The sequence below is a fragment of the Enterococcus silesiacus genome, from assembly GCF_001886225.1.
Lineage (GTDB): Bacteria > Bacillota > Bacilli > Lactobacillales > Enterococcaceae > Enterococcus_L > Enterococcus_L silesiacus.
The window spans coordinates 1-57671 of the sequence record NZ_JXLC01000022.1 but is presented as its reverse complement, the minus strand read 5'-3'; the positions used below and the strand labels follow the sequence as shown (position 1 = coordinate 57671).

Genomic DNA, 57671 nt, shown 5'->3' with positions numbered 1-57671 from the left:
ACCAGATAAAGTTGAATTGAAGCCTAAAGAAGAAAAAACATTAAACATCGAGCTAACGATGCCCAAAACATCGTATGATGGCATTATCGTGGGAGGGATTCAGTTAAAACAATTATCTGATGATCAGCCTCAAGAGAAGAAGTCCTCAGGCAATGGTGCAGCGGTTGTTAATAAGTATGCTTATCTGATAGGTATGGTGCTGCAAGAAACCGAAGTCGAAGTGAAACCTGAGTTGACTTTAAATAAAGTAGAAGCAAACCAATACAATTATCGCAACGCAATCTTTGCAAATGTTTCAAATACCAAAGCTAATTTCTTGAAAAAATTATCTATGGAAGTTCAAATCACAGAAAAAGGGAAAAAAGAAGTTCTTTATGAAACAAAAAAGACTGAAATGAATATGGCTCCGAATACGTTTCTAAACTTCCCTATAAGTATGAACGGTGAAAAGATGATCCCAGGCAAGTACGTAGCGAATATTTTGGCTGTCGCAGGTGACCAAAAGTGGTCTTGGGAGCAAGAATTTACGATTTCTGATGATCAAGCAGATAAATTTAATAATGACGATGTTGATTTAGTCAGAGAAAAAGGAATCAATTGGCCATTGATTATTGGGATAGCCGTCGGTATTTTTAGTGTGATCGTGGCGAGTATTGTACTGATTCGTGTGCTAAATGAGAAAAAAAACAAAAAGCAAAGCAAAAAAAGAAAGAAATCTCAAAATAGATAATTCAAGATAGGCGGATAAGATGACTATAATTGAAATAATCATAGTAGGCGCTCTTACGTTAACCGTACTCAGTTTTTTGTTATTTTTACTATCTATGTTTTTATTTATTCAAACAAGTAGAGAAATTAAAAAAATTGCAGGAAGACGTGCGAAAAATGCTAAGCATAAGCGGCAATTAGCTCGTAAACGAAAGCAGCTGAAGAGTGAAAAAAGAAACCAAAAACGTCTAGTTATTACGTTTTTAGCTACAGTATTTTTATTTGGCGCAGGTAGTATGCTAGGCTTGTATTATCAATCAATTGCATTAACCAAAGAAGATGAATCCTCTGTTGTCAAAGGTTATTTCTTATTGAATGATTTTGAGCAACAGTTAGAATCTGCCAAAACAGAAAGTGATAATAAAGAAAAAATTAATGGTAATATTCGTTACTTGGCAAGTGCCATCTCTAGTTATGGTGCCAAAAAGGCCAGCACCATTAATTCAGAAAAAGGTCAGCTGACCCTAAATCGTTATTATAAAGCGATGCAAGACATTGGAACAAATGCGATGCGGGTAACTGAGGAGTTATATGGTAATGAAGTCTTGGTAGAGGATTACCAAAAGGATATTCAACGTGTCCGCAACTATCAAAAACAGGTTTTTGAACTATATAAAGTCGACGAAGCTGAATTAAAGAATGCAAAAAGGTAACAGCTAAAGGACCGTGACATATGAGTAAAAATAAACAAACAAAAACGTCACTCAAAAAAGAACAGTCAAATGGTCGAGGCTCTAAACCAGTTTCTGTAAATAGAAAGAAAATGACGAGTTCTTCCAAAAAACAGAAACAGCAGAAAATCAGACATAAAAAGCTAATAAAGAAGCAAAAGCGTGTCCGTTTAGCGAAAGAGCTTATGTTAGCAGTAACATTATTGCTCGTATTACTTTATTTACAGTCGCTTTTCTTTTTTAGTTTTGCTAAAGTAAATAGTTATGCAATGAGTCCCACCTTGAAAATGGGCGAGTACGTGTTCATTGACAAAAATGCTCGCATTCAAAGGCAAGATATTCTTTTGATCAAGAGAGAAAATGCTCGAACGATTGAAATGAAGCGAGTGATTGGATTACCTAGTGAAAATGTCGAGTATAAAGAGGATCAGTTATATATTAATGGTGTAGAACGAAGTGAACCATATCTTGCTGCTGAAAAGACGTCTGCTGCTAATAGTGATTTTTTGTATACCAAAGACTTTACGCTGTTTGGATTGATGGGTACAACCGAATTGCCAGCAGACCGTTACTTTGTATTGGGTGATAATCGGTTATATTCTACAGATAGTCGCGATTATGGAACAATAAAAAAATCAGAGATAATCGGTATTGTGAGTTTTCAATTTTAATAGTAGAAGCAAAAAAGCAGAGCGAAAATCTTGAAAATGATTTTCGCTCTGCTTTCTTTTTTTTGAATGTAGGGGACAATTTGCTAACTTTAATCGCCGTTATAGTCAGCAAAACTGGGGCCACTACTACGGACTTTATTTTGTTCTGCTTCCTCTAATGCGGTAAATAAGGTACTGTCATTTAAAAAGGTATCCCAATCAGCAGACATCATGGCATTTAGTTCGTCGACAGAGCTGTGACCTAAAACGTCAGTATTTACGCCCTCATCGGTAACAAAATTTCCATGCTTATCATGTGTTGCTTTTTTTAGTGCGGCTAAATCATGTTTTTTACCAAATAATTTATCCCATTCTTCACGTAACGTATGAGCCATAGTAAGTCCCTCTTTCTAACGCTTTGTATGTCTCTATTTTATAATATTATTGAATTTATTGCTCAGATAAAGGTGTATCGTTAGAGCCAAAAAAACTAGGCTGTACTTTTCTCTTCTAACTGAAAAGTAAGCAACCTAGTTTTTTAATCACTGAATTTATGGATTTTGTGAGTTATTGGAGTTAGATGAGTTTTGTTTAAGTGCAGATTGATCGATGGTTAATTCTACATCCACACTTTGTTCTTTTCCATCACGGTAGAATGTCACTTTCATTTTATCGCCCACTTTTTTCTTGTAAAGAGCACTTTGTAAGTCAGTTACAGAGTCGATGTCTTTATCATCAATTTTAGTGATGACATCGTATCTTTCAAGGCCGGCTTTGTCAGCAGGTGTTGCTGTTTGAACAGAACGAACAAGGACGCCCATTTGTACAGTTTCAGGAAGTTTCAAGATTTCTTTTCTTTGTTGTGTGGAGACATTTGTTAATTCTTCCATTGTGATTCCCAAGGCTGGACGAGTTACTTTTCCTTCTTTTTCTAATTGGTTGATAATATTAACGACATCGTTACTTGGAATTGCAAAGCCCATTCCTTCAACACTGACTTGGCTTTCAGATTGAACGATTTTAACAGAGTTGATTCCGATTACTTGCCCTTCGATGTTGACTAAAGGACCTCCTGAGTTACCAGGGTTGATCGCTGCATCTGTTTGGATCGCATTGATATTGATTGCTTGACCGTTGTTTTCATTTTGGATATTTCTATTTAGTGAAGAAATGATCCCTTGAGTTACTGAGTTAGCATAAGCTGAACCTAATGGAGAACCGATCGCTAAAGCGGGTTCGCCGATTTTCAAGTTATCAGAATTACCAAATTCAGCAATTGAATCAACTTTGTCAGCAGAAATCTTGATTACAGCAAGGTCAGTATAAGAATCTGTTCCAACCAATTCACCTTCGACTTTAGTTCCATCATGCAAAACAACTTCTAAACCTTTCGCTTGGTCTACTACGTGATTATTTGTGACCACATAAGCTGTTTTACCATCTTTCTTGTAGATAACGCCACTACCTTCACTAGTAGCTTGTAAGTCACTACCATCAGACTCAGCGTTATTAGAGTCATTCCCTTCATTTCCACCAAAGATACTGCCAAAACCGCTAGCATCACTATTTTGACTTGGACTTTGCAAGTTGATCACTGAAACGACTGAATCTTTTACTTTATCAACTGCCTTTGTGACATCACTATTGACATCTAAACTAACATTAGTGACTTTTGTATCGCCCTTGTTATCTTTTACTGTACTAGTTGTTGTGGATGAATTAGATGAAGGAGCGTTTTGACCCATGATCGCATAAGCACCACCAAAAGCTAGCGCTCCTCCGAGTAACCCTCCAACTAAACCAATCCCCAATTTTTTGAATAAGCCATTTTGCTTTTTATCTGAATTAGGTGTAACATCTTTTTTTTGCATACAAGCAACCTCCTATTTAATTATCATTATTTGTTATATTTAGTATAGTCTTTCAAGACACCTTTAGTCTACCGAATAGCTTTGAATTTTTTATGAACAAGTTAGGGAGAAAAACAGATACAAATAATGAAAAAAGATTATTACTGGAATACTTATACACAATAAAGTGTGAAGAACTTTTGAAAAACAGAGGAAAACTCCTGTGAAAAAGTTATCCACAAAATGTGGATAATGTGGATAAATAAATGGGAATATGTGTTTGTATCTCAAAATACTATGAAATAAAGGATAATTCAGTGTAAAGTTGTGGATAAGTCTGTGCATATGTGTATAACTTTGTGGGAAAGTATGTGGAAGACTCAAAACATTCATGATAAAATTGTTAACAAGTGAAAGAATCAAACAGGAAGAGACGTGAAATCAATGAAAATAAAAATCATTACTGTGGGGAAGTTGAAAGAAAAATATTTAGTGCAAGGAATCAATGAATATTTAAAACGCCTGCAAAGTTATGCAAAAGTTGAGATTATTGAAGTAGCAGATGAAAAAGCACCAGAGAATTTAAGTGAAGCAGAGATGCTTCAGGTCAAAGGTAAAGAAGGCGAACGCATTTTAGCGAAAATTTCAGATCAGGATCATGTCTTTGTGCTGGCGATCAATGGGAAACAATTTAGTAGTGAGGAATTTTCTAAAGAAATCGAGCAATTAGGAATTAATGGTAAAAGTCAGTTGGCATTTGTGATCGGTGGTTCGCTTGGTTTAAGTGATGAGGTGTTGAAAAGAAGTCAGCAACAGATGTCATTTGGAAAGTTGACGTATCCACATCAGTTGATGCGGCTGGTTTTGGTGGAGCAGATCTATCGAGGATTTCGGATTATGCGGGGAGAACCGTATCATAAGTAGGGATATTTTTTGGAAAGGATGACTAATGGATAAACGGATATACAAGACGATGGAATATATTTCGTTTCACGATATGACTATCACAGATGCTTTATTTAAAAATCATGTACTCATAATTAAGCTTGATGGAGTATATTGCTTTTTAGAAAATAATAATGAGAAAGGTGTCTTTGTATCTAACGGTGAACAAAAATTAGTTATAACTGTTAGAAATATTTTGAATTGGCATGACTGGGAGAATGAACTTCAATGTACTGATGATTTCTCTGTTCTTAATGGTAAAACCTTTTTAGCTTTAGAAAGTAAGGAAGAAAAAAAGATCAAACTAATTTATAGTATAGGTGAAATTGAAATAGAGATCACAGAGATTTTTTCTGAAATACTACTTACGGATCTGTATTGGTATAGAGGATTGGATGATGAAGAGAGAAAATATATGAATCTGCCAATCTCCTCGTTACCGGTTTCATTTTTTTGAAGTTTGGTAAATATAGATGACTGTATTTTTTATTAAAGTTAAAAATAGAATTAGCTAATACATGTGTAAATAGGCTAGTTGGATCATAGGTTCAACTAGCCTATTTGATAGAGAGGAATACTTCTCTATTAAAAAATAAATTTATATTATAATTATAGATGTAAAGGAGTGTGGTATGGTTGAGTACAGATTATCCAGTAACAATAAAAGAGTTTTTTCAATGGTTAGATGATGGTGGGTTTAATCAGTTTGGAATTCACCTGAGTGAAAATACAAATCCAGAAGGATATGGAGTAAGAAGAGTTGGTTCACAACTTGAACTATTTTATTCTGAAAGAGGTCAGGTATATCCAGAAAAACAGTTTAATACTGAGAAAGAACTAGTTGGCTACTTAGCTGCAAAATTAGAGAAAAGTAATTGGGCTAGAACCCATTGTATTTCTGCTACAGAGAACAAGAATACCTCAGAAGTATTAGCTAAAGAACTGAATAAAATGAACATTAAGTTTGATCAGGAAGAGCTACCATATTCCGATGATGGAAGAATGTTTTACAGAACAATGGTGTACGGAACTGATATCAAGAAGGTAGAACATCTAAAACAGAAATACTATAATTAACATAATAAATATCGGAAATATTATCAAGAAGAAAATGTGAATTAGGCATAGGAGTAATGTAATGACAAAAACATTTGAAGATGAATTTATGGAATGGCAAGCAGATATGGTTGATATCGCTAAAGAATTTATTGAAGATCGAGCAGAAAAAATTTACTTATATGGTTCTATTGAAAATGGGGGGTATTCCTTTAATTTATTCTTTCAAATCCATGGTCAAATTGTAACCATGAATAAAGTCAATTCTGCAATAATTGAAGGGGAAAAAGAATATGATATATCTTCCGATAGAAAATGGGCTGTTCTGCGAATAGGGACTGAAGACTTACAAAAAATAGAAGAAGTTTGCAAGAAATATGAACAACCAGTATCGACACAATTCAAATTGTACTATGATGTGCATGAAAATAGTTTGAAAGCTAAATACAAGTATGATCCTATGTATTCTAATACTGATGACCTTCATAGTTCTGACATCTTTATGTCATGGTATGAAGAAGTAAAACAAGAAATAGAGGGAGAAAAGTAGAAGAGGAAGGAAATGATGAATAATAAACAAATGTTTTACGTGATATTATTAAACGTAATCACTTTTTTCTTACTCGTTTCATGTAAAAATTCTGAGAGTATTAAAGGAACTTGGCACGTACAAAATGACTCTGGTGAAATTTCAGAAATGACAATCACCGTAAATGATGTGAAGCTAGAAGTCAATTAAATCACTTCAGGTACGACTGAGGGCAAAAAATATTTTGAAATGGAAATAGGGAGAGTAGGGAGAGTGCATATTATTTTCCCAGAAAAAAAAGATGATACCATTGCTATTATGATTATTCCTAATACTAAAGAACCTTATTTACGCTATGCAATGAACAGAGAGAAACAACCTGATTATTCAAAATATGATGAAAAATATGTGAAGTAATATCTATTTGAATCATTAGATAAATTCTATAGAAGAGTTGTTTTTTTCAAGTGACCAAAATTCTGTCATACGGTATGGCATATGTGTTGAACCAAACATCATATATTATTGGGAGTATTCAAGAAAATTTTACCTAAGAAATTAATAATCATTTTGAAGAACGCAGGGGTCTACAAGATTTACTTAGCTGTTTTTCGATGATATTATGAGGAAGATTTTTACGTCAACATGTTTTCTTAACCCAAAATATTTAATCAAGTTACTAATAACTAATTGTATTTTATCAAAAAATAACTATATATTATATCTACGAAGATCAATCATCTTAAATGGTGGTTGGTCTATTTTTGTGTTTCAAGGAGGGAAATAAAATGTTTGATAACAAAGAAAATCGTTACATCACGAGAGGAGTGAATGAACAAGTACCAAAAGAAATCCAACTCTATTGCTGGCAATTAATCGACAAAAAAAGAAGCGAAGCAGAACCAGAATTAGACTACTAACAAATCTTTGAGTTCAATCCAGATAACCAACGCCAAGCAGTTGAAGTGATTCATCGACAATACTTCGATCATGAAGGATGGCATGATGACTCAACGTGGTTGATAAATAATATTTCGCTAACTATTAATTAATTAAAATGTTTTGACATTCATAAGGTTAGTCAAAGTTCAATGAAAATAGACTTAGAGGAAGTAGTCAAAACGATAATTTCATTTTTAGAAAATAATTGTTTAAGTAAAGTTTATATTGAATATGAGTAAACTTTAAAATAAAAAGGTACTAGACTTTCTGGTTAATAATGAATAATAAAGTTTTAACTAGGAAAGTTGTGAATCTCTAACGAAAGACTAACTATTGTGGAATCACATTTGGAAAAAGAAGAAATTAAAAAAACTATACAGGAGAATATTATTGAAATAAAAAAAGTTCATCTAAAAATATTTTGGAGCAATTAGAAACAGATTTTGCTGATAATAGTTCTTTTAAAGATGTAATTGTTAAACTATCGAAAACTTAATAAAAAAGTGTTTTATCGTAAGAGTGTTAATCAAGTGGCAAGCAGTAAGCTTGCTAATAGCTTAAATGTGTTGGCGTAAAAAAATCAAAAGAATACTTTAGTCTTAATAAATGCTTATCTGATGTGAAGTAAATTCGTTTAGAAATTTTAAATTATTGAAATAGAAATTAGGGTAATTGATTGTTTCTAATTACCCTAATTTTTTTATGAGTTGTTTCTAAAACCATAGAGAGTAAGGACTTTCTGCTTACGCGTAGAAGAAACATTTGTATAAATTTCAGTTGTAGAGATATTTGAATGTCCTAGAAGTTCTTGAATATCTCTTAAGTTTGCACCATTGTTTAATAATTGTGTTGCAAAACTATGACGTAAATAGTGAGGCGTAGACAAAGAATTAATTTGAGATAAATATCTATATTTTTTGTAGATATTTGAAATTCCAAAGATAGATAAGCGATTACCATATTTATTTAAGAAGAAAGAATCTTCATTGGGGGGAGGGGTATACTCTTTGCGACAAACTAAATAATCATTGATTATTTGTTTTGATATATCAGTGGTTAAAAAAAGTATTCTCTCTTTGTTATTTTTGCCATGAATAATTAAATCGCCATTATTATAGTCACTCAAATTGATATTACTGATTTCGCTAATTCGCAGACCTAAATTAATCATTATCTCGATGATTGCTTTATCTCTTAAGTGATCTCGTTTTTTTTTACTAGATGATGGCTGATAGTCATTAACGCTACTAGTTAATCGACGGAGTTCGAGCACACTTAGTGTTTTTGGCAATTTTTTTTCTTTACGTATAGCCATAGTAGGTAAAGCCGTGAGCTGTAAATTCTCTTTTTCAGTTAAAAAATTCCAAAACATTTTTATTGTAATCAATTTTCTTTTTTTAGTGTTGGACTTATAGTTGTTTGTTTGAATTAAAAAGTCAGTATAATTATCAAAACAATCATCAATAGTACCATTAGTTGGATCATAGTGATTCGTAAGTTGATTTAAATCAGTTGTATATGCGTGAATTGTTTTAGGCGAAAGGTTTTGCATTTTTTTATAAATAATAAATCTATTGATATAGTGTTTCATAGGTTCTCCTTATTAAAAAGTTGTTATTTTTTTACAACATATATGATATAATAAAACTACTAATAATACGCAATTATTTGGAGGTTTTAAAGTGGAAAACTTGAAAATTTTAGAACAGTTAAATAAAAACTATGCAACTTACGACAAAAACACCTTACCCTTGTGTGCAGCCGAAAATGTGATGTCTAATTTTTCAAAACTGCCATTATCATCTTCTATACAGGAACGATACATTATGGGGGGAACTCTAGATTTACAAATGGAACATAATTTTATGGAAAGTAGTTTATTATTTGATTACTATGAATTACTTTCAAAATTAGGTAAAGAATTATATGGCGCTGATTATACAGACGGACGAACATTAACAGGAATGAATGCCTTAACGACTGTATTGATGAGTGCTTTCAAAACAGGTGATAAAATATTAATAAGTGACGATGATGTTGGAGGTCATGGCTCAATTCCTTCTATTTGTAAACGATTAGGATTAGATGTAGATTTTCTTCCCTATGACTATGAATTATTTGATTTTGATTATTCTAAAATCAATCAAAAGATACAGAATGAACAAATTGCAGGTATCATTATTGGTCTTTCTGATGTACAATATCCACCAAAAATTGCACAACTTGAATTACAAGACACTATTTTAATTTATGACGCAACACAGACATTAGGGCTAATTGCTTATGATCCCCAACAAAATCCTTTACTGAGCATGCCAGAAGAAAATAAAATTATTTTATTAGGAGCAACCCATAAAACTATTCCTGGACCAAGTTGCGGTTTAGTAATGGCAAAAAATGTTTCTTTTGCTCAAAAAATTGATACTAAAATTAACCCAGTCTATATACGAAATGTTCAAATGCATCAAATATTAAGTTTAATTTATACATTGATTGAATTTCAAGTCCACGGTAAGGAATATATGACTCAAATGATCAAAAATACTCAATTATTAACGGATTTATTAGAACCTCATTTTGAACTACTAAAAAAAGGGAACTCTTACTCTAAAACACATCAGATTCATTTCTACGTTGATCCTGAATCTATTGATACTTTCTACAATAATGCTACTTTCCACTGTGTTACGCTAAATAAACGGATGAAAAAAATTTATCGTCATAGTGGTATTAGAATTGGTACACAAGAAATTACTCGTTATGGTTATGATGAAACAGATTTATCTAGAGTTGCTAACGTTTTAACTCTATTAAAAATAAAACAAAATTCAAAAACAGACAAAGAAATAGCTGCTCAGCTTCAATTATTAATTCAGAAAAAATCTATTCATTATTGCTTTTAAAATAATAAATGCTAAAATATATTTTTTCGTACAGATAAGCTCAAAATTTTAAAATCCCATGTAGCTGTTATAACTATGACTACTTCACGGGATTTTATTTATTCAAAACCATTACTTCATAGTTTCCTTCTTTACCTAACAATTAAATGTAAGCTATTCAAATTTTTGATAGACCATTCTTTTTCTATTAATTTTTTTTCAAAGTTTAGACCTCTAAAAGCTAGTTGTTCCAATACATTTAATTGAGCCTCCTGCTGATTTACCAGAGCATAAAGAACCAATTTGATATGAAGTTGATGAATATACATTTTAGTATCAACAGATTTTTTAAGAAGTTTTTTTAGTTCTTCAACATATTCTATTGTTTGATTTTTGTTTTCTTCATTTTGAGCGAGAGATAAAATTGTTCCCAATCTACAATAAATGTACAAGTTGATATCAGAAATATCTTCTGCATAGTTTTCTGCTCGAGCATAATAATCTATTGCGTCATCAAACTTCTCCTGTTCTCTAAACAAATCAGCTAATGAAAAATAAAAATCATAAATAATCCGATGACTGTGTTCTTTAAAATATTCAATAGACTCCTTTAAAACAGTCTCACTCTGAGGAAACTCTTTTTTCTGTCTCAAATACATTGAATAGTGACGATTTACACGATGATATAAATGTTCTAATTCGTTGGTATTTTGATTGAGTACACTATTAATCAAGTTAAAATACTTCGTATAAGAAAACTGCTTTGAATCAGAGTGCAACACCATATGTGAACAGATTAAGCCGTAAATTGATTTGACGTAAATCGTAGCAAATTGGAGAGGATTTTTAGCATAATTTTTTTCAACTGTATTCAGTAATTTAAAGTAATTTCTTGTTACAGCTTGGATATTTTCACCTTTATGACCTTCAATATGTGCTATTAATAACTTGTATTCTAAGTGGTATTCTTCTTTGATTTCTTCTGATAAAGTACTATTTTTAATGTTATTTACAAGTAGTTCAAGATCTTCAAGTGCGGTGTCGAATTGATTAACTAAATGAGAAAGATCCGCTCTCTTTAATAAAAAACGATAGTCCATATCAGTAATTGCCTGATTCACATGAAGTGTTCCGTAATCAACCGTCAATTCATTAAAGAAATCGTCAGCAGCTGAGTATTGGCCGATTCCCATTAAACTAAAAAGATTCCCATACGTAAAGTAAGTAGCTAATTGCTGATTAATAGCTGACTTATTAGACAGGCTATCAAAAAGCTGAAAATTATTTAATAATCTATCATATGAATCAAACTTCAAAAGACGTTCGTACGTATTTATGACAAATTCGCTTTCTTTATTTATTGTCTCAACATCTGAGCATAGTAAATGCGATAATGCGCGGTTACTATCCGTATTTTTATATTTTTCGAATTCTTTTTTATGTATTTTTCGATAAGTCTCTTTATCACGACAATCAAATACGTAATGAAATCCATGTTCGATTACTTTATGAATAGTTACTTTATTATTATTAAAACTATCATTGATAAGATGCTTTTCACGTAATCGGTTTAGATCTGATTTATTGAATGTAAGATCATGAATATCAGAGGAATAATTAAAAATACAACGAACAATTAATTCACGAAATAAATAATATTGTGATTCTTCTTCATATAATAATGATTCCAGAAGGCTAAATAAATAACAATTCTTGTCTGCTAAATCTCTTTCTGACTGAATATTTTGTATAACTAAATCAATAATTACGGGTAATCCTGAGCTAACATTCAGAATTGCATCTGCATCAATATCCGTTTCAGCACAAGATAATTTTTTCATTATTTCTTTGATTTCTATTGCTGTAAAATACCTGTCTCCTATAAAAAAATTGGTAGCAGTAACTTGTGTTGGATGCAAAGGCTCCTCTGAAATAATGACAAATCTCGTTTTATTCATTTCCAATTCTTTTAACAGCAGTTCAATTTTCCGTCTCTGTTCAGCATCGCTTCTAAGGCTATCAATAACAAAAATAATATTCTGCGTTCCAATTTTCATGAAGAGGCTTAAAACGTCGGAAACAGTGTGGATATCTTCTTTAGCGGATTTATTTACTTCTTCTATGACTAGTTCCTCTAAATCTCGTTCAAAACTTGCAGAAATATAAAATGCTAGAATATCGTTGTTTGGAGTTAAGTTTTTGTAGTTATCCTCTAATTTATCAGAGTTGTTAAGTATCGATACTAATTGCTTTGCTAGATAAGTTTTTCCAATACCACTTTGCCCATAAATATTGATATTTCTTTTCTCGTTTAACCAATTAATAATCCTTGTTAATTCATTTGTCCGATCAACAAATACAAGATTTATAGGAGATTTTGGGTTGATTTCGATATAGTTACGATTAATCAACAAAACGACTGCTTCGTAGCATCCTAATAAAGTTAAAATAGCAGTAATTATCATGGTATATAATGTTTTTGGTGTGTTAAGAATCCCTTTTATACCTGATTCTTTAAAAATATATATAAGATATATCAAAGTTACTACCAGTATAAGAAAAAGAAGGACTTTTACTGGTTTGGAAATTGAATGAAATATTGAGCTTACTTTTCTTTTCATTAAAAGGGAAAACCTCCAAATAATTGCGTATTATTTGGAGGTTTTAAATCAGTATAGATTTGAGGGGATATCCATTCACTTAGGACACTCAGAGAAGTATCACAAGTGATTTTCTCAAAAGAGAGGGTTTAAAGTTATATAAGCTAGCTTGTCGAAACCTCATATCGAGAGAAGATCAATGATTTTCATGTCATCATTGATGAGTTTATAATCAATTAAAATATTAGATATGATGATACTAGCCTATATTAGATTCGCAAAATTCTTCATTATGATAGACTTCTCCCAATATCATCCCCTTCCGATACGCAGAACCGTATCATAAGTAGGGATATTTTTTTAGTTGTTCTCTTTAATCTGTATGAAGATCAATTATTCTAAATAATAGTTGGTCTTTTTTTATATCTAAAAGTACCTAGTGTGATAAAAAATACCTTCAAAACTAAAGATGAAGTTTTGAAGGTATTTTAGCTATAGTTACTTTTTATACTTAGCAAGAAACTTAATTATTATTATCCTAGTTCTTGATTCTTTTGATAGCCAATCGTCCAAGTTAATCCAAAAGATACTCCAAATGCTACAAGATTAACTAAAATGTAAAGTGGTAATTGCTCATTAAGATACAACAATGTCCCTGGAATTCCTGTAAGAGCCATACCGCTAGCTCTCAATTTAAAAATAGAAGCTAGAAATCCACCAACGCCTCCACCGATCATCGACATGATAAATGGCTTAACTAAACGCAACGTAACGCCAAAAACTGCTGGTTCAGTAATTCCTAGAGTTGCTGATAGGGCGGATGGATAGGCAATTTGCTTCATCTTAGGCGAAGTAGATTTCATAGCAACTGCTAATACTGCCCCTGCTTGTGCGATGTTTCCACAGGTACCAATTGGATTTAAGTAATTCCAACCATCTTGTCCCAACATACTAATCTCTAAAAAGTTAAGAACATGATGAATACCAAAAATTCCCAACAATTGTCCAAAACTACCGTAGATTAAGCCGCCAATTCCAAGAGGAAGATTTAATAGAAACTCTACTCCGTGTAAAACACCTATTTCCACTTCATGAAAAATAGGTCCAATAATAAACAGTGCAAGCGTAAGGCCAGTTAATAGTGTTAAGAATGGTGTCAAAATTAAATCTAATGAATCAGGAATTCGTTTTCTCAAGAATAGTTCAATTTTAGAGCCTAAAATTCCAGTTACAAAGGCAGGTAATACCGAACCTTGATAACCAACAACTTTGATAAATCCCAAAAATACTAGTGGTTTGGCTGTTTGCTGTCCTACTTCATACGCATTTGGCAGTACTGAACTTACCAGCATTAATCCTAAAACAATCCCTAGAATGGGTGTTCCACCAAATATTCTAAAAGTAGACCAAGCTACTAAGGCAGGTAAAAAAGCAAACGCCGTATCCGTTAAAATCTGAGTGAACATCAGAAATTGTTGTGGGATGTCATCTGGCGTGAGTCCGATGACACCTAAAACTGCTTCTTGTGTGAACAATCCTCGCAGTCCCATAAATAAACCAGTAGCTACCAAAACTGGAATAATTGGAACAAAAACGTCCCCAAATATTCTGATTGCTCGCTGGAAAGTTATCTTTTGTTTCACTGTAGAATCCTCAGAAATGTTTCTCCTAGAACCGTCGATCAGCGGAATGAACTCGTCGTATACCTTGTTCACTAACCCTGTACCTAAAATGACTTGATATTGACCTGAATTGAAGAAACTACCCTTTACTTTATCAATATTTTCTACGCCCTTAATATCAATTTTATCTTTATCATTAACGATAATTCTAAGTCTCGTCGCACAGTGTGTCACCGATTGAACATTTTCATTTCCGCCAACTAGTTCTAAAATTTGTATTGCGATATCTTTGTTATTCATTCGTTATCCTCCTCAATAATTATAAAACATAACTGATCCGTTGTGACCTAAATTCTGATAATATGCATCTCTATTGAAATGATTGCTAAATGTTCTCATTGAAAAAACGTATTCTCCATCATTGATAAATATTTCCATCGTTGAATTATCATTAAAAATCTGAAGTTTAAAAAGTGAGCTTATCTCAAATTCCTTCGATTCGCATTCTCCTGAAACCCAATTAATTCGGCTAATTTCTAATCGTCCATTAGTATAGTTAATCGAATTCATATCTGAATTTAAGGTGATTGAAAAGTGATTGATCCATTCAGTAAAGTCAATCATTATCTCATATGTGTTGTTTTGATTTTTGATCAAATGACAACTGTTTTTATATTCTCTTTTTTCTTTTCGTAGTACTTGATACTCTTCTAAAGGTAATTGGTAAAGGCAATCGTTTTTCCACTTCAACTCTCTTGGCATTGTTAAGCAATGTATATACCCATCTGTAACAGTCGGACAACAAGCTTCTTCTTCCTCTTCCATTCGAGACATCCAAGCGGTTAGAATACGCCGTCCTTTGTCATCTTCAAACGTTTGTGCAGCGTAGAAATCAAACCCATAGTCTAATTTTTGAATCTCTTCTTTTGCGACAAATTTCTTTTTTTTGTAGTCCACTTTCCCAACTAAATATCCCGCATAACTAGACAGTGATAAGTCAGTATCTTCAATAGGGGTTCTTTTTTGAGGACATAAGGTTAATATATCCACATCATGACTTAAAGAAAATACATCCGGACACTCACACATCTGATCCAATGATTGATCTGAATAAAACTCACCTTGAAATTGCCAATTACTCAAATTACTCGATTCAAATAATGTGATAGCGCCTATATTTTCTTCCGACTGTGCTCCTACAATCATCCACCATTTACCGTTCTTTTCCCAAACCTTAGGATCACGATGATGCTCAGTAAAACCAACTGGGGTTTCGATAGCTTGTTCCTTCTTAATAAAGGTTTTTCCATCTTCAGAATAAGCAATTTTTTGATAGCTTCTTCTTTTCCCATACTTTTTACTATTTCCAGTGTAGAAAAGATACATTACTCCATCTTTTTCCACAGCACTTCCCGAATAGATGCCATCTTTATCACTCGCTAAATCCGGTAAAATAGCAGATCCTTGGTTTTCCCATGTTACTAAATCTTTTGAAATAAATAATCCCCACTCTTTATAAGAGTGATTAGTTTCAAATCGATTCCATTGATGAAAAAAATAATATTTCCCTTTAAACTGGATCAATCCATTAGGATCATTTAATAATCCTTTTGCCGGCTCTATATGGAAAGAATTCCTATATTTATTCTCCAAATTCTATAAACCCTCCTTAAAATAGTTTTCATTAATGCGTTTTCATAACCTTGGTTGATGAAATCTTAACATCCTTTATTACATTTCGAATATGGAAAAAGTTAATGGATATATGGGAATTTCTAAGATAGACATTGTTTGTTAAGCGTTCCCATGTATAATAAGTACATGAATAATAATTTGAGAGAATATACAGATAAATTTACTGACTTTTCGAAAAAGAGTATATCAGACTTCATTTTGTACAACAGCGGGATTGAATATTGTGAACCTAATTATAGTTATGGTCCCAAAAGAAGAGACTATCATTTTATTCACTTTGTAAAGGAGGGCAAGGGGCTGTTAGAAATAGAAAATCAGCAAATTGAAGTTCATGAGAATCAACTCTTCATCGTTCCTGCAAACGTCGTTTCAACTTACACAGCAAATAAACAAGACCCTTGGAAGTACTCATGGATTGGTTTTACCGGGATAGAATCAGTAAATTTTGTTCAAACGTTGATTAAATCGAGCACATCTGGTTTTGTCATGGATTGTTCAGATGCTTCTTTTTATGAAAAAAGAATTGAAGAAATTATTGAACTAAATCAAAATACACTTGCTTCATACTTTAGAATTAATGGTATTATGTATGACATTGTCGGTACCCTTTTAGGAGAATGCGGGATAGAAGCTGTGAATAATCATGAAACCTCACCTTCATTTCAAGCAATGAGATATATGGAGCTACATTATCATGATGATATTCAAATTTCTGATATAGCCTATTCCGTAGGTATCCATCCTAATTACTTATCCGCAATGTTTAAAGAAGAAATCGGCATTTCACCCAAGAAATATTTAACTAACTTAAAGATCAATAAGGCAAAAAAATTACTGACGGAAAGTGATGACCCAATTAACTTAATTGCAGGCTCTGTTGGCTTTACTGACGCACTTTCCTTCTCCAAATTTTTTAGAAAAGAACTGGGACTCTCTCCTACAAAATACAGAAAGGATCACAACTAATCATGCAGGAACTCATTCGCTTCAACTCAGAAAATAATATGTTTACTTTATCGAATAATCATATTACTTATATTATGGAAATTGTTGAACACTCATACTTAGTTCATCGTTATTGGGGTAAAAAATTAGCAGGCTATCATTTTAGCAATCGACCACTTTTGAATAAAAGAACCTTTGCAGCGACACCTAACAATGAGAAGCCTGAAATATCTCCGGAATTTCTACCATTCGAGCTACCTTTTTCTCACCAAGGAGATTACAGAAGTTCTGCTATACAGATACAGCAAGAAAATGCCGATGAGATTACTAGATTTTGCTACAAGAGCTATGAAATCCAAAATGGGGTAATTGAATTAACAGATTTACCTCATGCTAGAAACACTGACGAACAAGCTCAAACCCTGATTATTTATTTATATGATCAGATTGCTGAAATCGAGCTGGCTTTGTATTATACAATTTTTGAAGATTCACCTGTGATCGTCCGTTCATCCAGAGTAAAAAATGTTGGCACTCAGTCTCTAAAAGTAACTAAATTATTGAGTGCTTCAATTGATACTAGATATGATCAACAGCTTGCTACGACTTTCTACGGTACTCATCAGAAAGAATTTCAGTTGAATCGTAGCAAGATTCAACATGGCTTATTTAAAATTGGAAGTTCCAGAGGGGCGAGTGGCCCACAATATCCGCCGTTTATTGCTTTATCAAAAGATGCAAACGAATTTCAAGGGGAAGTCTATGCAATCACATTGATTTATAGTGGTAATCACGAGATTGCTTTAGAAAGAGACCAATACAATCATTTGCGAATACAAATTGGTTTAAATAGTGAGACTTTTTCATGGAGATTAGAGGCTGGAGAAACTTTCTATAGCCCTCAAGCACTTCTATCATACAGCGATCAAGGATTTAACGGCAGTTCTCAAAGTTTCCATCAATTCTTCACTAATCATTTAATTCATCCTGCTTGGAAAAGTAAAGATCGCCCTATTCTTATTAATAGTTGGGAAATGACTTATTATGATGTGAATGACAAATTGATAAGAAAATTGATTGATGCTGCTAGTGATTTAGGTTTTGAAACGGTAGTATTAGACGACGGTTGGTATGGACAGAGAAATAGCAGTAAAACATCTTTAGGTGATTGGAGTGTAGACACAGAAAAATTTCCCGAGGGGATCAAACCATTGGTTGATTACGCAAAACAAAAGAATGTTGGATTTGGTATTTGGTTTGAACCTGAAATGATTTCTCCAAATACGGAATTAATTCAAAAACATCCCGACTGGGTCATGAGAAGTAAAAACTACGAGCCGTTGCTTGGTAGAAGTCAGTATGTATTGGATCTTACAAACGTTGACGTCCAAGAATTTATTATCATAACATTATTAAAGGCAATCACTGAATGGGGTGTAAATTATATTAAATGGGATATGAATAGGCATATGACGGACCCTTTTTCGCAGAGCCAAACTTTTGAATCTTCCGAATATAGTCATCGTTACATGATAGGTTTTTACCGCATTGTCAACGAGCTAACGAATGCTTACCCTGAGGTTCTTTTTGAGAATTGTTCTAGTGGTGGAGGTAGGTTAGATCCAGGAATGCTCTTTTATTTTCCACAAACATGGATCAGTGATAATACCGACGGTTTAGATAGGCAGCAAATTCAATATGGTGCTAGTTACTTATTTCCGATTTCATCTATAACAGGTCATGTTTCTGATGTACCTAATCATCAAACAAATCGTGTCGTCTCCTTTAAAACCAGAGCAGCTCTGGCTTCCTCCACAAATATGGGCTATGAAATGGATATTATTCAGATGTCAAACGAGGAAAAAAAATCCATTCGTAAACATTTGAAAGACTACAAACAGGAAAGAGCACTTATTATGAAAGGAACTTTTTATAGGCTGCACTCTCCTTTTGAGAGCAATACTTGTGTTTGGATGTTCGCGAATAAAAAACAAGCCATTATTTATGTATTCCGCAATGTGTATCAAGTATATGATTTGAGCTTATTAATCAAAATCCCTGCTCTTGATAGTCAAAGTCTTTACCAAGAGCAAAGGACCAAGCAAGTGTACTCAGGTTCAGAGTTAGCAAACTGCGGTCTAGCTTTGGAAAATACCAAAGGTGATATTATTGTTCAGAAGATAAATTTGAAAAAATTAGAAGAGTAACGTTTTAGGATCTGGAATCAAAGTTAAGCTGATATATAAGATAAAAAAGTATTTTTATTTATGTTTTGAAATAAATACGTAATTGTAGCCACTAAAAAATACTATATAGTTTTGGTGGCTTTTTTACTTCTGCAAGTGAAGGTACTCAAAGATGTTCAAAGTATCTGTCTTATGTTATTAAAAATAACTATACATTATACCTGTGAAGACCAATCATCGCTACTCGGTGATTGATCTATTTTTGTGCATCAAGAGGGAATTAGAATAATTGATAATAGGGGAGGGCTCTGTATCACGAAGGAAGTGAATGAGTAAATTATAAGGAGAAGATGGTAGGTTATCAATGAAAAAGTAAGTTGGCAGAAATGAAACTGAGCTACTTACAAATCAATGGATTTAATCAAGGAAATCAATGCTAAACAATTATGTGTAGTCATCAATATGAAAAATCATTTTTATTATTGTGATTGTCCAATCTAAAAGAATAGACTTGGATCTCAAATTAAAATTTAATATTAGACGTTACTTAATTAAAACAACCCTTGCATCAAAAAAAGATACAAGAGTCTACTTATGAATTGGCTAAACAGCTATCTCAGATAATTGCGGTTTAATCAAATTAAACATTAACCCAAATAAAAACAGAAATAGCAACCGCAGTAGCAACTGTAATCATGGCAATACCTCCTTTCAATAATAGGATATTTCAAACATTTTATATGTAATAATGTGCTATGATTATACAAAAGGAAGTGAAACTAGAATGAATGTAGAAGAAGCACTTTATTTTTTTAGAAAAAATAGAAATTTAAAGCAAAAAGATATACTTACCTATACAGATACTTCCGTCTATTCCAAAATCGAGACAGGAAAAAAAGTATTAAGATTTTCTGAACTAAGAGATATTTTAGAACGCTTCTCTGTTCCACTAGAAGAATTTTCAGAATATTTAGAAGACAGTATGGAACAAAAAAAGTTTCGTAAATTATTTAGACAATGTGCGAATAGTCCAATAGATGAATCCAATAAAAAGAAGTTACTTAACTACTACAACCAATTAACATTTTCTAAAGAAATGCATCTTAGAGAAATGGCAAATTTTATCGGGATAAAAACATTGTTCTCCAATTTTTGGAAAGAAATTTCTCCTGTAAGCCAAGAAGAATTAAACCAAATCTATGAACTTCTCATGGAAAAAGAGTATTTTTTTCAGTATGATTACGCTGTATTATCCAATACAATTTTTCTATTTAACAATAAGCAAATCAAGCACCTAGCTAAAAAAGCGTTGCCTGTTAAAGATATTGAAGTCAGAAATGTGGAGACAACAGAATTTATAAAAAACATGATTAACAATTTAATCACAACGTTACTACGCAAAAAAGAATATGAGGCAAGTCGTTATTATTTAAGATTAGCCGCTACAAAAGAAGGCAATCTTACGTTTGATTACAAATTAGTTATTCAGTACTTGGATAATTTAACAAGCTATTTAATTACTGGTGACGATTGTTATAAAGAAAATATTTACGACTATATCCACTTATTAACGAAGCTTGGAGAACGGAATTTTGCGAAAAGTATTGAGCGAGAAGTTCACTCGATCCTTTCAGAAAGCAAAGATATTCCGATCTTTATTCAAGCTGATCTGTAACCTATATTCGGATAGAAAAACCATCAACCATTATTAGCATACCACATTATTTATAGTCTTTTCACTCAAATTGTAAATAATGTTAGTTTTATAGTCATACGCTGTTTTATTTCTCATGAGAAATTACTTTTTACCAAATGGTCTGTATTCTTACTCTTTATTTTGTTAAACTATACTTATTGGAAAATAATAAGAGAGTAAACTAAACGAAGGAGTTCTTCAGTATCAGAAACAAAAAAACAATTCACAACTTGTCAAGGAACTTTACTGAGTGTCTGACAGACGCTTTTCAGCTAAATTTATCAAGTAAAAGCTTGTATTTAATAGGGGCTACAGACGCTACTGTAGTTAATCAGGATTATGTCTACCTAGATGTTTTAATAACATTACTTTTAAATTTTAGATACAGTTATTACATGGTTTTATGAATTAAATGACTATGTTATAGTTAGCTTACTCTTACTTTAAGGAGAAAAAGATGAAAAGAAAAACTCTCATAGCGTTAGGTATAATCATTTTAGTAGTCATTGGAGGAGCATGGTATATGAAAAAAGAAAAAGATTTAGCAGAATTACATGATATTCAAACAGATTTAGCTAATTATTTGTATAATAATTATCAACTATATACAAGAGATAAAAAAAAAGTGGCTATAATTTATCAAGAGTTTGACAAAGGAAAAGGAACTATAACTGAGCAAGAATACTTTGATAAATTAGATAACATCAAAGAATACTCTGATATACAAAAGATAGAATTTACAGGGTTTTCTGTCGGACCAATGAAAGGATTGGATGTATCATATGTCATTAACGATGTATATGAAAACGAGACAACACTTGATACTAAACTATTTGAAACAGGTGAATGGATTTATCAGGTAGGAAGTCATTCCGGTGAGGGACCTTATTATTTAGAGAAGAAAAACAAGCCGTCAGACTTACCTCTACCTGAAACATTGATTATTTATTATCATGGAGGTATTAAGTAATGGATCAAAATAGAATTCTTTCTAAAAACGTTTATGGTGTTGAAAAAAATGAAATTCGAGAAAATACACGGATAAAGAACACTGATTACATTGTTTTGGATACCATTGATACAAACAAAGATAGTTTGAAGATAGACCAGGCACCTCGAAAGAATAGTATGCAGGCTATGGCTGTAGCTGAAATCAAAGACGAATATAAAAATAAAGAGAATCCCGATTTAAAAAATGTACCTGGTTATCCCGAGTCAGTCGTAAAAAAAGACGTCACAATTGTTTATGCAGGGACATCAAGTAAACGAGATTGGCAAACAAACGTTGGTGAAATTTTTCTAGGCGCAAAAGCTCCTGAAGGGGCTTTTGGTACCTCTGTAGAATATGCCAGAGAAATTGAACGGAAATATCCAAAAAAAGACGGCTTTACCATCGGTACGTCTGGACATTCATTAGGTGGGGCAGAAGCCATTTATGTTGCAGTGCTACTAGGATACAATGCGTTTACGTATGGTGCTGCTGGATCAGGTTTAACGGATGAACAGATTAAACAGTATAAAGGAACGATTGTGAATCTTTTCGATACAACGGATGCCGTGACAAGTGGTGTGTTGACAGACGGACGGAAAAAAATCCCTTTTTTGAGTATCGGTATCGATAACCCTTGGTGGAGAACAGCCGGACATTCATTAGATCAATTTCAAGTAGATAAAAAAGGGAATTATATTAACAAATACGGCGATATCGTGGTTTATTCAGATTTGAATGGCGGTATTTCGATTGAACAAACTCTTTTAGTGCAAAGCATCGTTGAAAATAAGATGCAAATGCGCAGATTAGAACATTATGGCGTAGACAAAATGGGTGGTAAAAAAGAGTATCAACGCTTAAAAAAAGAAAATGAGTGGCTTCAAACTCAAATCAATAGTTTTACCAAATTAAATGTCTTACGTAAAAAATTAACCGCTAGTGGTGGCGGTTTATCTGGAAATGAACAAATCTATTTAGACGATAGCCAAGCGCTAACTATTGTAAAGCTTGCATCTTCAAAATTCGACATGGCAATGGAGAACGTCGTAAAGCTCTATAAAGATGCCGTTAGGGAATTAGAAGAAATGTGGCAAGAAGGACGTTCAACGATTCAAAGTAATTGTCCTGACTTATCTTATGGTGAAGTTTTAGATGCTATGCAGGCAATGGGTTGTACGGAACAAACAATGGTGACGATCCCTTCACAAAAATTTCAAGAAAAACTAAGTTTAGCATATCAAATGAGTAGTAAATTTAGTACCCTAACCAAAGATATTACTGCAAAAATAGGTGAATTAGTTCAACGAGACCAAGAATTAGCGAAACAACTCGCCTAAAAAAGGGAGAGATACGAGTATGGATCAAGAAGAGCAAGCATTAGCGGATTATCAACAAACGAGACGACAACTTGAAGAAGAATCTGACGCATTGACAAGAATTAGGCGACAAGCGGAACAAGCAACGAATGATACCTATTCTGAAATGCAACGGCAAGTACAACGATTTGGTGAAACAAATGAGCCTATGGAATGGGCAAGGCGTGAACTATCACGTCTTGAAGAAGATTTTTTCTCAGAATTAGACAGAGAGAAACGGACCCTTTCGTTAAAAGAAGACGAAGCAGAACAAGCCTATCGAAAAAAACTTCAAGAACAAACTAAACCGTAAAAGGAGCATGATTACGTGTTAGAAGCAATCGAAAAACTATTAAAAGAATATAAAAAGAATTTACAAAAAATGAGCGCTCAAGCCACTGCAATGGCACTTGTTCAAAAAAAAGGTAGTCTTGTGAAAAAAACAAAAAAATCTGGTGAAACGGAATCAGAAAGTGCAAAAAATTCCATTACTTCTGCAACAAGTGGTCTAGGGGAGACAGTAAAAGGGCAGTTTGGAAAGAAAGTAACACAAGTTTTAGATGAACAAGGAAAAATGCTAGATAAATTTTAATTGAAATAGAAAAAGGTGTGTTTCTAGTGGATGATAAAGAATTAGAACTGCGCAAGGAAGAACAACGTCAAAAGATTCGTGAAATTGGACAGAATGCCCAACTCAAAAGTTTAGAAAGCCAGTTGAAAACAGAAAAAGAAGCCAATAAACACTTTGAAGAAATAGAGAGAACTTTAAAAGAAATGCAAAAAGTGATTGATTCCTGGGATAGGAAATACGAGAATACGCCCGAAAAAATAAGGCCGGAATTCCATGTCATTAAGGAAACCGATGTAAATCAGTTGTAAGGAATGTATCTAGCTTAAAAATAACTATATATTATATTCATGAAGATCAATCATCAATGGTGGTTGTTCTATTTTTTGTGTTTCAAGGAGGGAATAAAATGTTTGATACTAAAATTGATTGTATCTTATCGATCAAAAAAGAAACGCTGCAGGATTACTTACTACATTTAATGTCTAAATAAAGTATTATGCAATAAAATTATCTTTTAAGTTTCTTACTCTATTGCATATTCATTCATCTTAATCATCTAAACTCATCTTCAAAAGATCATTTCTATTTTTTGAAATATGTTTTCAACAGTATTTTTTATCTAAATATAAAAAAAGAATGCGTTTACATAATTAGAATAATATGTTAATCTTTACTTGTTCGAACAAGTTGTGTTGCTAGTATTTCTGAAGGAAGTGGTGATGCAAAAGGTTTAATATGAGACGGTGTGTGGACTTCATTAGACATAAAAGGAAGGAAAGTAAAATGAAAAATATATCAGCTGAAACAGAATTAATTAAACAATCTAAGTTAAAAAGCATCTATTTCAATCGCTTTCTGCTATTTCGCTACATTACTGCATTTTTTTTCTTTGTCAATTTATATTGGAGTATATTGTCTTTTTCAGCTTTAAGTATTTGGATTATTCTACCGTTGTTGTTAATTATAATTGATATCGCTATCATAATTGAACAGACCACCAAATATTGGCATCCGTCGAATCAGTTGTTCATTACCAAAACAGGATACGCTATACAAATTTTTAGTAATTTGTTAGGAATTATAACAATTCTTATAGGGCATCAACAGTTACTTTTTCCGTTTATCAATAGTGAAGGGCGTGGCTTGTTACTTGCATGTCTTGCTGTGGGAAGTCTTGTGGGTATAATTGTCGAATGGCGTGTCTGGCAGATTGAACATGATAGAGATGCTTATTTAAAACATATGGAAATTTTTGAAAAGAATGTAAAAAAAGAAAGGTGATAAACATGGATTCAGAAAACAAACTATTTAAATTTTTGAATAACTATTTAATGGGACCTATGGGGAAAATTTCCCAGTTTAGAATTGTCCGTGGCGTAATGGCTGCTGGGATGGCCTCAATTCCTTTTACAATTGTAGGATCAATGTTTCTGATTATTGCTGTTTTGCCTCAGAGTTTTCCTGTTTTGCAAGGAATATGGGAAATTTCGTTTGAACGAGTTGAGAGCTTGTATATGCTTGGTAATATGGCAACTATGGGGATTTTAGCCCTTTATTTTTGTATTGTTTTTGGTTATGAGTATACAAAAATTCAAGCGCAAGAAGAGAAAATCAATCTAAACCCTATGAATGGGGCATTATTATCTATGATGGCTTACTTTATGTGTCTACCGGAATTGATTTTTGATGGTGGTGTTGCTACTTTAGTAAATGTGGTGACAGATGATAAAAAAATTATTGATGGTTGGGAAATGTCAGGCGGTGTTACACGGCTAGGCACAACAGGTATTTTTACAGCAATCATTATGTCGATCATTGCTGTTAAAATTTATGCTTTATGTGTAAAACGTAAATGGGTGATCAAGATGCCTGAAACTGTGCCAACAGGTGTTTCAAATTCTTTTACAGCACTTATTCCAACTGTGTTGATTGCATTGACTGTTATTATTATTAATGGCATACTAGTTGCTCTTGGAACAGATATATTTAAAATGATCGCTATTCCATTTGGTTTTGTAACGAATTTGACTAATACCTGGATTGGATTATTGGTTATTTATTTCTTAATGCATGCACTTTGGATAGTCGGGATTCATGGTGCAACAATCGTTACTTCATTTTTAACACCGATTGTTTTATCAAATATGGTTCAAAATCAAAATGGAGCGAACCTTCCTTTTGCGGGTGAATTTAACAATAGTTTTGTAACGATTGGTGGTTCAGGGGCCACACTTGGGATGGTTATCTTCATTACATTTTTTGCAAAATCAGCCCAGTTAGGTGCTTTAGGTAAGGCGGCAGTTGTACCATCGTTGTTTAATATTAATGAGCCGATTTTATTTGGGATGCCTGTTGTATATAATCCGTATACAGCGATTCCGTTTTTCTTGGCGCCAATGAGCTCAATGTCGGTAGCTTATTTTGCAATTAAATTCGGTATGGTTAATCCACCGATAGCACAAGTTGCATGGCCAACCCCACTTGGATTATCAGGGTTTATTGGTTCAGGCGGTGATTGGAGAGCTTTTGTATTGGCAATCGTCTGCGCAGCTGTGGCATTTGTAATTTGGTTCCCATTTATTAAATTTTATGATAGGAAATTGTATCAAGATGAACAAGCGAAAGTTACTGTAACAAATGTGTAGTATCTGAGGGAACAAAGAAGTAGTTGAAAGCATAATAAAAGGAAGGTATTATTTTAATGAGCGGGTATAAGGTAGCGTGATCAGATAAGCTTCACTAGGCTTAATAAAAAGGAGTGTCTAAAGATGCAAAGCAAGAATCCACTTGATATTAAAACATTAGTCAAGGAGATGATTGAGGAAATACAGGATGGCAAATTGGCGGATGAAAATGGAAAGTTACCAAGTGAGCAAAAATTGAGGACCTACTATAATGTGTCACGTTATGCATTACGTCAAGCTTTGGCGCAACTAGGTGATATGGGGGTTATTTATCAAGCGCAAGGTGTTGGTTCTTTTATCCGTCCAGAACGCCATGAAAAAGTACTGAACTTACAAAATAACATTGGAATAACAGAAGAAATGGCACGGCCTGGCCGAACGATTAAAACTATAGAAGCTAGTCATCGGATTGTGAGCGTGGCAGAAGCTGATTTTTTACCTAAAAATAATGAATTGGCTCAAAGTGTTCAATTGATTGAGATTAATCGTTTGCGGACACTTGATGACGAACCATACTTATCCGAAAAGTCTTATTTTTTACAGTCAATTATTAAAGAAATTCCAGAAGAATCACTGTACGATTCTGTCTTTAACTATTTTGAACAGGACAAAAATATAAAAATAGGCTTTATTGATAAAGTCATTAGTAGTGAACCTCTTTATGAGCCTGGTGCAAGTTTTTTTAAATTGGCTGTAGGCGCTCCTACGTTGGTGGTGCGAGATGACACATTTTTAAGTTCAGGAAGGTTATTAGCATTTTCAAAAATTTGTTATGACTATCGTAAAGCCGAGTTATTTATGTTTAAAAAAACATACTGATAAAAAAGTTCAACTGAACTGGCTTGTCCTATGAGTGAATAGAGCTGATTTTGAGCAATTTAGGCTCAAAATCAGCTTGTTACCTTATAGTGAGATAGTAGAACTTTCTTTAAAGCTAGTAGTGGAAAGAAAGTAGTTTACACTAGATTCTTCCTTTTCGAAAATAGAATTGCAGAGGGTGCAGTCCTTTAAATTTTGATAGATAGGAATTAAAAAGTTTCTTCCCTCCATCATTTCGCCTATGATAGAATGAACTGATAGTTTTTGAAATGAAAGGAATGAGAAAATAAAATGGTCAATCATTTTTCAACAGTTGGTATACCTGTTTCATCTGAAGCCGATTTTATGAAATATGCAAATTTAGTATTTGAATCGGGGAAGAAAATCAAGGCATATGGAGGGACCTACCTTCTACTAAAAATGGGGAATGGAATCGAACTTTGGGGTCAGTTAAATACGCAAGGTGAGATGATTGGCTTAAACCCACATTATAAAGGAACGGCTGTTTCAACTGTCCGCTTAATTGAAAAAATTGAAGATCCTACAGATACGCTATTAGATGGAAGAGTCTACAGTGAGGCAGAGCCGAGCGAAGATGGGGCATTTGCGTATCCCTTTGTCTTTGATATGCCAGATATTGCAGCTCAGAAAATAAAATACCCTGTGATACAAGAAGTGCAATTGGCGGCTTTTGCGCATGAGCTGAGTGTTTATACTGATGAAGAAGAATATAATAAGGCGCAAGAAACAGAACCAAAATTTGCTAGTGAGTTTTTTATTCCGTCAGGTTTATTTGAGGGAGACGAAGAAGGAGGTAGACCGAGTTCTATGGGGCTGTTTGGTGGTCGGGTCTTGGCCGCTGAAAAGCTCAGAAACCCTTATTCAGATGAGTATTTCTATTATGCAAAAGTTAAAACGCTAGGTGGCGAATTTGATGTAGTCGCTGATCCGGAACTTGTTACTGAAGAGATTAGGGAAGGGAATATTATTTCTGGATCGTTTTGGCTAACAGGAAGATTAATCCAAAAGAAGTTTAAGCTTTTTGGATGATAAAATCGATTTTGAAGAAGTCCTGTGACCTGTTGAGACAGGATCGATTGAGACAGGTGAAAACATCACTACTTTCTCTGTAATAATCAGATTTAGTTCATTTTTGGAGTTTACCACAGTGTTCAATTTGCATAAGAACTTGAAGTTTTAGCAATCGACATTGTAAGTGAAATTTCTATCCTGTATAATTAAATCAATCATTAAAGCTACTTCTACTTTAAAGTGGAAGTGTTTTTTTTATCTCGAAATAAAAAGGAGGAAGAAGATGTTTTTAAATTTTATCGGGTTAACATTGTTTTTTGGTATAGGTATTTTAGTTGCAAATGGTGTAAGTCTCATTGCTAGAAAAGGTAGAAATAGCAAAGGGACAATTGTTCTAATGTTCGTTGAGTTATGCTTAATGGGTGGCTTCTTATTTGTGGCACTACCTAGTAAGACTCTTTCAACCATTTTATGGATTAATCTAATTGGAGCTGTTATTGCAAGTGGCTTGTTACTGCTCAGTTGCTCCATTAGTAAGGCTTCTGCGAAGGTATTGCATAATGGGCGCAAAAATGTTGTAGCAGAGACCGTGAATGATTGGTCTGGGCGTATTTTAGGAATCAGTATTGCTGCGATGGTTTTATTATTCATTGTAAGTTCTGTAACGAGGGTAACGGCAATTGATGATGTTTACCAAACTATTCCGTTGAAGACCGAAGAAAAGGCAGAGGTTTTAACATCTACCAAAGAAACACCTATTGCGATTGCGCCAAAAACGGCTAAGCGGAAGATGCTGCAAAAATTCTCTGTGATTCCAAACTCCAATATGTTTACCTTAGATGGTATTACGGCGCAAGTTGTCAATGGTGAATATGTATATGTTGCCACAGTAGAGTTTAATGGGTTTTTCAAATGGTCGAAATTAGGGGCAGTTCCAGGCTATTTTATTATCAGTGCAACAGATATTAATGCACAGCCTAAATTTGTCGAAAAACCAATTATCTATACGCCATCTGCTTACTTTAGTAAAGATGCTGCACGTAAAATTTATGCTGCCTATCCAGATTATGCGGCGACAGGAAAAATTAATTTAGAGATTGATGACAAAGGAAATCCTTTTTATATTCAAACTTTATACAAAGAATATGGTGTTTCTGGTCGGATGAACTACAATGAATTTAAAACAGCTGTTTTAAATGCGACAACGGGTGAAGTCAAAGTCTATGATAGCAAAGAGGCACCAAAATTTGTAGATGCTCCGATCACTAGTTCTGCGGCGAATAGTATCAATGAATACTTTGGTCGCTATAGCCAAGGCTGGTGGAATCAAACGATGTTTGGCGCGAAAAAAGATGTTAAAATCCCAACAGAAAATGGCATTTATGCATCTGGTCAAATCACACCTATGATGAATAAAGAAGGTAGTCAATTATTGTATTTTACAGATTTTACAAGTGGGGATGAGGAGCAAGATTCCGCTTTAGGTTATTCCTTGATCAATGCAAGGACAGGTCAGGTAACGTATTATCGTGATACAAAAGTAGGAATCATGGATAGTGACGGCGCCATCTCGATTGCAGCGAAGATTTATCCAGAGAAAAAATGGAAAGCAAGTATGCCAGTGCTTTATAATATCGATGGCGTGCCAACCTGGATTGTTTCTTTAATGGACAGTAAGGGGATCTTCAAAAAATATGTGTATGTCAATGCTGTAGACAATGATATTGTGGTAGATGCAGATGCGGCACAAAATGCACTAGATGCATATCGAATTGAATTAGCAACAAAAGGAAGTAACAATACAAGTACTGATGCTGCCGATTTAGAGAAGATCAAAGGAACTGTTTCCCGCATCACGATTGTCGCTAGTGAAGCACAAACGGTTGTTTCCTTCCTATTAGAAAATGAGAAAACAATCTACAGTGTAACAACGAATAACAGCCCAATGGCTCTTTTCCTAAAAGAAGGAGACAAGGTTGAGTTTCAAGCGGTAGTTGCAGCCGATGCGAAAGCTGCTAGTATTGAAAATCTTGTGATTGAAGGCTTAGAATAGTCATATCTGGTTACTCGAAATCCACCTTATTAAATTAAACTATTTTGCTCTATTGTAAAATAGTAGCTATCAACCTAGAGGTAGAAAGGTCCTCTAGGTTGTTTTTGTCATTTATAAAAAAAGCTCTGAACGATAGAAAAATGCTCAACTAGCTTTGGAAAGGAAAAAAATCCTCAATAAGATATGATACAATACTGTTCAAATGAAGGCGTTATCTTTAACCTTTCAAATAAACAGTGAAGGAAGTTACGTTTATGTACGTAGGATTTGATATAGGGGGAACGACGGTTAAATATGGTGTTTTGGATGAAGGCGGCAATATTTTAGTAAAAGGAAGCATTGAGACAGAATACGAGCCTGAGATATTCTACGCCAATCTTTTAAAAATCATTGACGATGCCAGAGCCGACTACCAAATAAAAGGAATTGGCATAAGTGCGCCAGGGATTGTCCAAAAAGATGGCTTTATGTTAACGGCTGGTGCGATCAGACCTTTATATGGCGAAAATTTTAAACAAAAGCTAGAGAAGTTAACGGGTCTACCTGTCACTGTAGAAAATGATGCAAATGCTGTTGCCATAGCAGAAAAATGGATCGGAAATGCAATCGATATGGAAAATTATTTATGCCTAGTCTTAGGTACGGGCGTTGGTGGCGGGATCGTCATTAATGGGAAGGTTCATCGTGGTTCTCATGGTATGGCTGGCGAATTTGGTTGGATGATGATCGATAAATTACCAGAAACGGGCAATCTTGAGTCGGTATCGATTAATAGGCGGGCATCTGTCGTTGATGGTCTGATTCGTCTATACAATGAAGCGCAACAAAAAAATGAAGAAACAGTTATTCCTATTAGTGATGCAAGAGAGATCTTTGACTTAGCTGAAAGCGGCGATGACCTTGCAGTAGCCATTACGAAACAATTTTATGTAGATCTTTCAGTCGCTCTGGTCAATTTGATTAGCTGCTTTGATCCAGAAGCTATTTTAATTGGTGGCGGAGTGAGTGCAAACGAGCAGTTTCACAGAGAACTTCAGAAAACATTGGAGGAAGTGGAAAAAAATCATGGGGCTATCAACTATTTAAGAGGCAAGACGATTGCACCTGTGATGCCAACGAAATTAAAAAATGACGCAGGTCTGATCGGGGCTGTCTATCAAGTTCATCAAGTTGTCAGTAAATAAATTTTTTATGGTATAATTTTCTTAACGAACTAAAGGAGATTAACATAAATGGCGATATTCGATTATCTGAAATTAAATGACCTGTCCTCTGTAGAACAAGAAATTTATCGATTTGTTGTGAATAATCTAGATAAAATCCCCTATATGCGTGTTCGGGATATTGCTGATGGTGCACATGTATCCTCAACCTCTGTCTTTCGTTTTGTTCAGAAAATCGGGTTTCATTCTTTTCCAGAGTTTCGGTTTTATATTAAGTCCCATTTAGATAATGTTCGTCAAGAAGAAAATAAAACACACATTGGCATTGAAGAGCGGGTGAATTCCCTTAATATGGGGATTTTTCATCCAGATGTAGAATATCAAATCAAAAAGATGGCACAAGATTTACGTGATAGTGATTTTATATTGTTTATGGGTATGGGTGCCTCGGGTGCAATTGCACAGTATATAGCTAGAAAATTAGCGAATTTGGGGTATGTGTCGATTAGTTTAGATGATCTGACGTATCCTATTCGTAGTTTTTTACGCAAGAATCAAAAAAATGCCATCGTATTTTTAAGTGTATCTGGTGAAACGAAAGAATTGATAGAAGTTATCGCGGGCTTAGAAGATAAAAATAGTGTCAAAAAGTACTGTATTACGCTAAACAAGAAAAGCACGCTTGCTCAACTTTGTGACTACTCCATTGAGTACGAAATCAAAGAAGAACGCAAAGATATTTTTCTAGATCTTACTAGTCAGCTACCTTCAATAGCCATTTTAGAAACTTTGATTAGCTACCTTAAAGATTTTCGCAATGAGTAAATAGAATATGCTCCAACAAATTAACTAGAGTGAAATCCTACTTTAGTTAATTTTTTTGTTTAAAATCAGGAACAGGTCGTTCCGTATAAGGAATTTATTCTATTTTCTAAGAATTTATTTTTAAAAAGGAGGCGCTTACTTTTTAGTGAGATAATTTATGTATAATACGTTTATAAATGAAAGGAGTTTTATCTATGCAAAAATTTAATGATATTATTGATCGTTCATTAGTTCCGATTGCAACAAAGCTGAATAATCAACGCCACATCGCAGCTGTTCGGGATGCTTTTATGTTGATTTTTCCATTAACGATTTCTGCATCACTTGTTATTTTAGTTAACAATATTTTATTTTCAAATGACAGTTTTGTCGTGCAATTATTACGATTATCCAGTGTTTTTCCAAATTTAGAAAGCGCGCAGCAAGTGTTGTCTTCCGTGGCAAATGGAACCATCAATATCATGAGTATCTTTATCACGTATCTTGTGGCTCAAATATTAGCGAAACATTTTAACGCAGATTCTACGTTAGTCGGGTTGACAAGTATCGCTAGCTTTATGATTTTGTATCCTAAACCATTTAATGCAGATGACTTGAATGTCATCAGTACACAGTATCTAGGGGCACAAGGCTTGTTTGTTGCTATGATCGTAGGTTGCTTAGTGGGCGAATTTTTACCAAAGCTTTTTAAAGTAAAGCGTCTGCAAATTAACATGCCGGAAATGGTTCCACCAGCTGTATCTCGTTCTTTTTCAAGTATGATACCAATTGTGATCGTAGTGGGAATCTCAGCAATTGTTAACTTTTTAGTGTTAATGATCGCACCAGAAGGCGTGAACGAACTGATCTACAAAGGAATTCAAAGTCCATTACGTGATCTTGGAGGAAATGTTGTCGGAGTCATGCTATTAGCCTTTATTCAAACCTTGCTATTTTCTATCGGTATTCATGGTCCAAATACGTTAAATGCCGTTCGTTCTGCTATTTTTACGGAACAAGATTTAGCCAATCTAGATTTTATCAATAAAGGTGGTTCACTTTGGGATGTTCCTTACAAAGAAACGTGGGGCATTTTAAATGATATGTTTGCAAATATGGGGGGGACAGGGATGACAATGGGCTTGATCATTGCGATCTTTATTGCCTCTAGACGCCCAGAACAACGTGAAATTGCCAAGATGTCATTAGTTCCAGGTATTTTTCAAATTAATGAACCCATCATTTTTGGGTTACCGATCGTGTTAAATCCGTTATTGATCGTTCCTTTTATATTGGTGCCAATGGTCAATATTATGATCGGTTACTTCGTGACGGTCGTTTGGCCGATTATGCCATCACCGGCAATTGGTGTCCCGTGGACTACACCTGGGATCATTAATCTATTCTTAGGGACAGGTGGAAATATAGTTGCTGCATTGGTTGGGGTTGTCTGTTTAGCGGTTTCTGTAGGGATCTATTTACCATTTGTTATCGCATCAAATCGTGCACAAAAAATTGATTTATAAGTGAATTATTTTTATTAAAGGAGCCGTATTATGACGAATAAAATAGGAGATAATTTTTTATGGGGCGGCGCAATTGCCGCTCATCAAGCAGAAGGAGCTTGGGATGTAGACGGAAGAGGACCTAGTATTGCCGATGTAATGACTGCAGGAGGTAACGGAATTCCTCGGAAAATAACGAAGGGTGTTCTCGATGGAGAATATTACCCAAACCATGAAGCGATTGATTTTTATCATCACTATAAAGAGGATATCAAGCTTTTTAAAGAGCTAGGTTTAAAATGTTTGCGAACGTCTATATCATGGAGTCGTATTTTTCCGAAAGGAATTGAAGAAGAACCAAATGAAGCAGGATTATTATATTATGATCGCCTCTTTGATGAATTAATAGAAAATGAAATCGAACCCGTTATTACGCTGTCCCATTTTGAAATGCCTTATTACATCTATGAGAAGTTCGGTGGTTTTGCCAATAAGGAAGTGATTCCATTATTTGTAAAATTCGCTAAATGTGTGTTTGAACGCTATAAAGACAAAGTCACATACTGGATGACCTTCAACGAAATCAACAACCAAGCAGATGGGCAAGAACCGTTACACGTTTGGACCAATTCAGCGATGATCATTGAAGACGAAGACAAGAAAGAAGAACTTGTTTTCCAAGCAGGAATCAATGAACTAATTGCTAGTGCAGCGGCTGTGATTGAAGGGAAGAAAATAAATCCTAAATTCCAAATTGGCTGTATGATGGCCTATGTTCCTGTTTATCCGTATTCCTGTAATCCAGAAGATATGATGGCATCGGTAAAGGCCAATGAGCGAAGATTTTTCTATAATGATATTCATGCTCGTGGGAAAATTCCCACTTATGCGACAAAATATTGGGAACGTAAGAACTACCAAATTGATATCAGCGAGCAGGAATTAGCTATTTTGAAAGAAGGAACAGTCGATTATATCGGTTTTAGTTATTATATGTCTGGTACAATCTCAACGCTTAAAGACATTGAAGGTTGGGCAACAGAAGATATTCCCAATGCAAAAATAGTGAAAAACCCATATATAAGTGCATCTGATTGGGGATGGCCAATCGATGAAGTCGGACTACGTTATGTCTTAAATACTGTTTATCAACGTTACGATCTACCGTTATTTATTGTCGAAAATGGTTTTGGTGCATATGATAAACTAACAGAGGAAAATACTGTTCATGACGACTATCGGATTGAGTATTTGAGTAAACACATTGAGCAAATGAAAAAAGCTATCGTAGAAGATGGTGTTCCAGTTATTGGTTATACACCTTGGGGAATCATTGATATTGTAAGCTTTGGCAGTGGCGAAATGGAAAAAAGATACGGTATGATTTATGTGGATAAGGATAACGAAGGTAAGGGGACACTTAAACGTTTAAAAAAAGATTCGTTTGATTGGTATCAGAAGGTTATTGAAACAAATGGTGAAGAGATTTAGAGAACTGGATAGACGTTAAGATAATAAATAAGCAGATAGATCAGCCTTTTAGTCAAAAAATGAATGGACTAAAAGGCTTTTTATCAAGTTGAACGTTCTAAACAATAGTCAAGAAAGTTTGATGTTAGATAATCACTGTAGTAGAGTGGTAGTAGATGCCTAAGTTGACGGAAACAGAATTATAGAAGGAGGACTAAGATGAATATCACACAACTAACTATTGATACGTTAAAGAGAGCGCAAGAACGTTTTGAAGAAACTCTTGATCAAATGAGCGTAGCAGAAGCCAACACGATGCCGAAACCCTTGATCAAATCAGTTACATGGTTGATTTGGCATACTGCAAAAGAACTTGATTATCAAATTTCAGAGCTTAATAATACGCAACCATTGTGGCTAGAGTCAGGTTGGAGTGAAAAGTTTGCTTTGGATTTACCAGATGATACACAAGATTGGCGCCATACGCCTGAACAAGCCGCTAAAGTTGTCGTAACAGATAAAAAATTACTTTTAGATTATCTTACTGCAAGTGTTGATTTTACGAACACTTATTTAGAAAATGTGGATGAAAGAAGTCTGACTGATGTTGTAGATACGAACTGGATGCCAGTTGTGACACGTCAGGCTCGAATTGTTTCGGCTATTGATGATGCGGTGATGCATTCAGGTCAAGCTGTTTATACTAGAAGGTTGGTTATTGGTAAGTAGTAATTAGTTGCAAATGAATAAAAAAAGAGAAATTCTACCTAAGATTTTTACTGGGCAGAGCTTCTCTTTGTTTATTTAGGATTGCCTACTAGACTCTCTTAAAACCAACGAAACGGGCACGACGATCTGCCTGCCTAATTCTCCTTTGTGGTTGATCAATTCTAGTAGTGTTTCCACTGCATGGGACGCGATTAAAGTCGTATTTTGTTTGACCGATGAAAGAGTTGGTGTTGTGTATTTTCCAGAAGCCGTATCATCGAAACCAATTAATTTTATTTTTTGCGGTACAGCGATATGATTTTTCTTCAAACTCAGCATTAATTCTAATGCAATGAGATCATTTATAGAAAAAATCCCGTCTATACTTGGATTTTTCTGTAGAAAAGCAAGGAAATCTTGTTCAAAATCTACACTTTCAATATCAATAGAAAGCAAATGTTGTTTGATATTGAAAGAAATGCTATTTTTCTTCAATGCATCCTTAAATCCTTTCAACCGCTCTTTAGCACTGGTTGATTTTTGATTATGCATCGCAATAACAGGATGCTGGCAGCCTTCATGGATCAGTTCTTCTGTACTCTCAAAAGCACCTTGATAGTGATTAGATGAAATAAAAATAGTATCTTCTTTCTTTTTTGGTTCCCGATCGATACAAATATAAGGGATTTTCTTTTCAGCCCCAGAGGAATCAAATTCAAATGCCTCGGCTCCAGAAATAACGATCAAGCCATCCACGCCTTTCCCTTCTAAAATACGTAGATATGCCAGCTCTTTCTCGGAACTTCGGGATGTATTGCAAATAATAGTGGAATAGCCCTTAGCAAATAAAATTTCTTCTAATTGCTGAACAACATCAGAAAAGAAATAGTTACTGATGTCCGGTACTAAAATGCCGATCGTGAATGATTTGTTCATGCGTAAGTTTTTAGCACTGTAATTCATTTTGTAGCCAGTTTCTTCAATGACTTTTAAGACTTTTTTTCGAGTTTCTTCAGAAAAACGTCCATTATCATTAATAACTCTCGAAACAGTTGCGACAGAAACGCCTGCGATTTCAGCGATGTCTTTAATAGAATAGTTTTTCATAGATCGTGTCCTCTTGAGTAATCGTTCTCATTTTTCTTTGATATTTACTCATATTTTCTCATAAAAAAGGATTGAATACAAATTTTCACGATAAATTTTAGTTGACAGGTCAAAATTTTGGTGATATATTATCCACAAGAAAAGGTAAACGATTACCCGTTATTTTTTTAGGTTTTGGGTAATCGTTATCTCAAAAGAGGAGGAAGACTATTGGCAAGATTATTATGTCCATCATTGATGTGTGCTGATTTTTCTAATCTGGAAAAAGAAACACAAGAACTGGATCAAGCTGGGATCGATATTTTTCATATGGACTTTATGGATGGCAGTTTTGTACCAAACTTTGGAATGGGGCTGCAAGATTTTGAATTAGTCCGTTCTGTTACAGAGAAGCCAGTAGATGTTCATTTAATGATTCAAGAACCAAGTAAGTATGTTGAAAAATTTGCGGATCTTGGGGCAGATATTATTTATATCCATCCAGAAGCAGATAGACAAGCGGCCCGAACGTTGGATATCATTCAGCAAAAAGGAAAGAAGGCAGGCATCGCACTTAATCCAGGAACATCGGTTGAAATGATTCAAGAATTGCTGCCATTAGTAGACTATGTGATGGTGATGACCGTCAACCCAGGATTTGCAGGTCAAAAGTATTTATCATATACGAATTCTAAAATAGAAAAGTTAGTGGCTTTATCAAAAGAATATGATTTTGACGTGATGGTAGATGGTGCGATTTCGCCAGAAAAAATTGAAAAACTAAGCAAAATAGGTGTGACTGGTTTTGTGTTAGGTACATCAGCTTTATTTGGAAAAACTGGAACCTATCAAGAAACTCTTGAGAAATTAAGAGCGCTCTAGTAAGTCCATTTTCTAGAATTAACATATACAGGAGGAATCATTTAATGAAATTAGCAATTGGCAGCGATCATGTTGGGTTTGAGTTGAAACCTATTATTATTGAGTACGTAAAAGAATTAGGTCATGAGATCGAAGACTTTGGAACGAATTCATCAGAACGAACAGATTATCCTCAATATGGTAAGAAAGTAGCGGAAGAAGTTGCTTCAGGAAATTTTGATGGTGGGATTTTGATTTGTGGCACTGGGGTAGGAATCTCAATTTCGGCCAACAAAGTCAAAGGCATCCGCGCAGTTGTGTGTAGTGAACCTTATTCGGCTAAGCTTTCTAAGGAGCATAATAACACGAATATTTTAGCATTCGGCTCTCGGGTAGTGGGCAGTGAGTTAGCAAAGATGATTGTAAAAGAATGGCTAGACGCTAATTTTGAAGGCGGCAGACATGCTAAACGAGTCGAGATGATTAGGCAAATAGAGCGTTAAAAAGAGGCTAATTCTTTTTTAATCTGATTTTTAGTGGTAAAAAATGAAATAAAATGAAAATAAATGGTTGTTTTTGGAAATTATAGATGCTATTATGGGGGTGTAGAAGAAGACAGGAGGAATAAAAAAATGAAGTTAGCGACAAGAATCAATTCATTTTTACCAAAATTCAATCATGATGTGGAAGAAGTCTTACAAGAATTTAATCGTCTAGGGTTAACTCATGTTGATTTTAATTATCCAGAACATGTGGCAGATATTTCAGCTGAAAAAATGAAAAAAATGTTACAGGAAAATAAATTAAAAGCAAATGGTGTGGCACTAAGGTTTAGAAGTGAGTTTATCAATGGCGAGTTAGGAAATGCGGATCAGAGTATTTCTAGCAATGCAGTCAAACTGTGCAAAGAAGCCTGTGATTATTGTCGTGAAGTAGGTGGAGAAGTCGTGACGATCTGGTTAGGTTTTGATGGGTTTGATTATTCATTCCAGATCGACTATGAAAAAGTTTGGAACCAAATCAAAGCCTGTATGATCGAAATTACAGACTATGCGCCTGATCTTAAAATCAGCATTGAGTACAAACCGTTTCAACCAAGAGCGTATGCATTCTTAGATAGTTTCGGGGTCGCTTTATCAATGGTTCATGAGGTTGGTCGTGAGAATTTAGGGATCACCTTAGATTATTGTCACATGCTAATGAAACATGAAAATCCAGCTTATGGTGCAAGTATTTTAGGCAGTCGTCAAAAACTATTTGGGGTTCATTTAAATGATGGTTATGGTCTAAACGATGATGGATTGATGATCGGTACAAGTAGTTTGATCAAGACAATTGAATTTATCTACTATACAAAATTACACAATTATGATCACGCTTTCTATTTCGATACATTTCCAATTATTGAAGATCCTGTAGCAGAGTGTGAAAGAAACATCAACATGATCAAAAAAATCGATGCGATTATTGAGCGATTAGGAATGGACTACATCGCTAACGTGATCAAACAAAACAGCGCAGTGAAAGTAAGTGATTTAGTATTAGAAATCTTAGCTTAAGATTTCTAATACATTATTCCAATACTAAAAAGAACTAGGGGAGTGAATAAGGATGGATTTCAAATTAGCAGCAAAAGAAATTTTAGAAAATGTTGGCGGTCCAGAGAATTTAGCGAATATGACCCATTGTGCTACACGATTGAGATTAACACTGAAAGATCCTTCTAAGGCAAATGATGACGCAGTCAAAGAAATCGATGGTGTTGTCAATGTTGTCAATAAAGCAGGACAATATCAAATTTTGATTGGCACAGAAGTTCCTAAATTATATGATGAATTTGAAGCGTTGGTTACAGGGGAAGATGGAAATGTTCAAGTAAATAATAGTGGAGAGCATTCTGGTAATATTATCAGTAATATCTTTTCAGCGATTTCAGCAATTTTTGCGCCATTATTACCTGCATTAGCTGGATCAGGGATTTTACGAGGACTATTGATTTTAGCTGTCCAAACAGGAGTTTTATCTGAAAATAGCGGGACTTATAGTATATTAAATGTTGCTTCAATGAGTGTCTTTTATTTTTTACCAGTATTGTTAGCGTTTACTTCGGCGAGAAGATTTGGGGCTAGTCCTTATTTATCTGCATTGATCGGTGCGGCTTTATTGAATCCAGAGTTTATTGCATTGATGGGAGATACTGGAAACGGTGCAACAACAAGCTTCTTGAAAATTCCTGTGGTTTTGATGAATTACAATTCTACAGTTGTTCCGATTATCCTTTCGATTTGGGCGTTTTCTTATCTGTATAAGTTTTTAGATGAAAAAGTTCCTGAGACGCTAAAATTGGTTGTTGTTCCTTTGATTTCTTTAGCTGTGATGATTCCTTTAACGATTATCGTAATTGGTCCAATTGGGGTTTATAGCGGTGAAGCAGTGGCTCAAGTGGTGAATTGGTTGATTGAGCGTAGTAGTATTTTGACAGGTATAGTGATTGGCGGTGGTTGGAGTGTTCTTGTAAGCTTAGGGATTCACTGGGCGGTTAATCCGATCATGATCAATAATGTTTCAACATATGGTTTTGACTATATAGTACCGTTTACCTTTGCCTGTAATTTTGCTGTTATCGGTACGACGATCGGTGTCTATTTTAAAGCAAGAAACAACAAACTACGTAGTTTTGCGTTAACAGGTCTAGTAACGGTCGCACTTTCAGCCATTATCGAACCTACATTATTTGGCTTATTAGTAAAAAATAAAAAATTATTTTTAGCACAAATCATTGGCGGTGCTGTTGGTGGTGCGTATTTAGGCCTGACGAAAGTTGTAACGAATGCTTTTGTCTTTGGTAGTGTGACAACGTTTCCAGCTTTTGTAACAGATAATACTTCAAACTTTATTCAAGCAATGATTGGATTAGCTATTGCACTAGTCACTTCAGCTATTTTAGGTTATATGTTTACCGAAAGAGAAGAAATGTTATCTTAAAATCTAAAATAACTTCTTTCAAATTTGTCTATTTCGTTACTATTTATCGCTATTTATGGTATTTTAAGAATGGGTATTCTTCTTGAAAGTAATTAGTAATGAAAAAATGAAAGGAGTTTCTTATGATTCCATATGTTCGCCAAGAAAAGATCATCGAAATTCTAGAAAGTAGAGAATTAATCAAGATTGAGGATTTACAAAAATTAATACCAGAAGTCTCGATTTCTACTCTTAGACGTGATTTGAAAGAACTTGAAGGAGTAAATAAAGTGCAGACCTTATCAGGAGGTGCCGTCAAGCTTTCTTCAAGTGTGTCAGAGCTACCTATCTCAACGAAGGCAAGTTTACAAACCAAAGAAAAGCTCTATATAGCTGAATTGGCTACTCGTGAAGTGGTCGCTGGAGAGACGATTTATTTAGATTCAGGTTCTACGTGTACAGTATTGTTAAGAGAGCTGCTTAAAAAGAAGATTCGAATCATCACTACAAATACGGATGTACTTAGATTGACTGGAGATTTTGAGGCAGAAGTCACGATTTTAGGTGGCACTTATGATCCCAAAATTTCATCATTAAGTGGTCCACTAGCTGAAGCAAACATAAAAAAATATGTCTTTGATAAAGCGTTCCTAGGTGCAAATGGTATTGATTTGAAATTTGGGGTAACAACGCCTAATTTAGTGGAAGCAATCAAAAAGAAAACCGTGATCGATCATGCCAAAAAATCATTTTTATTATGTGATAGTTCTAAGTTTCATAAGACGTCTGCAGTGAAATCCTTTGATTTAAATGAAGTTATTTTGATTACCGATACATTCGATTCAGATTTGAGCAAAGAAATGGCAATCATTTCTAAATAAAGTAGTATAAGAAAAGCACGTCTATATTTTTTTATAGACGTGCTTCATTATATTCCAATATTATTCAAAATTACTCATATAAACGATAATTAACTTCTCAATCCACGACCTCTATCAATCAAATACCAACAAACGGCATAAAGTACTGAGATAAAAAGAATCAAAATGATCATAGAAAAAATGATCGGTACATCGATCGTGCCAAGAAAACCATATCTAAATCCTGAAATCATATACACGATCGGGTTAATTTTGGAAACAGCTTGCCAGATCGGTGGCAACATTGAGATTGCATAAAATACTCCGCCAAGATACGTTAACGGCTGTAAAACGAAAGTTGGCACAATCGATACATCATCAAAAGATTGGGCAAAGATCCCATTTAGCAAACCTGCTAATGAAAATAAAATAGCGGTCATCAGAAGGGTAATAATCACAATAGACCAAGAATAAACGTGAAGTGGTACAAAGAATAAAGAAATTATTGTGACAAGTGTGCCGACTAGAACACTTCTGCCCAGTCCACCGAAAACAAATCCCCAAATAATAATGTGTGTTGGTACTGGTGCAACTAATAACTCTTCAATATTTTTCTGAAACTTTTGTGAGAAAAATGAGGACGAGACATTCGCATAAGAGCTCGTGATGACAGACATCATGATCAGGCCAGGCACGATAAATTCCATATAGGAGAAACCTTCCATCTGTCCGATTCGTCCACCGATCAGATTTCCGAAAATAACAAAATAAAGTGATGTGGTGATCACTGGTGGGACCAAAGTTTGTACCCAAATGCGTAGATAACGATTAGTTTCTTTTACTGCAAGGCTTCTTAAAGCCGTGAAATATAACTTAAACATTTTTATTCTCCTTATTCGTATCAAAGTATTGATTTTCCAAAAGAAAAATCAATCTGAGGCTCATGCCGCATACCATTCCACTAGTTTAATGCTTGGGAAGCGGAACTGGCATCCACTGGATGTTTTTCTTCTGTGATTTTTAAAAATAGTTCTTCTAATCGGTTGGATTTATTACGCATAGAAAGAACCTGAATCCCTTGGCTTGTAAGCTGTTCAAACAATCCGTTCAATCCTTGATTCCGTTCGATTTCCACCGCAAGGGTTTGCTCATCTTCAAAAATACTTTTATACCCTACAATTTCGGGTTCCTTATCAAAAGGAGCTAAATCAAAGATAAAGGTTTCAAACTGTAATTTGGATAGTAGAGTTTTCATGCTAGTATTTTCAATCAATTGACCAGACTGAATGATACCGATATTGCGGCAAAGCATTTCGGCTTCTTCAAGGTAGTGGGTTGTTAGAATGATTGTTGTGCCATGTGCATTCAACTCTCTCAGAAAATCCCACATTTCCCGTCTTAGCTCAATATCGACTCCAGCTGTAGGTTCATCTAAAATAAGTAAACGAGGCTCATGCATCAACGCACGCGCGATCATCAATCTACGTTTCATCCCGCCTGAAAGCATCCGAGCGCGTACATTTCGTTTTTCCCATAAATCGGATTGCTTCAGATACTTCTCGCTCCGTTTGAGTGCTTCTTTTTTTGAAACACCATAGTAACCAGCTTGGTTAATAACGATTTGCTCGACCGTTTCAAAAGGATTAAAATTAAACTCTTGTGGAACGAGCCCGATCTGTTGTTTGGCAAGAACTAAATCATTATCTAAGTCATAACCGAAAACCTTTACCTTTCCAGAGGTTTTGTTGACAAGCGACGTAATGATGCCGATTGTTGTAGATTTACCAGCGCCATTAGGGCCTAAAAGTGCATAAAAATCGCCTTCTTCTACAGCTAAATCGATGCCTTTAAGAGCTTCGACTCCACTTCCATAGACTTTCTTTAAATCGTTTATTTCGAGTGCATACGTCATTTAATTACTATCTCCTTTTGTCTCTTTAGTGTATTGGCAAAGACAATCTTCTTCGCTATCAGAAAGTAAATGCATCATAGAGCTCATAAATTTTTTTACAAACTCTTCTCTTAATGTATAGTGATGCCACTGGCTTTGTTTGCTGACAGAAACAATACCGGCACTTTCTAAAACCTTCATATGATGAGAAAGTGTAGGCTGTGTAAAATCAAAATGTTTCAATACATCACAGGCGCACATACTACTATACGAAAGCAAATCGATTATTTTCATTCGTTTGGGATCAGCCATTGCTTTAAGTACTAAAGAAAGTTTTTCGTAATCCATGTTCATTCCTCCTGAATATAGATAACTGTCTATGTTTAATATAGATGAACATGAATGTAATGTCAAGTAGCATTATTACTGAAAAATAGCATAAAAAAATGGAACAAAATCTAAGCTACTGCTGAAATAAAGTGATGATAACGGACAGTTAAATAGACCACACTTCATCACGTGAAGCATTACTGTTATAATAGAAGCGAATAGCTAGTATGATTAACGAAAAAAATTGGGCTTTAAGAGGAGTAAACTAAAAAATGAGAAACATTAAATTAACGATCGAGTATGATGGGACAAGGTATCTTGGCTGGCAAAGGCTTGGTGATTCGGATAAAACGATTCAAGGAAAAATTGAAAATATACTGACACAAATGACACGTTCAAAAGTTGAAATTGTTGGTTCTGGTCGAACGGACGCTGGAACCCATGCTAAGGGACAAATTGCGAATTTCAAAACAGATAGTAAAATGGCATTATCAGAGATGATTGAATTTTTAAATCGTTATCTTCCACAAGATATCGTTGTAAAAAAACTAGAAGAAGTACCTGAAAGATTTCATGCTCGTTATAATGCAAAAGGGAAGAAATATAGCTATTATATCTGGAACAATATGATTCCGTCTGCTTTTGAGCGTAATTATAGTTTCCACTATGCTGAAGAACTTGATTTGGAGTTAATGAATGAAGCCTGTAGTAAATTGACTGGAACCCATGATTTTATTGGTTTTTCTTCTCTTAAAAAGACGAAAAAATCAACAACTCGGACAATCAATGAATTATCGATTCAAAAAGACGGAAACCTCATTCACTTTACCTTTGTCGGTGATGGCTTCTTGCATAAAATGGTCAGAATCCTGATGGGTACACTCTTAGAGATCGGCGCAGGGACACTGCAATTAGCAGCTATCGATGAAGTATTTGAAAGTAAAATCAGGAGTGAGGCAGGAATCACCGTACCAGCACAGGGGCTGTTTCTAGATGAAGTTTATTATTGAGTCATATTTGGTTGACATTGTCATAAAGCGATGCTAAATGCTAAATAGAAACACTTAAATAAGATCTCAGCTCTTTTTGCTGTGCAGAATGTAGTTTTTTTTAACAAAATATAATAAGCAGTAGTAAAAGGCCAATCATTGTAGTAGTTGATTGGTCTTTTTGCGTTGCCTATTTACTGTTCATTTTTTGTTCCAGCACAAAAGAGTAGTTCAAGGTAGATAGGAGTATTGACCATAGAAAACAGGTTAATCGTTGATCGTTAAAAATATCTATCATTTATTTTTTTATATGTAACGTAAAAAAAACTTATTTTTATCTGTTTTATTCCAAATTATTCTTTTTTTAATTATTTATCGAGGTACTTTATTAAGGCCAAAGTGCTTTATTTACGTAGGTTTTAGGGGGGGATTCTATTTTTTTGTCCTAAAAAAGGGCTTATTTCAATAAATAATATAAAAAAAATATATTATGATGAGAATTGTCGTTTCATCTATCGTGGAAATAAATGAAATAACAAAAATGGATAAAACACCATCATAATAAAAACATAAAAAGAGAGCGTGGGTGAATAATGTATCTGTTTAGAGACAATAAAAAGTACTTGATGTCCACCTTCTTCCGGTGAGCATAAAGTACTATGTTAGAGCTAGTTTTGAAAAAAGATAGTGAAGTTTGAGGAATATGGACCTTAGTATGGAACGTTGTATCTAACTAATTTTAGTTAAAGCTATTAGCCAAGTTTGCTTGAATCAAAATAGGTTGAAAAATAGTATGTGAATCATTGGGCAAGGTGTTTTCTGACGTTTGGATTGTGAAGAAATGAACTATTTTTTAGAAGTGTGAGGAATAAAAAAATTACCTGTTTCAGCTAAGAACAGGTAGGATACATTGGATTTATTAAACTTAAATAACTTTATGTAATTATGATAACTGTTGTTTATCAAGATGTCAACACGTTTTTTTGTGCTTTTTAACCAGTTTTTACTTAATAGATAACTTATTTCTATTATTATATTTAAAATAAAAAAATGGCTAAAACTGAAAGAAAAACTGGTTTTTAGAAGAATAGATAGTGATAAAAGAGGACAATTCTATTCGCCGTCAAATTCGCCGTCAATTGAAAGTAGGGAAAATGAATGTCACGAAGAGGAGAAAATATCTATAAACGCAAAGATGGCCGTTGGGAAGGTCGCTACATTAAAGGGAGAAAATTAAATGGGTCCATTCATTATGGATATGTTTATGGTAAAAGGTATTATGATGTCAAACAAAAATTGACGCTGATCAAATCTCAGCTTCCCTATTATCAAGAACAGACGATCTATTCTTATAGTGGAACTGTTCAAGAGTGGGTCGTTTATTGGTTGGAAAATTTTGTACTACCAACAGTTAAACTAAGCACGTATGTAAGTTACAAAAGTAAATTATCCGTTCATGTATTACCTATACTTGGTGAAATAAAACTAACGGAGCTAAAAAAAGAAGAGGTTCAATCTTTATGCGATCAATTAGAAGAAAAACTTTCTGATTCGTCTGTTCACGCCGTGTTTCGTGTCTTTCATACTTGTTTATGTGTGGCACAAGAAAAAGAGTTGATTGCTAAAAATCCAGCTGATACTCTTCGCTTACCTAAAATGGGAAAGCGTTCTTCAAAAGCTTTGTCTACTGGCGAACAAAAACGTCTAAAACAAGTAGCAAATGGAACTGCTAACGGGCTGGCTGTATTAATCGCGTTAGAAACAGGAATGAGAATAGGCGAAATTAGCGGGCTCAAATGGTCTGATATTGATTGGGAAAGACGAGAAGTCCATGTACAGCGGACTTTACAGCGGCTAACAGATAATAATGGAAAAAGCCAAATAGTAGAAGGCTTACCTAAAACCGTATCTTCTACCCGAGTGATCCCCTTATCTAAACGGTTGTATCATCTGCTTTGGCAACAAAAAAACGCTTCAGAAGATGCCTATATTTTAAGTAACACAGAAAAAAGTGTTGAGCCCAGAGTAGTCCGTTACCAATTTAAACAAATGAGTAAAGCAGCAGGATTGTCAGATGTCACTTTTCACACGTTACGCCATACATTCGCGACGCGTTGTTTAGAAGCTGGGGTGAACATTGCTACAATCAGTGCTTTATTAGGACACCGTTCTATAAAAATGACGTTAGACGTTTATACACATTCGCTCCTGTCACAAGAAAGAGAAGCAATTGATCAAGTCTCAGCTTTTTAAGCGAGAGATTTAAATTTGAAATCGTTCATTTTGATAGAAACCCCGAGTTTAGTTTTACTCTGGGTTTTATAGTGTGAATTGAATATAACTAAAGTTATTTAATCTGCTAGTTTTCACTTTTTATTTTCAAAAGGAAGCTGAAAGCGGCTTTTTTTTTTGCCTTTGTTGTATTCACCGTCAGCATAGCCGTCGTTTGCCGTGAGAATAGTACTCTGCCAAGAAAAAGTCGTTTCTTACCTGTTCTTAGCTGAAACAGGTAAGGCTGATTCGTAAAGATTATTTTTTATTGTAATAGAAAAATAAAATTTTTACAAAAGAAACGATAATAACAGCTGTTTCAAGACATAAAATAAATCGAATGAAAGAATGAGGAGGAATCTGGCATGTTTCGCATAGGTATATTGGCATCTACGATGACGCCTAAACCTGACGTGTATAAAGCATTTGAAAAAATGAATTGTCAACTTGATCACCTCAAAAAAGTGCCAAATTTGGAAGAACTTCATACATATGACGGGCTATTGATCGAGGAAGTACACGAAGGAGAAATCAGCAGTGTTTGCTCCACTATTTTACAAATCAAACAACAAACGAATGCGTACATATGGATTTTGTCAGGAAAATCTACATTGATCAATCGTCAAGTTTATCTACAACTAGGGGTTGATGGGAACTTTGATCAAGAAAGCTTTCCAGAAGAGCTACTGTTGTATTTAAAGAATTTTTTAGCGCGTCAAGATGAAAAGAAGAGAATGCAACGAAATGTGATCGGAGGAAAAAGGTTCTCCAATCAGAGCGATACAGTGGGGGAGAAATTTGAGATGAATCCTACAAATCACAGTTTGAGCGTGTTTATAGGAGAAAAAGAAGTAGAAGTAGAATTGACTAGGCTCGAGTATCGCTTGCTTGAATTATTGTACAGTCACCCAGGAAAAGCATTTAATTATCAAGAAATACATGAAAAACTATGGGATCTTCCATATCAAGAAGAAAACTATCGCGTAGCCAACATCATTTTTCACATACGTAAAAAACTAGAACGTCATGGTGTAGGGGCAGACGTCATAAAAACAGTGCGTTCAAAAGGATATATGATCAAAGTAGAAAATATAAAAGAAGTCACCTAAAGAATCATAAAATTTAGATGATCTTTCTTTAAAAGGGATAAAAAAGTAAAGGGGTTGGAGTCAATAATGGACAAAATAGCCAATAAAAAAGCAAAGCTAGGCTATGTCTATCTTATAGAAGGAATTATTGTTGGAGTGTGGATGATCTATTTATTCAAATTCTACTCTTTTTATCAGGAAGCCTATTTTTATATAGACAAACGATTATCACTATTTATTCAGATGTTATCTTTTTTAAATAATAATTGGGAGGAAACATTTATATATTTTATTTTGGCGTTTCTTCTAATGACAGTTACTCTATTTTTGAGTTGTTTTCTATACTTAACAAAAAAAAGAGCGTTAACACAGAATAAGTCTATTTTTTTGATTTTTTGTTTTAACTTATTGTGCTGCTTAGCATTATTAGTCAATGTTTGTTTCTTCATTTTTCTTGTTTTATTAATCTTAGCTGGCAGTTTAATATATATCATCTTTACTCTCGTAAATTTAAGCGTTGATAAAGAGCAGTTTGATTATGTAGAAGGAGAAATTATTGATGTAAAAGGACCTTTTACATCTGAAAAAGAAGCCCAAACAGCAGTAAAAGCCTTTCTTGGTAAATGGCAAGAAGAGAAAATTATTCTAGGTGAAGAAGTTTATTTAGATAAAGATAATAAATACTATGTGGATTTTTATATCGAAGCAATAAACAAATAGCATTTTAAACTTTTAGAGTAAGGAGTAATCAAAATTTAGATGAAAACAAATAAATTTATATATTTAGCTTTGTTTATGAGTTTGTTCTTATTCCTATTTCCAATTCATTCAATGGCGGATGAAGAAAATTTAGGGTATAGCGTCTCAGCAATTCTGAATGGTAAACAAATTGATCCAGAAAAAAGTTATTTCTATATTCAAACAACCCCAGGAGAAGAACAAGAATTAGCTGTTACGGTAAAAAGCACAATGGAGGAACCAGTTAAAATTAAGGTTTATGTTGAAGATGCTTTTACTGGTAACAAAGGAACAGTTGAATATACGACAGACAAAAAATTATTGGATTCAACGTTAAAAGATCCGATGAGCAGTATTGTTACAGTAGAAACCCCCTCAGTCACTGTTGAAAATTTTGGGGCAACAGAAGCGAAATTTAAATTAACGCCACCAAGTGAAAATTATGCTGGCGTAAAAATGGGAACATTGGTTTTTGAATTGGATAACGGAGAAGAAGAGGGAGGAGTTGGAACTAAATTTGCTTATAGGATTGGTATTGTGACTTCTGAAACGGGAGAGGACTATGATACTTCTCAAACGTTGAATTTACTTGATGCGAAGTCCACACTTTTGCGTGGGAAGAAGATGATTTTAGCAACACTACAAAATCCAGAACCAAAAGTTCTTTCTAAGCTAGCCATCACTGCGGAATTGAAAAATAAGGAAAATGAAACAGTAATGAAGAAAGAACAAGTAGAAAATTATGCATTAGCACCAAATAGTAGCTTCGATTTTGAAATGGACTGGGGAACAGCTGATATTAGAGCTGGAACCTATGTATTAACGTTAGCTGCTAAGAATTCTTATAATGATTGGAAATTCGAAAAAGAATTCATCATTACAGGTGAGCAAGCCAAAAGCATGAATGAGCAGAGTGGTTTTAAAATAATAACGCCAACATGGATTAAAGTTGTTACCATTGGATGCTTGATATTTATGTTAGGTATCACGGGATTACTTCTAATAAGAAGAAAAAAAATGGCGTTAGAGTGGGAGCGAAGACGAAAAAGAAAGAAAAGGAAAAAGAAGAAAGAAGGGAAATAAAATGAAAAAATGTGTCATAGTACTATTTTTTCTAATTATGATAAATGGGTTGCTTGCTGGTAAAGTTGTTGAGGCAACGGTCAAATCCGACACAACAGAGGTAGGAATTGTATTTAAAGAAGGAACACCAAGCCTACCTAAGCCGCCAATTGATTCAAAATTGCCGGACACAAATATGCCTTACATACCGAAACCTAGTTCAGGTACTAATGGAAAACTGCCTTCGATGGGGGATTTGATTACTTCTCTTATTTGGACATTGCTTGGTTGTTCAATTTTAATTGTGTTTGTTGGGGTCTTAAGCTTGAAAAATATTATGTTAAAAACCGTTTAGAAAGGAATGACGCACATGATCGATTATTTATGGATATTCATTTTAGGAGGCGTTGCTATTCTATCTTTGCTTGTCTTTTTGCTCACTTTATCAAGAGATGCGTTCTTAATTAAAAAATTAAGGAAAAAGAAGTCACTATTCGTATTGAATTTTGGGTTACTTTTTACGACATTAACCTGCTTAGGCTTGATCGTATATCTATTTACATTATTGAAAGAGCAAATAGAAATTTTGCAATAAAAACAATGAACAACTTATAACAATAACTGTCACCAATCTATATCTATGCTCTCTAAGGATGGTATAAAAATGAAAAAAGCAATTATGGTCACACTACTTTCATCAGCAGCATTAATGTTATTTGCAGCTCCAGCTGATGCAGCAGAGAAAAAAACAACAACAACTGATGTGGGGGTTAGTTTTAAGAACGATGCTCCAACAATTCCAGCAGAGGATATGAAACCTTATAAAAATAACTTAGCTGTCGTTTGGAAACCAGGTAGTTTCCAATTTGGCGAACAAACTGCTGTTGCAGGTACAGCGATTTTCAATAACATCAAAGGTGACAATGGCGGAACTGCAGCTAACAATAACACAGAACTAAGCCAATATTTAGTTGTCAATGATGATAGAGAATTAAAAACTGAAGGCAAAAACTCTGCATGGGCATTAAGAGCGGATATGTCTGCACTTAAAACAGTTGATGGTGCTGCGGAATTACAAGCTGCAAAATTAACTATGGATTTAAATGCTCCAAAAATGTATGACATTGGAACAGCAATCGATCCTAAAGACAATGATTTTGTCGCAAATGAGCCTTGGGCTGCTGGTGTCTTAACAGATTTTGATAGCAAATCAGGTATTGAATTAGCTCCTACTGCAACTTTAGAAGCAGCTGGTACTTCAAAAGTAGATATCTTTACAAAGAAAACAGCTAACGATTTTAGAAGTGGTGTTGCTACTACAATTCAAAATGTAAAATTACATGTAACTGATGCAAAACAAGGTGGTAAAGCATTTACCGGTACAATTACTTGGACTTTAGATGACGCACCAACATTTTAATTTAAAATAAAAAAAACACAAATATAAAAAAATAAGTATAGATATAGATTGCGTAGAGAGTTATTGTTATAAGTTGTTCATTAAATTTTTAAATGTAGAAAGTAATCAGCAAAGATAAAGTTAATAGTTATTTAAGTTAATTCAATTGAAATTCCATGAAAGTAATCAAAAGGGTTCGTTTTTTTCGATAAAATAAATGAATTAAGAGGTACTGTTTGTATGATGAAAAAGAGGATATATGTATTATTTATTCTTTTATTTATTCTATTATTTCATCCAGTCAAAACTTTTTCTGAGGAAAAGTTTACTAGCTCAATAAAAGATTTTTCCTATGAAATTCTATATCCTGAAAATCAAAGCGATAAAAATTTGGGGTATTATGACTTACTAATGAAGCCAGGGGAAGAACAAAAGATTCAGTTACAGTTAAATAATACATCAGATCAACCAATGTTGGTAACGATTAATCTAAATAGCGCTAAAACAAATGGAAATGGCGTGATAGAGTATGGACCAAGTACGTTAGCAAAAGATGACTCATTAAAAATTGATTTGTCAGAAATAATGAAAGGTCCAAAGGAAGTTACTATTCCAGCAAAAAGTAGTGAGACTGTTACGTTTACCGTCTCACTACCATTAATTCGGTTTGATGGATACCTGGCTGGTGGAATTCAGTTGAAACCTGTGATGAAGGAAACAAAACCTCAAAATGATAAAAATATGATCCAAAATAAATTTGCTTTTTTAATTGGTGTATTAATCAGTGAGCAGGAAGTTAAAGAAATAAAACCAGAGTTAAAATTAAATACTGTTTCTCTCAAGTTAAAAGACGGTGGTTATAGTGTCTTCGTTAATATTTCAAATCTCAAAGGCGTTTTTGTAGAAAATATGACTGCTAACGTTCAAATAACAGAAAAAGGAAAAAATATAACGTTATTTGAGCTAAAAAGAGAACACATGAGAATGGCACCAAACACGATGATCGACTTACCTATCTCTTTAGATAATCATAGAGTGAAGTCCAATGACTATACTGCCAATATCCAAATCAAGACAGAAAACGGTGGGAACTGGACGTGGATAAAGAATTTCAATTTATCTAAAATAGAAGCCAAACAGATTAATAGTCAAGTAGCAGATAGTGAAAATCATACATTCCCATTTTGGTGGCTTATTATTATATTTTTACCTTTGTTGGTAGGAGGATATATCATTTTAAGGAAAAAAATTAGTAGTAAACGGAGCTAATGTTAGCATGAAGTGGTTATAAAATGAAGAAAACTTCTATTTGTTTTTGTTAATATTTCAAATCTTACAGGAGTATTTGTAGAAAGTATGATTGTTAAAGTTCAAATAAATAATTGTTTTCTCCTTTCAATTACTTTTCTTTAAAAAGTAATTGAAAGTTGAAATATAAAAATAAAGAAAGGAGGAGAAAAAATGAAAAAATTATTATGGAGTGGTTTAGCAAGTTCCCTTCTATTGATAAGCTGGGGAGTTTTTTCAAACAATAATAGTATTAAGGCGAAGGAAGAACCAGTGAAAGAAACGTCTGTAGTAAAAGATGAGTCTGAGAAGAAAATAGAAAAAGAATCTCCTCTAAAACCAGAGTCGAGGTTTGCTTGGGGGGCAAAACCAAGTTCACCACTCGCTACTTTTGGACCAACACGACCAGATTTGTATAAATCTCTGGATCCTGGTGTAGCAACAAGTTTGCCTAATAAGTACTCGTTTCAGCCGAAAATCACTACTTTAACAGAATTATATAGAAAAAAACCTGGAAGAGCCAAAGAACTTATAAAGCCTGGATCTTGGCCACCATATGATTCTCTTAAGCAAACAGAGGTTGGTTACTATTTACTTGGTACCCATATGGGAATCAAAAATGGTCGTTGGATTGATCTTAAATTAGAATATGTGGATATAGGTCCTGTGAAATCTACAACTGAAACAATTTCTGTAGGAACACAAAGGACTCTAGCACCAGGTTTGGGGACAGTCCATCTAGCATTTGCTGTAGCAAGTTCAAAGACTACTGAGCCTATTTTTAGGTTGAGTTTTATTGATCACGAGTCTGGAGAGCCAGTTAAAATGGATTCCGGACATGTGACCTTTAATGACATTGATTATACCGAATGGATGAAAGTGAAACCTACTGGTAGTGGACAGTTTGACTATATTTCAGCAAGAAGTGATAATGGAATTTTAACAGACACAGCCAATTTCACTTCTGAACAGGTAACGATGATTTCACCAGAAAATTCAAATGTGTTTGACGATGATTTCACACGTTATTTCACCATAGGATATAGCAATGTTGATTCTCTTGATATCCAATATTATACGGGTGGTACAGGGATTAATATATCGCAAGTAGAAGTGCCGGAAGCAATGTTTGAGTTAGAAACACCCAGTCTTGTTTCAGATGTGGATGGAAACTTAGAAGATGAAATAATTACAACATCACTGATTCAACCAATACCGTATCGGTCATCACTAGGAAACTTATTAGCTCTTACATTTGAAGGGACCATTGATGATAGTCTGACCTTTAGCAATTCAGATATTCAGATTTATAATCGAGATGATCAGAATATTTCTACAAATTTTATCATAGTAAAAGATTCTAAGAATCCACAAAGATTTACAGTCGTAGCTAAGCCAGAGTATACAGATACATTAGTTGATAAAACGGAACAATTACGGGTGGATGTTAAAACGACACTTAATAAAACGAGTAATGCATACAAGAAATATCAGAACAACGCAACCGGACAATTAACGATTCCTTTCCAGATGAAACTAAAATATAGCAATGCTGGCGGAGTTGATTCCGGTGTAATGAAAGAAGTACCATCAAATATTGCTTTTGGGCATATAAATTTGAAAAAAGCCACTATACACTACAAAAATGAAGCTGGAAAAAGCTTGCAAGCTTCGCAAACTAAATTAGGATTTTTGGGAGAGAAAATCAACTTTAGTGCGGCAATTATCGAAGGATATAATTTAAAAATGCCTCAATTAGTTGATCGGGAAGTAACTTTTTCAAATACAGAACAGAATGTAGAGTATGTATATGAGAAAATAGCGCCTGAGGTAACACTGGAACAATCAGTAGACAAAGCCAAAGCTCAACCTGGTGAAACGTTACATTATAAAATTAATGTTGGATCTGCTCAAGAAGCCGCTAAAGATTTGGGATCAAGTATAATATCCATTGAATATTATAACGATCAGGGTCAAAAAATCAGTACAGATAGTATCCACGAATGGAAAAAAGGAACAAGTTATGATTTCAGCGAGATACCAGCTATTGAAGGTTTTGATAATTCTGGTGTAACCGTCTCTTCGAATGCTACAGGAACAGTTACTGGTGAAGATATTGTGATTAAATTAAATGAGTTTAAAGCGACGACGGACAGTCTGGTTCAAAAGAAAGTTCGCTATGTTGATGAGAATGATCAATCGATCTCAGTTGATGAAATCTATTTGGGTAGAGATAAGTATCTTCCAAATTACTCAGTGAAAGCGAAAGTAATACCTGGCTATGCGCTAAGTGATGGAATAGAAAGCTATCCGGTGATATTCAATGAAACCTCACCAGCTGAGTACGTATTTAGGTATCATTCAACTAGAAACTATCGTTCACTAAATATTACGGAGTTACTAGATATGAATCTAGAAAATCCGACAAACTTTACATGGAAAACGAAAGATAATGTAGAGATTCCCAATGCTTCTGTTACTTATGATCAAATAAGTCGCAATATAACTGCAATACCACCAGCAGAGGGTATCGCTTATAATCATGAGTCAACCATTGAATTTGATGCAACAATTGTTTCTACACCTGTAGGCGATCTTATAAACCAAATAGTGAACCTTAAAGCAGACTATCTAGTAGATGGTACAGTGGATATTTCAACAGATCCACCTACCAAAACACAAATAGTATCAGAATCACAAGTAATTGTTACCTTTAGAGATGATGGAACGCCATCTACAAAAATAGCCAAAGATATAATTTTTACGCAAGAAATAGGTACTGAAATTAATTTAGCGCAAGAAAAAGAAATTCAGGATACGATTGAAACGTTAAAGAAAAAATATGTATTGCTAGAACCGCTACCATCTGAGATTGTTGAAGTGACAGATGAAGTGCAAACAATAATCTATAAATTTAGCGGGCGTTTGTTTATTGAGTCATTCCCGTTAAACTTAACGTTCGGGGATAAATATCTATCAAAATCATTTATCAAAGAAGAACAACCTATGTATGATGCTCCACTGATAATTGGCGATAATCGCCACAAGAAAACACCTTGGACACTGACGGTAACACTAGAAAAGCCTTTAACTAGTGAAGAAAGCCCGAGTGAAGTTCTTCCAAGAGCATTGTGGTATAAAACAAGTAAAGACACAAAAATAATGTTATATGAAGGAGAAGCGCAGCCTATTGAAACTGGAGCAGCTTCACCATTAGGAGAATATAATATTAGCAAGAACTGGGATGCGAATACTACAGGATTACAGTTGAATGTCTACTCTAATGAAGTCATTCAAAAAGGGGACTATAAAGCCACGATTTTATGGCAAGTAAGTGCAACACCGTAAAAATCGGCTCTTTGTCAACTAATGTTGGTGAAGAAAATTCAAAAAATTAAATCGATTAATATGACTCCTAGAGGAAATTTCCTCTAGGTTTTTTGTTTACTTGAAAAAGTATGGTACCAAAGCATAACAAAATTCTCAACTTGAAATTGTAAAAGTTACGAACCCCATAAGCATTTCCCTTCAACACTTTAATAGGGTTATTTAAACATTCCAATGGCCCATTAGAATAAGGAAACCAGTGCCGTATTTCAAGATGTTGCACTAGAAGACGTCACAATTGATACAATAACCGGGAAATTTAATTTCACATTGAGAAAAGAATTTTTGCCCGAAGGGGATAGTTACGAAATTTTTGTGAAAGCTTCAGATAAATATAATCAAGTCTCTGATATAGTCAGTTATAAATTGACGGAAGTAGTTTCGTTTAAAGTTAGGTTTTTGAATGGAAAAGATCAGGAAATTCACCAAGATAGTCCTCTAGTTAGGGCATTGGGCGCAAAAATAAATTTGACAAAAGAACCATTTATTCTAGAGGTGCTTGAACAATTAAATAAACAATATACATTGATCGATGGTCCAATATCTGAAGAGGAAATAGAAGTAAATAAAGTGAAACCATTCGTCGAGTATAAATTTATAGGACGTTTAACGTTTATGTCACTACCTGAGGCACTTGATTTTGGAACAAAATATGCTACTTCTGACAGACTACGAATCGATAACCCAAAGGTTCAAGGGGAACCACTCGTGGTCTCTGATACACGAGAAGATTCAGCCGGTTGGACCTTAACAGCTAAGCTGTCAAAGGAATTGTTAAATGAAGATGGTAAAACAAGTTTAAAAGATGCTATTCGTTATAAGAATGGCAAGAAAGAGATATTTTTAAATGATCAAGCATTACCGATTGTCAGGAAAGAAATGACTAGTTATTATGATATTAGCGAGGACTGGGATCCAACAGGTGATGGGTTTAAGCTAGAAGGTTCACGGAGGACGATAAGTGATGCACTGGGTAAGTATGATGGTGAAATATTATTTGAACTTGGCGCAACGCCATAACCGTTATAACTACAAAATAATTTATAGATCTAGACAAAAGTAGTTCGCTCCAAAAATCGAGTAGGTACTGTTTCGTGAATGCCAGCGTATTTCGCTGTGTTCAAATCTGATTGATTTAGTAATTGGAAGTTGATGTAGTCGAAGTGTAGTAGCTACTTGTCTTCTTCCCGTTTACACGGATTTAAAACCCTAAACAAAACAGGTCTTTCGTTTTGTGTAGCGACCCCAAAAAGTTAGACTTTTTAT

55 protein-coding genes and 1 pseudogene (1 of these 56 running past the window's edge) are annotated in these 57671 nt (G+C 34.2%); 45 read left to right on the top strand and 11 right to left on the bottom strand.

What is annotated here, in order from left to right; genetic code table 11:
• The 3 genes in view from RV15_RS13865 to lepB are tightly spaced (at most 20 nt apart) and all read left to right on the top strand, a layout consistent with a single transcriptional unit that may run on beyond the window.
• Nucleotides 1-730: the 3' portion of a WxLIP family cell surface protein gene (locus RV15_RS13865; RefSeq protein ID WP_071878614.1), read on the top strand. The gene continues 356 nt to the left of window position 1, outside the view; the window shows 730 of its 1086 coding nt (coding positions 357-1086); its start codon lies off the left edge, out of view; the stop codon is at nucleotides 728-730.
• Nucleotides 731-749: 19 nt separating this feature from the next.
• Nucleotides 750-1421 carry a hypothetical protein gene (locus RV15_RS13860; RefSeq protein ID WP_071878613.1) on the top strand — a complete coding sequence of 224 codons (672 nt, stop codon included), beginning with the start codon at nucleotides 750-752 and terminating at the stop codon, nucleotides 1419-1421.
• A 20-nt stretch (nucleotides 1422-1441) separates the two neighbouring features.
• Nucleotides 1442-2110 carry a signal peptidase I gene (gene lepB, locus RV15_RS13855; RefSeq protein ID WP_083429191.1) on the top strand — a complete coding sequence of 223 codons (669 nt, stop codon included), beginning with the start codon at nucleotides 1442-1444 and terminating at the stop codon, nucleotides 2108-2110.
• A gap of 89 nt (nucleotides 2111-2199) precedes the next feature.
• Here the strand turns inward: lepB and RV15_RS13850 are convergent, their stop codons facing one another.
• Together RV15_RS13850 and RV15_RS13845 are read right to left on the bottom strand one after the other, a co-directional pair.
• A complete protein-coding gene (locus RV15_RS13850) occupies nucleotides 2200-2484 on the bottom strand; it encodes a hypothetical protein (RefSeq protein WP_071878612.1) in 285 nt (94 codons plus the stop codon).
• A gap of 156 nt (nucleotides 2485-2640) precedes the next feature.
• On the bottom strand, nucleotides 2641-3960 hold the full coding sequence (locus tag RV15_RS13845) for a S1C family serine protease (RefSeq protein ID WP_071878611.1): 1320 nt from the start codon (nucleotides 3958-3960) through the stop codon (nucleotides 2641-2643).
• A gap of 423 nt (nucleotides 3961-4383) precedes the next feature.
• Between RV15_RS13845 and rlmH the strand changes: the two genes are divergently transcribed.
• The 7 genes from rlmH to RV15_RS19000 all read left to right on the top strand — a co-directional run bounded on the left by rlmH (nucleotide 4384) and on the right by RV15_RS19000 (nucleotide 7389).
• Nucleotides 4384-4863 carry a 23S rRNA (pseudouridine(1915)-N(3))-methyltransferase RlmH gene (rlmH, locus tag RV15_RS13840; protein ID WP_025871947.1) on the top strand — a complete coding sequence of 160 codons (480 nt, stop codon included), beginning with the start codon at nucleotides 4384-4386 and terminating at the stop codon, nucleotides 4861-4863.
• A 49-nt stretch (nucleotides 4864-4912) separates the two neighbouring features.
• On the top strand, nucleotides 4913-5341 hold the full coding sequence (locus tag RV15_RS13835; RefSeq protein ID WP_245791383.1) for a hypothetical protein: 429 nt from the start codon (nucleotides 4913-4915) through the stop codon (nucleotides 5339-5341).
• 179 nt (nucleotides 5342-5520) lie between these two features.
• Nucleotides 5521-5961, top strand: coding sequence for a hypothetical protein (locus tag RV15_RS13830; protein WP_071878609.1), 441 nt, complete (start codon nucleotides 5521-5523; stop codon nucleotides 5959-5961).
• Nucleotides 5962-6022: 61 nt separating this feature from the next.
• Nucleotides 6023-6490, top strand: a complete 468-nt coding sequence (locus RV15_RS13825) for a hypothetical protein (protein WP_071878608.1) — start codon at nucleotides 6023-6025, stop codon at nucleotides 6488-6490.
• A gap of 15 nt (nucleotides 6491-6505) precedes the next feature.
• Nucleotides 6506-6679, top strand: coding sequence for a hypothetical protein (locus RV15_RS18775; RefSeq protein WP_167364107.1), 174 nt, complete (start codon nucleotides 6506-6508; stop codon nucleotides 6677-6679).
• Between the two features lie 63 nt (nucleotides 6680-6742).
• On the top strand, nucleotides 6743-6886 hold the full coding sequence (locus RV15_RS18770; protein WP_157804692.1) for a hypothetical protein: 144 nt from the start codon (nucleotides 6743-6745) through the stop codon (nucleotides 6884-6886).
• 371 nt (nucleotides 6887-7257) lie between these two features.
• Nucleotides 7258-7389 (top strand): DUF960 family protein, encoded by a 132-nt coding sequence (locus RV15_RS19000; protein ID WP_245791382.1) that lies wholly within the window; start codon nucleotides 7258-7260, stop codon nucleotides 7387-7389.
• Nucleotides 7390-8111: 722 nt separating this feature from the next.
• Here RV15_RS19000 and RV15_RS13815 read toward each other — a convergent pair.
• Nucleotides 8112-9002: a tyrosine-type recombinase/integrase gene (locus RV15_RS13815; protein ID WP_071878607.1), complete on the bottom strand. Its 891-nt coding sequence runs from the start codon at nucleotides 9000-9002 to the stop codon at nucleotides 8112-8114.
• A 91-nt stretch (nucleotides 9003-9093) separates the two neighbouring features.
• Here RV15_RS13815 and RV15_RS13810 point away from each other — a divergent pair, with 91 nt between their 5' ends.
• A complete protein-coding gene (locus tag RV15_RS13810) occupies nucleotides 9094-10314 on the top strand; it encodes a PLP-dependent aminotransferase family protein (protein WP_071878606.1) in 1221 nt (406 codons plus the stop codon).
• 131 nt (nucleotides 10315-10445) lie between these two features.
• Here the strand turns inward: RV15_RS13810 and RV15_RS13805 are convergent, their stop codons facing one another.
• The 3 genes from RV15_RS13805 to RV15_RS13795 form a co-directional block, all read right to left on the bottom strand.
• Complete coding sequence (locus tag RV15_RS13805) at nucleotides 10446-12914, bottom strand: ATP-binding protein (protein WP_071878605.1); 2469 nt, start codon at nucleotides 12912-12914, stop codon at nucleotides 10446-10448.
• A gap of 512 nt (nucleotides 12915-13426) precedes the next feature.
• Nucleotides 13427-14815, bottom strand: coding sequence for a PTS transporter subunit EIIC (locus tag RV15_RS13800; RefSeq protein WP_071878604.1), 1389 nt, complete (start codon nucleotides 14813-14815; stop codon nucleotides 13427-13429).
• Between the two features lie 12 nt (nucleotides 14816-14827).
• Nucleotides 14828-16168, bottom strand: coding sequence for a glycoside hydrolase family 32 protein (locus RV15_RS13795; RefSeq protein ID WP_071878603.1), 1341 nt, complete (start codon nucleotides 16166-16168; stop codon nucleotides 14828-14830).
• Nucleotides 16169-16336: 168 nt separating this feature from the next.
• On the opposite strand from RV15_RS13795, the gene RV15_RS13790 reads away from it, so the two are divergent.
• From RV15_RS13790 to RV15_RS13705, 18 genes are all read left to right on the top strand, one after another.
• Nucleotides 16337-17176, top strand: coding sequence for an AraC family transcriptional regulator (locus RV15_RS13790; protein ID WP_071878626.1), 840 nt, complete (start codon nucleotides 16337-16339; stop codon nucleotides 17174-17176).
• Nucleotides 17177-17250: 74 nt separating this feature from the next.
• Nucleotides 17251-19362, top strand: coding sequence for an alpha-galactosidase (locus RV15_RS13785; RefSeq protein WP_083429192.1), 2112 nt, complete (start codon nucleotides 17251-17253; stop codon nucleotides 19360-19362).
• 763 nt (nucleotides 19363-20125) lie between these two features.
• Nucleotides 20126-21016 carry a helix-turn-helix domain-containing protein gene (locus RV15_RS13780; protein ID WP_071878601.1) on the top strand — a complete coding sequence of 297 codons (891 nt, stop codon included), beginning with the start codon at nucleotides 20126-20128 and terminating at the stop codon, nucleotides 21014-21016.
• Nucleotides 21017-21494: 478 nt separating this feature from the next.
• Nucleotides 21495-22007 (top strand): hypothetical protein, encoded by a 513-nt coding sequence (locus RV15_RS13775; RefSeq protein ID WP_071878600.1) that lies wholly within the window; start codon nucleotides 21495-21497, stop codon nucleotides 22005-22007.
• On the top strand, nucleotides 22007-23365 hold the full coding sequence (locus RV15_RS13770; protein WP_071878599.1) for a Tle-like phospholipase domain-containing protein: 1359 nt from the start codon (nucleotides 22007-22009) through the stop codon (nucleotides 23363-23365). Before RV15_RS13775 ends, RV15_RS13770 begins: the two co-directional genes overlap by 1 nt.
• A 19-nt stretch (nucleotides 23366-23384) precedes the next feature.
• The gene (locus RV15_RS13765) at nucleotides 23385-23696 is read left to right on the top strand and encodes a hypothetical protein (protein ID WP_025873694.1); all 312 of its coding nucleotides are present in this window, start codon (nucleotides 23385-23387) and stop codon (nucleotides 23694-23696) included.
• A 15-nt stretch (nucleotides 23697-23711) separates the two neighbouring features.
• Complete coding sequence (locus tag RV15_RS13760; protein WP_071878598.1) at nucleotides 23712-23975, top strand: hypothetical protein; 264 nt, start codon at nucleotides 23712-23714, stop codon at nucleotides 23973-23975.
• 26 nt (nucleotides 23976-24001) lie between these two features.
• Entirely contained in the window at nucleotides 24002-24262 is a 261-nt protein-coding gene (locus RV15_RS13755; protein WP_071878597.1) for a hypothetical protein, read from the top strand.
• A gap of 475 nt (nucleotides 24263-24737) precedes the next feature.
• On the top strand, nucleotides 24738-25235 hold the full coding sequence (locus RV15_RS13750) for a hypothetical protein (protein WP_071878596.1): 498 nt from the start codon (nucleotides 24738-24740) through the stop codon (nucleotides 25233-25235).
• Nucleotides 25236-25240: 5 nt separating this feature from the next.
• A complete protein-coding gene (gene celB, locus RV15_RS13745) occupies nucleotides 25241-26599 on the top strand; it encodes a PTS cellobiose transporter subunit IIC (RefSeq protein ID WP_071878595.1) in 1359 nt (452 codons plus the stop codon).
• A 123-nt stretch (nucleotides 26600-26722) separates the two neighbouring features.
• Entirely contained in the window at nucleotides 26723-27457 is a 735-nt protein-coding gene (locus tag RV15_RS13740; RefSeq protein WP_071878594.1) for a GntR family transcriptional regulator, read from the top strand.
• Nucleotides 27458-27748: 291 nt separating this feature from the next.
• Nucleotides 27749-28507 carry a hypothetical protein gene (locus tag RV15_RS13735; RefSeq protein ID WP_071878593.1) on the top strand — a complete coding sequence of 253 codons (759 nt, stop codon included), beginning with the start codon at nucleotides 27749-27751 and terminating at the stop codon, nucleotides 28505-28507.
• Between the two features lie 265 nt (nucleotides 28508-28772).
• Nucleotides 28773-30542: a DNA-binding protein gene (locus RV15_RS13730; protein WP_071878592.1), complete on the top strand. Its 1770-nt coding sequence runs from the start codon at nucleotides 28773-28775 to the stop codon at nucleotides 30540-30542.
• Nucleotides 30543-30796: 254 nt separating this feature from the next.
• Nucleotides 30797-31726: an ROK family protein gene (locus tag RV15_RS13725; RefSeq protein ID WP_071878591.1), complete on the top strand. Its 930-nt coding sequence runs from the start codon at nucleotides 30797-30799 to the stop codon at nucleotides 31724-31726.
• Between the two features lie 48 nt (nucleotides 31727-31774).
• Nucleotides 31775-32530 (top strand): MurR/RpiR family transcriptional regulator, encoded by a 756-nt coding sequence (locus RV15_RS13720; RefSeq protein ID WP_071878590.1) that lies wholly within the window; start codon nucleotides 31775-31777, stop codon nucleotides 32528-32530.
• A gap of 194 nt (nucleotides 32531-32724) precedes the next feature.
• Nucleotides 32725-34035: a PTS sugar transporter subunit IIC gene (locus RV15_RS13715; RefSeq protein ID WP_071878589.1), complete on the top strand. Its 1311-nt coding sequence runs from the start codon at nucleotides 32725-32727 to the stop codon at nucleotides 34033-34035.
• Between the two features lie 30 nt (nucleotides 34036-34065).
• Nucleotides 34066-35505 carry a 6-phospho-beta-glucosidase gene (locus RV15_RS13710; RefSeq protein ID WP_071878588.1) on the top strand — a complete coding sequence of 480 codons (1440 nt, stop codon included), beginning with the start codon at nucleotides 34066-34068 and terminating at the stop codon, nucleotides 35503-35505.
• Between the two features lie 198 nt (nucleotides 35506-35703).
• Nucleotides 35704-36213 (top strand): DinB family protein, encoded by a 510-nt coding sequence (locus RV15_RS13705; RefSeq protein WP_071878587.1) that lies wholly within the window; start codon nucleotides 35704-35706, stop codon nucleotides 36211-36213.
• Between the two features lie 75 nt (nucleotides 36214-36288).
• On the opposite strand, the pseudogene RV15_RS13700 reads toward RV15_RS13705, so the two are convergent.
• Nucleotides 36289-37305: pseudogene (locus RV15_RS13700) on the bottom strand (LacI family DNA-binding transcriptional regulator); the annotation flags it as partial.
• Between the two features lie 204 nt (nucleotides 37306-37509).
• Between RV15_RS13700 and rpe the strand changes: the two are divergent.
• The 5 genes from rpe to RV15_RS13675 all read left to right on the top strand — a co-directional run bounded on the left by rpe (nucleotide 37510) and on the right by RV15_RS13675 (nucleotide 41984).
• Nucleotides 37510-38160 (top strand): ribulose-phosphate 3-epimerase, encoded by a 651-nt coding sequence (rpe, locus tag RV15_RS13695; RefSeq protein WP_083429190.1) that lies wholly within the window; start codon nucleotides 37510-37512, stop codon nucleotides 38158-38160.
• A gap of 44 nt (nucleotides 38161-38204) precedes the next feature.
• Complete coding sequence (gene rpiB, locus RV15_RS13690; RefSeq protein ID WP_071878585.1) at nucleotides 38205-38642, top strand: ribose 5-phosphate isomerase B; 438 nt, start codon at nucleotides 38205-38207, stop codon at nucleotides 38640-38642.
• 129 nt (nucleotides 38643-38771) lie between these two features.
• Nucleotides 38772-39698, top strand: coding sequence for a sugar phosphate isomerase/epimerase family protein (locus RV15_RS13685; RefSeq protein WP_071878584.1), 927 nt, complete (start codon nucleotides 38772-38774; stop codon nucleotides 39696-39698).
• A 52-nt stretch (nucleotides 39699-39750) separates the two neighbouring features.
• Nucleotides 39751-41124: a PTS transporter subunit EIIC gene (locus RV15_RS13680; protein ID WP_071878583.1), complete on the top strand. Its 1374-nt coding sequence runs from the start codon at nucleotides 39751-39753 to the stop codon at nucleotides 41122-41124.
• A 122-nt stretch (nucleotides 41125-41246) separates the two neighbouring features.
• Nucleotides 41247-41984: a DeoR/GlpR family DNA-binding transcription regulator gene (locus RV15_RS13675; protein WP_071878582.1), complete on the top strand. Its 738-nt coding sequence runs from the start codon at nucleotides 41247-41249 to the stop codon at nucleotides 41982-41984.
• Between the two features lie 89 nt (nucleotides 41985-42073).
• Here the strand turns inward: RV15_RS13675 and RV15_RS13670 are convergent, their stop codons facing one another.
• The 3 genes from RV15_RS13670 to RV15_RS13660 form a co-directional block, all read right to left on the bottom strand.
• The gene (locus RV15_RS13670; protein WP_071878581.1) at nucleotides 42074-42844 is read right to left on the bottom strand and encodes an ABC transporter permease; all 771 of its coding nucleotides are present in this window, start codon (nucleotides 42842-42844) and stop codon (nucleotides 42074-42076) included.
• A gap of 80 nt (nucleotides 42845-42924) precedes the next feature.
• Nucleotides 42925-43875, bottom strand: a complete 951-nt coding sequence (locus RV15_RS13665) for an ABC transporter ATP-binding protein (protein ID WP_071878580.1) — start codon at nucleotides 43873-43875, stop codon at nucleotides 42925-42927.
• The gene (locus RV15_RS13660; protein ID WP_071878579.1) at nucleotides 43876-44202 is read right to left on the bottom strand and encodes an ArsR/SmtB family transcription factor; all 327 of its coding nucleotides are present in this window, start codon (nucleotides 44200-44202) and stop codon (nucleotides 43876-43878) included.
• A 254-nt stretch (nucleotides 44203-44456) separates the two neighbouring features.
• Between RV15_RS13660 and truA the strand changes: the two genes are divergently transcribed.
• From truA to RV15_RS13610, 10 genes are all read left to right on the top strand, one after another.
• A complete protein-coding gene (gene truA, locus RV15_RS13655) occupies nucleotides 44457-45194 on the top strand; it encodes a tRNA pseudouridine(38-40) synthase TruA (protein WP_071878578.1) in 738 nt (245 codons plus the stop codon).
• Nucleotides 45195-46331: 1137 nt separating this feature from the next.
• Nucleotides 46332-47426 carry a tyrosine-type recombinase/integrase gene (locus RV15_RS13650; protein WP_071878577.1) on the top strand — a complete coding sequence of 365 codons (1095 nt, stop codon included), beginning with the start codon at nucleotides 46332-46334 and terminating at the stop codon, nucleotides 47424-47426.
• Nucleotides 47427-47809: 383 nt separating this feature from the next.
• Nucleotides 47810-48553 (top strand): winged helix-turn-helix domain-containing protein, encoded by a 744-nt coding sequence (locus tag RV15_RS13645; RefSeq protein ID WP_071878576.1) that lies wholly within the window; start codon nucleotides 47810-47812, stop codon nucleotides 48551-48553.
• A gap of 66 nt (nucleotides 48554-48619) precedes the next feature.
• Complete coding sequence (locus RV15_RS13640; protein WP_071878575.1) at nucleotides 48620-49252, top strand: hypothetical protein; 633 nt, start codon at nucleotides 48620-48622, stop codon at nucleotides 49250-49252.
• A 39-nt stretch (nucleotides 49253-49291) separates the two neighbouring features.
• Nucleotides 49292-50353 (top strand): WxLIP family cell surface protein, encoded by a 1062-nt coding sequence (locus RV15_RS13635; protein WP_071878574.1) that lies wholly within the window; start codon nucleotides 49292-49294, stop codon nucleotides 50351-50353.
• Nucleotides 50354-50390: 37 nt separating this feature from the next.
• Nucleotides 50391-50687, top strand: coding sequence for a hypothetical protein (locus RV15_RS13630; protein WP_217265829.1), 297 nt, complete (start codon nucleotides 50391-50393; stop codon nucleotides 50685-50687).
• A gap of 15 nt (nucleotides 50688-50702) precedes the next feature.
• Nucleotides 50703-50927, top strand: a complete 225-nt coding sequence (locus RV15_RS13625) for a hypothetical protein (protein ID WP_071878572.1) — start codon at nucleotides 50703-50705, stop codon at nucleotides 50925-50927.
• Nucleotides 50928-50996: 69 nt separating this feature from the next.
• Nucleotides 50997-51752, top strand: a complete 756-nt coding sequence (locus RV15_RS13620; RefSeq protein ID WP_071878571.1) for a WxL domain-containing protein — start codon at nucleotides 50997-50999, stop codon at nucleotides 51750-51752.
• A 222-nt stretch (nucleotides 51753-51974) separates the two neighbouring features.
• Nucleotides 51975-53000, top strand: a complete 1026-nt coding sequence (locus tag RV15_RS13615) for a WxLIP family cell surface protein (protein WP_245791381.1) — start codon at nucleotides 51975-51977, stop codon at nucleotides 52998-53000.
• Between the two features lie 192 nt (nucleotides 53001-53192).
• Nucleotides 53193-56366: a MucBP domain-containing protein gene (locus tag RV15_RS13610; RefSeq protein WP_071878569.1), complete on the top strand. Its 3174-nt coding sequence runs from the start codon at nucleotides 53193-53195 to the stop codon at nucleotides 56364-56366.
• A gap of 67 nt (nucleotides 56367-56433) precedes the next feature.
• Here RV15_RS13610 and RV15_RS13605 read toward each other — a convergent pair whose 3' ends face one another.
• Nucleotides 56434-56628: a transposase gene (locus tag RV15_RS13605; protein WP_425429318.1), complete on the bottom strand. Its 195-nt coding sequence runs from the start codon at nucleotides 56626-56628 to the stop codon at nucleotides 56434-56436.
• A 47-nt stretch (nucleotides 56629-56675) separates the two neighbouring features.
• Here RV15_RS13605 and RV15_RS13600 point away from each other — a divergent pair, with 47 nt between their 5' ends.
• Nucleotides 56676-57425 (top strand): WxL domain-containing protein, encoded by a 750-nt coding sequence (locus tag RV15_RS13600; RefSeq protein WP_071878568.1) that lies wholly within the window; start codon nucleotides 56676-56678, stop codon nucleotides 57423-57425.
• Nucleotides 57426-57671: the final 246 nt, after the last annotated feature.

Excerpts from the sequence above, each read along its gene's own strand:
- RV15_RS13860 (WP_071878613.1), top strand. The coding sequence starts at position 750 with ATGACTATAATTGAAATAATCATAGTAGGCGCTCTTACGTTAACCGTA.
- lepB (WP_083429191.1), top strand. The coding sequence starts at position 1,442 with ATGAGTAAAAATAAACAAACAAAAACGTCACTCAAAAAAGAACAGTCA.
- RV15_RS13850 (WP_071878612.1), bottom strand. The coding sequence starts at position 2,484 with ATGGCTCATACGTTACGTGAAGAATGGGATAAATTATTTGGTAAAAAA.
- RV15_RS13845 (WP_071878611.1), bottom strand. The coding sequence starts at position 3,960 with ATGCAAAAAAAAGATGTTACACCTAATTCAGATAAAAAGCAAAATGGC.
- rlmH (WP_025871947.1), top strand. The coding sequence starts at position 4,384 with ATGAAAATAAAAATCATTACTGTGGGGAAGTTGAAAGAAAAATATTTA.
- RV15_RS13835 (WP_245791383.1), top strand. The coding sequence starts at position 4,913 with ATGGAATATATTTCGTTTCACGATATGACTATCACAGATGCTTTATTT.
- RV15_RS13825 (WP_071878608.1), top strand. The coding sequence starts at position 6,023 with ATGACAAAAACATTTGAAGATGAATTTATGGAATGGCAAGCAGATATG.
- RV15_RS18775 (WP_167364107.1), top strand. The coding sequence starts at position 6,506 with ATGAATAATAAACAAATGTTTTACGTGATATTATTAAACGTAATCACT.
- RV15_RS19000 (WP_245791382.1), top strand. The coding sequence starts at position 7,258 with ATGTTTGATAACAAAGAAAATCGTTACATCACGAGAGGAGTGAATGAA.
- RV15_RS13815 (WP_071878607.1), bottom strand. The coding sequence starts at position 9,002 with ATGAAACACTATATCAATAGATTTATTATTTATAAAAAAATGCAAAAC.
- RV15_RS13805 (WP_071878605.1), bottom strand. The coding sequence starts at position 12,914 with ATGAAAAGAAAAGTAAGCTCAATATTTCATTCAATTTCCAAACCAGTA.
- RV15_RS13800 (WP_071878604.1), bottom strand. The coding sequence starts at position 14,815 with ATGAATAACAAAGATATCGCAATACAAATTTTAGAACTAGTTGGCGGA.
- RV15_RS13790 (WP_071878626.1), top strand. The coding sequence starts at position 16,337 with ATGAATAATAATTTGAGAGAATATACAGATAAATTTACTGACTTTTCG.
- RV15_RS13785 (WP_083429192.1), top strand. The coding sequence starts at position 17,251 with ATGGAAATTGTTGAACACTCATACTTAGTTCATCGTTATTGGGGTAAA.
- RV15_RS13780 (WP_071878601.1), top strand. The coding sequence starts at position 20,126 with ATGAATGTAGAAGAAGCACTTTATTTTTTTAGAAAAAATAGAAATTTA.
- RV15_RS13775 (WP_071878600.1), top strand. The coding sequence starts at position 21,495 with ATGAAAAGAAAAACTCTCATAGCGTTAGGTATAATCATTTTAGTAGTC.
- RV15_RS13770 (WP_071878599.1), top strand. The coding sequence starts at position 22,007 with ATGGATCAAAATAGAATTCTTTCTAAAAACGTTTATGGTGTTGAAAAA.
- RV15_RS13765 (WP_025873694.1), top strand. The coding sequence starts at position 23,385 with ATGGATCAAGAAGAGCAAGCATTAGCGGATTATCAACAAACGAGACGA.
- RV15_RS13750 (WP_071878596.1), top strand. The coding sequence starts at position 24,738 with ATGAAAAATATATCAGCTGAAACAGAATTAATTAAACAATCTAAGTTA.
- celB (WP_071878595.1), top strand. The coding sequence starts at position 25,241 with ATGGATTCAGAAAACAAACTATTTAAATTTTTGAATAACTATTTAATG.
- RV15_RS13740 (WP_071878594.1), top strand. The coding sequence starts at position 26,723 with ATGCAAAGCAAGAATCCACTTGATATTAAAACATTAGTCAAGGAGATG.
- RV15_RS13735 (WP_071878593.1), top strand. The coding sequence starts at position 27,749 with ATGGTCAATCATTTTTCAACAGTTGGTATACCTGTTTCATCTGAAGCC.
- RV15_RS13730 (WP_071878592.1), top strand. The coding sequence starts at position 28,773 with ATGTTTTTAAATTTTATCGGGTTAACATTGTTTTTTGGTATAGGTATT.
- RV15_RS13725 (WP_071878591.1), top strand. The coding sequence starts at position 30,797 with ATGTACGTAGGATTTGATATAGGGGGAACGACGGTTAAATATGGTGTT.
- RV15_RS13720 (WP_071878590.1), top strand. The coding sequence starts at position 31,775 with ATGGCGATATTCGATTATCTGAAATTAAATGACCTGTCCTCTGTAGAA.
- RV15_RS13715 (WP_071878589.1), top strand. The coding sequence starts at position 32,725 with ATGCAAAAATTTAATGATATTATTGATCGTTCATTAGTTCCGATTGCA.
- RV15_RS13710 (WP_071878588.1), top strand. The coding sequence starts at position 34,066 with ATGACGAATAAAATAGGAGATAATTTTTTATGGGGCGGCGCAATTGCC.
- RV15_RS13705 (WP_071878587.1), top strand. The coding sequence starts at position 35,704 with ATGAATATCACACAACTAACTATTGATACGTTAAAGAGAGCGCAAGAA.
- rpiB (WP_071878585.1), top strand. The coding sequence starts at position 38,205 with ATGAAATTAGCAATTGGCAGCGATCATGTTGGGTTTGAGTTGAAACCT.
- RV15_RS13685 (WP_071878584.1), top strand. The coding sequence starts at position 38,772 with ATGAAGTTAGCGACAAGAATCAATTCATTTTTACCAAAATTCAATCAT.
- RV15_RS13680 (WP_071878583.1), top strand. The coding sequence starts at position 39,751 with ATGGATTTCAAATTAGCAGCAAAAGAAATTTTAGAAAATGTTGGCGGT.
- RV15_RS13675 (WP_071878582.1), top strand. The coding sequence starts at position 41,247 with ATGATTCCATATGTTCGCCAAGAAAAGATCATCGAAATTCTAGAAAGT.
- RV15_RS13670 (WP_071878581.1), bottom strand. The coding sequence starts at position 42,844 with ATGTTTAAGTTATATTTCACGGCTTTAAGAAGCCTTGCAGTAAAAGAA.
- RV15_RS13665 (WP_071878580.1), bottom strand. The coding sequence starts at position 43,875 with ATGACGTATGCACTCGAAATAAACGATTTAAAGAAAGTCTATGGAAGT.
- RV15_RS13660 (WP_071878579.1), bottom strand. The coding sequence starts at position 44,202 with ATGGATTACGAAAAACTTTCTTTAGTACTTAAAGCAATGGCTGATCCC.
- truA (WP_071878578.1), top strand. The coding sequence starts at position 44,457 with ATGAGAAACATTAAATTAACGATCGAGTATGATGGGACAAGGTATCTT.
- RV15_RS13650 (WP_071878577.1), top strand. The coding sequence starts at position 46,332 with ATGTCACGAAGAGGAGAAAATATCTATAAACGCAAAGATGGCCGTTGG.
- RV15_RS13645 (WP_071878576.1), top strand. The coding sequence starts at position 47,810 with ATGTTTCGCATAGGTATATTGGCATCTACGATGACGCCTAAACCTGAC.
- RV15_RS13640 (WP_071878575.1), top strand. The coding sequence starts at position 48,620 with ATGGACAAAATAGCCAATAAAAAAGCAAAGCTAGGCTATGTCTATCTT.
- RV15_RS13635 (WP_071878574.1), top strand. The coding sequence starts at position 49,292 with ATGAAAACAAATAAATTTATATATTTAGCTTTGTTTATGAGTTTGTTC.
- RV15_RS13630 (WP_217265829.1), top strand. The coding sequence starts at position 50,391 with ATGATAAATGGGTTGCTTGCTGGTAAAGTTGTTGAGGCAACGGTCAAA.
- RV15_RS13625 (WP_071878572.1), top strand. The coding sequence starts at position 50,703 with ATGATCGATTATTTATGGATATTCATTTTAGGAGGCGTTGCTATTCTA.
- RV15_RS13620 (WP_071878571.1), top strand. The coding sequence starts at position 50,997 with ATGAAAAAAGCAATTATGGTCACACTACTTTCATCAGCAGCATTAATG.
- RV15_RS13615 (WP_245791381.1), top strand. The coding sequence starts at position 51,975 with ATGAAAAAGAGGATATATGTATTATTTATTCTTTTATTTATTCTATTA.
- RV15_RS13610 (WP_071878569.1), top strand. The coding sequence starts at position 53,193 with ATGAAAAAATTATTATGGAGTGGTTTAGCAAGTTCCCTTCTATTGATA.